This is a genomic window from Streptomyces sp. NPDC056987 (assembly GCF_042673865.1).
Classification (GTDB): Bacteria; Actinomycetota; Actinomycetes; order Streptomycetales; family Streptomycetaceae; genus Streptomyces.
This window is the reverse complement of the sequence record NZ_JBHURV010000019.1, coordinates 57672-113238: the sequence shown is the minus strand read 5'-3', so window position 1 is coordinate 113238 and position 55567 is coordinate 57672. Positions and strand designations below refer to the sequence as shown.

The window sequence follows — 55567 nt, the reverse complement described above, 5'->3', positions numbered from 1 at the left end:
GGCGGGGATCGTCGAACCGTACCGGGACGACCTGGTCGGCCGGGTGGTGGGGGGCGCGCTGCGCCGGGCGGTGGCGGGGCACGGCCCGGCCGGGACCTCCGGCGTCTCCCGGCTCACCCAACAGGTCGAGATGGTGCGGGAGTCGTACGCGGGGCTGGTCATGGGCGTCCGGCGGTTCGTCTTCACCGTCGCCGCCGCGCTCGTCGGCCTGCTCCTGCTGTCCCCGCTGGTGCTGGCCCTGGTCCTGCCGCCGCTCCTCGCGGGGGTGCTGCTGTTCGCCCTGCTGATCGGCCGGATGGCGGAGCGTCAGCGTGACCTCATCCTCGCCGACGAACAGGTCGCGGAAGCCGCCGGCACCCTGGCCGCGGGGGTCAGGGACGTGGTCGCCTGCGGCGCGGAGGAGCAGGCGCGCGAGACGCTGGGCCGACGGGTGGAGGCCCAGGCCCTGGCCGCGCGGCGGCTGGCCGCGCTGATGCCCGTCCGCACGCTCGCGCTCGCGCTCGGCGGCTGGCTCCCGGTGCTCCTGCTGCTGGGCGCCGCGCCCTGGCTGACCCGTAACGGCGTCTCGTCGGGCGCGGTCATGGGCGCCGTGACGTACGTGCTCCAGAGCCTCCAGCCGGCGCTGCGCACCCTGGTCCAGGGGCTCGGCGGCAGCGGGCTGCGGCTGGTCGTGGCCCTCCGCCGGATCCTGGAGACGGCGGTGGACGCTCCCGGCACCGGGCAGCCCGGGAAGCAGGCACCGGGTTCGACACCGGCACCGACATCGGCACCGGCACCGGCACCGGAGAAGGACCGCCCGCACGCCGCTCCCCCCGACGGCCACCGGCTGTCACTGCGCTCCGTCTCCTTCGGTTACGGGGCCCGGTCCCAGCCCCTGATCCGAGGGCTCGACCTGGTCGTGGAAGAAGGCGGCCATGTGGCGGTCGTCGGTCCCAGCGGTATCGGCAAGTCCACCCTCGCCGGCCTCATGACGGGAATGCTGGTGCCCGACAGCGGTGAGATACGGCTCGCGGGTGCGCCGACGGCCGGCCGTTCCGGACCGGAACTCGCGCGGAGCCGGGTCCTCATCCCGCAGGAGGCGTACGTCTTCGCCGGCACGGTTCACGACAATCTCGCGTATCTGCGCCCGGGGGCGAGCGCCGCCGAGCTGGATGACGCGGTGGCAGCGCTCGGGCTGGAGCCGCTCATCGGCCGGCTCGGCGGATACCGCGCCCGGATCAGCGCCGCCGGTCTTTCCGCGGGTGAGCGCCAGCAGATCGCCCTCGCCCGCGCCTATCTCTCCCCGGCCCCCCTCGTGGTGCTCGACGAGGCCACCTGCCACCTCGATCCGGCGGCGGAGGCACGGGCGGAGGAGGCGTTCGCCCGGCGTCCCGGTGCGCTGGTGGTCGTCGCCCACCGGATCAGCAGCGCGCTGCGCGCCCGGAGCGTACTCCTGATGGACGGCACGGACGTCCTGCACGGCAGCCACGACGAGTTGCTACGGCGCTCGGCCCTCTACCGCGACCTGGTGGGCCACTGGCAGGAACCGCCACCGTCGGATCCGAGAGATCCAGGGGATTCAGGAGATCCAGTGGATTCGCAGAAGAAGCAGTCCACGCCGGGGGAGCCCGGTCCCGTACGGCGGCCGGTCAGAGCCAGCCCGCCTCGCTCGCGATCCTGATGGCGTCCACCCTGCTCCGCGCCTTCGTCTTGGCCACCACCGAGGCGAGGTGGTTCCGTACGGTGCCCACCGAGATGTAGAGCCGTACGCCGATGTCCGCGGGGGAGTCGCCCTCGGCGGCCAGCCGCAGGACATCGCGTTCGCGCGGAGTCAGCGGGTTCTCGCCGGCACCGGCGGCGGCCAGTACCAGCTCCGGGTCGATGACCCGCTCGCCGGCCGCCACTCTGCGGATGTCCTGCGCGAGATGCGCGATCGGCGCGTCCTTCCGGATGAAGCCCCCGACCTGCGCGGACAGCGCCCGCCGCAGGTGCGCCGGGCCGCCGAGCCCGGTGAGGATGACGCTCCGGCACTGCGGCAGGCGCTCGTACAACTCGGTGGCGGCGCTGATGCCGTCGAGACCGGGCAGGTCGATGTCGAGCAGGGCGATACGGGGCCGCAGGCGCAGGGCCGTCGGCACGATCTGCTCCCCACGGTCGAGCTCGGCCACGATGTCGATGTCCTGCTCACGGGAGAGCAGCGCGGCGAGCGCCTGCCGGATCAACGGCATGTCCTCGGCCAGCAGTACGGTGATCGGCCGTACGGCGCCGGCCTCCTCGGGTCTCGCGTGGTGTGCCGAATGGTGCGATAACTTGCGCAATGTCCCTCCTGGGATCAGCCGTGCACCACTGAACCTGATCGCAGGATATCGGCGCACGCCCTCCGCCCGGCGTAAATATGCCCGAGGCCGAAGCCCGAGGCCGGGGGCCCGAGACCGGGGCCCCGTGGGCTCGCGTGCCCGCGGTGACATCAGCCGGTGCCGCGGCGGGCGCTCCCTGATCCAGCCTGACCCGCACGACAGGCCCTAGGCGACCCCGGAAGCGTCCTTGGACCGTCGCACGACGGCCGCCCCGCGCAGTGCGACGGCGCACCAGATGGTCACCAGGAGCAGCGCGGCCGCGGCAAGGCCCGCGACTTCGAGGGGCTCCGGCCGCCAGCCCAGGGACAGCCGGGTGCCGATCACGACGGTGCCGAGGAGGGCCTCCGACGGGGAGTAGACGGGAACCTTGGCCGCCACGAACCGCAGGATGGCGCCCAGCCCCAGGCCGATCACGGCCCAGGTGAGCAGATAGGGCCAGAGCGCTCCCGGCGCGGCGGGCGGCAGGCCGTACTCCTCCGGGCCGATGCGGAACATGGCGCCCAACCACCCCAGCGTCACTCCGGCGGCGGTGACGAGCGCCGCCCACAGCGCATGGCGCCACAGCGGGCCGGACCGCAATCGCTCGTCCTCGTGCTCGTCCTGGGTGTCGACGGAGTTCGGGGTCTCAGGAAGATCCATCACACCCGATGAGACGTGCACCGGCCGCCGAACGTTCCGTCGCGGAGGCGTGCTGGTTGATCTGCGTAGGGTGGAGCGGGCGCAGCGCACCGAACCCCGGGACCCTCGAACTGCGGTGCGCCGCACGGGCGCTGGCGGTGGACGGCTCGACCGGCCTGGTCCGGACGATGTACGGGCACGACGCCCCGCACACCGGCCGCTTCGAGCTGACCGACCCGACCCTGATGTCCCGCGCCGAGGGTGGCCCGGCGGCGCGAACGGTGATCCCAAGCAACTGCGGGCCAACGCGAAGGCGCCCCGGCCCGTTTCGTATCCGCCGCGCCACAGGCAACGGGGCGGACGCCCCGGTCGCCATTTCGGAGATCAGGCGTCGTGACGCCTGTTCGTCGAGTGCCGTGTTCCAGATGCCCTTGAACACGTTGCTGTACTGGGCGACCTCGCTGGGCTTGTCGAGGTGGAGGTCCCCCGTGCTCGTCGTCTGCTTCGTCAGGGTTGTGCGTCCCCATGACGGCGCGGGCATGGTCCATGGCGGCGGTGCCCCGGGGTGCCCGGCAGCCGCCCCGCCGTGCCCGGTTACGACAGTTCCGCCACGCCCGCGAGCAGGCGGGTCACGTCCGACGCGTCGTTGTAGTGGACCAGGCCCGCGCGGACCGCGCCGCCCGTGTCCCGCAGGCCCAGCGAACCGGTCAGCTCCCAGGCGTAGTTGTGGCCGCTCCAGACGTTCACGCCACGGGTCGCCAGGTGCTGGGCCACGGCGGACGGGGTGTGGCCCGCGACGCGGAAGTACGCCGTCGCGGTGCGGTGCGCGGGATGTCCGTAGAGGGTGACGTGGGGCAGGTCCCGGAGGCCGCCCAGCAGGGTGCCGAAGAGCTTCTGCTCGTACGTCTCCACCGCCGCCATCGAGGCGAGCAGCCGCTGCCTGCGCGTGCCGGTGCGCGTGCCGCCGAGTGACGCCAGGTGGTCCACCGCGGCCGTGACCCCGGCCAGGTCGGCGAAGGGCGCTGTTCCCGTCTCGAACCGCTGCGGCACCGTGTCGGGCGAGCACGCCAGCTTGTCGGGGCGCAGGGTTTCCAGGAGCGCCGGGTCCGCGACGACCGCGCCGACATGCGGGCCCGACCACTTGTAGGCGCTCGTCGCGTAGAAGTCCGCGCCCAGGGCCCGCGCGTCCACCGGGCCGTGGGGCGTGGCGTGCACGCCGTCCACGTACGTCAGCGCGCCCACCGCGTGGGCCCGCGCCGTGATCGCCGCGACGTCGGGGCGCGTGCCGAGGATGTTGCTGGCCGCGGTGACCGCGACCAGCCGGGTCCGGGCGCCGAGCAGGGCGTCGTACTGACCGGCGGGCAGCTCCCCGGAGGCCGGGTCCACCTCCGCCCACCGTACGACGGCACCCGCCCGCGCCGCGGCCTGCACCCAGGGGCGGACGTTCGCGTCGTGGTCCAGGCGGGAGAGGACGATCTCGTCCCCCGGCCGCCAGCTCGCCCCGAGGATCCCGGCGAACCGGTACACGAGCGTGGTGGTGTTGGCGCCCAGCACGACACCCTCCGGCCGGCCGCCGACCAGGTCCGCGACGGCGGCGCGGCAGGCGTCGACGATCGCGCCCGCGCGGTCGCTCGCCGGGAACGCGCCCCCGACGTTGCCGAAGCCCGCGCGGTAGGCCGCCGCGATCGCCTCGATCACGGGCTCCGGGGTCTGCGTACCGGCCGCCCCGTCGAGGTAGGCGACGCCGTCGCGCAGCGCGGGGTACGCCGCGCGTACCGCCGCGACGTCGAAGCCTTCGTCCCCGAGGGGTCCGTGGTGTGTGCTCATGCCGCTCGATTCCCTCCGCCGTCCCGGATCCCGCTGCCCGGTCAAGCCCTACCCAGGGCGGCACGCGCTGTCACGCGTCGCGTTCCGCATGCCGCGCGGTTCCGGCTCCAACGGAACCTGGCGGACCACGAGCGTGTCCACGGCCCCGACCACCCCGACACCCTCGTCGCCCGGGCCAACCTCGCCTACCTCCACGCCCTGCGGGGCGAGCCGGCCCGAGCGCGTGACCTGCACCGGCGGAACCTGACGGACCTGCGGCGCCGCCACGGCCCCGACCATCCGCACACCCTCAACGCCCTGGCCAACCTGGCCAGTTCCTACCGCGACACCGGTGACCTGGAGACGGCCGTCGGCCTCCACCGTCAGGTCGTCGCCGACTACGAACGGGTGCACGGGCCGGACCACTCCGAGACCGTCACGGCCCGCAGCAACCTCGCCTACGCCCTCCGGCTCGCCGGCGACACCGAGGCGGCCACCGCCCTCTTCGAGAGGGTGCTGGCCGACCGCGAACGCCTCTACGGCCCCGGCCACCCCCTCACCGAACTCGCCCGCGGCTTCCTCGGTCCCCGGTCCTGATTTCCGGTTTCCGGCCGGGTGTTGAACGGGCCCGGGCCGCCGTACGTATGGGAGGAGGGCCCTCTGATGCCCGGGGCTCCGTCGCTGACGACGTCGTACCGGTACGACACTGGGGGCCACGGATGCCACGGACGCCACAGACGCTACGGACGACCCGGACGCCACGGACGAAGCACGCGCGACGCACGCTCCGGCGGGTGACGCGACTCGCCGCCGTCGGCGGACTGCTCTGCGGCGGTCTGCTGGTCTCGAACGCGGTGGCCGGCGAACCGGCCGGGCGCGGCACGGGGCCCGGTGGCGCGGCGTCCGTCGCCGAGGTGGGGACGGGGCTGGTGACGAAGCTCGGCACCGCCCGTACCGCCGGTACCTGGATCGCCGCCGACGGGCGGCCGGTGGTCGCCGTGACGGACGAGGACGCGGCGGCCGAGGTACGGCGCGAGGGGGCGCGGGCCGAGGTCATGCGCTACAGCATGCGCGACCTCACCACCGCCACCGAGACGCTGCGCGCGGCGCCCCGGGTCCCGGGGACCGCGTGGGCCGTGGACTACGCGTCCAACCGGGTCGTGGTGCAGGCCGACCGGACCGTGTCCGCCGACGACTGGTCGCGGCTGACCGATGTCGCGGACGGGATCGGGGACTCCGTGGAGATGGAGCGGACCACGGGTGAGTTCCGTACGAAGGTGAACGGCGCCGCCCCGATCTTCACCAACAGCGACCGCTGTTCCGTCGGCTTCAATGTCACGGACGGCCAGGACAACTTCATTCTGACGGCCGGGCACTGCGGCCCGACGGGCACCACCTGGTTCCAGGACACGGCGGGCGGCACGCTCGTCGGCTCCACGGTCGCCACGACGTTCCCCGAGAGCGACTTCTCCCTCGTGCAGTACGAGAACCCGGCGTCCTTCGACGGCACGAGCACCGTCGACATCGGTGACGGCCAGGGCGTCCGGATCATCGGCGCGGCCGACCCGGTCGTCGGCCAGCAGGTGTTCCGCAGCGGCAGCACCACGGGGCTGCGCTCCGGGCAGGTGACGGCGCTGAACGTGACGGTGAACTACCGCGAGGGCACGGTCAGCGGTCTGATCCAGACCACCGTCTGCGCCGAGCCCGGCGACAGCGGCGGCCCGCTCCTCGCGCAGGGGCTGGCGCTCGGGGTGACGTCGGGCGGCAACGGGGACTGCACCGTCGGCGGTACGACGTTCTTCCAGCCGGTGTCGACGGCGATGGCGGCCCTCGGGGTGCAGCTCGCGGGCGTCGAGGCCGGCGGCGGCAACGAGACGGCGACCGGCAGCAGCGACGGGACGGTGGACTCGGCGGTCCCCGCGCCGACGGGCACGGGCACGGGCGGGGGCGTACCGGCGGGCAACGGGACCGGCACCGGGGCGGGCGTGGGCATCGGCGTCGGGGTCGGCACGGGCGGCGTCAGCTCGATCGTGGACTACCGGACCCTCGTGCCGGGGCTGTTCATCATCGCCGTGAGCCTGCTGGGGCTGACGATGGCTCAGCGGATGTGGTCGGAGAAGGCCAGTTACCGCAGCCAGTACTCGCAGAGCTGGGGCTGACGGTGCCGGGCCGACGACGGTCCCTGCCCGCGCGGCGGCCTCGACGCGGCCCCGTGGCCGGCCCGTAACGGCGTCCCGGCGGCGGGTGCCGGTGGCATGAATACCGCCTCCATGCCGTCATTTGGCCTGTCCTGCGCGGAAATTCGACCCAAAGTGAATCATGTCCCAATGGGACATTTGGGGTGTACGATCGGGCGCATGAAGGTTGAGGACGGTCGGCAGCGCAAGGCGCGGCGCACCCGCGAGGCGCTGGGCACGGCCGCCGCCGATCTCATGCTGGAGCGGGGCCTGGCGTGCGTCACGGTCGAGGCCATCGCCGAGCGCGCCGACGTCACCCGGCGCACGTTCAGCCGCCATTTCAGCGGCAAGGAGGACGCCGCCGTCGAGTCGACCCGTGTCGACGGCGAGCGCATCAACGACGCGCTGCGCGCCCGCCCGGCGGGCGAACCGCCTCTGGTGGCCTACCGGATGGCGGTCCGTGAGTGGCTGTTCGACGAGACGCGTCCGGGGCTGCACCGCCGCCCGTGCGGCCGGGCGCTGTTCGCGCTGATCGACCGTGAGCCGGTGCTGTTCGCGGCGTTCGAGCGGGTGCGGCTGGAGGCGCAGGAGGAGTCCGTACGTATCGTCGCCGCCCGGCTCGGCACGGACGCCGACCGGGATCCCCGCCCCGGGGTGGTCGTCGCCGCCGGCACCGGGGTGCTGATCGCCGCGCTGAGGCTGTGGGCGCGGGGCGCGGACGACGACCCGGAGAGCCTGCCCGCGGTGGTGGAGCGCGCGTACGACGCGCTGGGCAGGGAGGTCGCGGCGAGGAAGGGGCAACCCCTGGGGGAATCCCCTTACCCGGCGACCAAAAATCGTTTCTCCTTGCTTTGACGACTCCCCCCGGAACATCAGATTCCCCTCAACAAGGAATCTTCATGCCCCCACCAGAACTTCCTATTTGAGCGGAAGTGCGATCGGTGCTTTAGTTGCGGTGTCGAGATTGATCGGCCATGGGCAATCCGCAAACGGGGGTAAGAAAACATGGCGGCAACACCCGTAACAAACATATTCGAAAGTTCCGGTCCGCGACTGGATCCGGCCGTCCGGCTGGACGCCGGGCCGGCGGACATCGCCGAGCTGAAGCGGCTGCTGCGGCGCGGCGCCCGCGTCGCGCACGAGCAGTTCGACGAGGACACGCATCTGGACGAGGTCATCCCGAAGCCGTGGGGGTACGAGTACCGCGCCTTCGTGGACGAGTTCTTCGACTTCTGGGCGCTGCACATCGACGCCCCGCACAGCACCTCGGTGCATGTGCACCCGCGCAAGCTGACGTATCTGCTCTGTCTGGGGGGACAGGGCGTCACGACGGGCCTGGGCGGCGTGTCGATCCCGATCCGGCAGGGCAGCGTCGTACGGATCGCGCCCGGCGCGTTCCACGGCACGCGGAACGCGGGGGACGAACCGCTGGAGCTGATCGAGGTCGAGTCCCCGAGGAACAAGTTCGATCTGATGCGGCTCAAGGACGACTACAACCGGGCGGGAACGGCGTACGAATCGACCTCGCTCGAAACCCCGCGTCACCCGATGCGGAAAGTGGTCGCGTTTCCGAACACACGGATGCGGACGCGGACGCCCGACGGGCGTTTCCGGTTCGAACTCCGCACGGGAATGGACGTGTTCTACCGGCGGCGCGTCGAGGACCTCTTCCACATTCCGCTCTGCGTTTCCGGCGCGGTCTACTCCGATGTGGAGATCCTGACCGGCCGGCCGGAGGACACCCGGCGCGTCGAGGCCGACAAGCAGTATCTCTGCGTCAGCCGCGCCTGACGGGCGGAAGCCCGCCAGGGAAAACGCGGAGGAAAACGCCGAGGGAAGCGCAGAGAGAAAGCAAAGAGGGAAAGCGCGAGCGCGACAGGAAAAGCGCGACAGAAAAGTACGACAGAAAAAGTACGACAGAAAGATCTGGGGGGATCGTCATGTCTCACACTGCTGTCATCATCACCGGCCAGGGGTTCCAGGACCACGACGTCGTCTTCACCTACTACCGCCTGCTGGAGGAGGGCTGGCAGGTCGACATCGCCACGAAGAACGGCGACCCGACCACCGGCAAGTACGGTGTCCCGCTGCCCATGGACAAGACGGCGCGACCGCTCATCGCGTACGAGGACCTCGCCGTCGACCTGTACGACACCGTGATCCTCACCGGCGGCCACGAGGCGCCGGACCGGGTGCGGCAGGACCGCGACGTGCTGGACTTCGTCGCGGGGATGAACGAGGCCGGCAAGGTTGTCGCCGGGCTCTGCCACGGGCCGTGGATCATGGTGAGCGCCGGGGTGCTGCGGGGGCGGCGGGCCTGTGCGTACATCGGGCTGCGCGACGACGTGATCAACGCGGGTGCGGAGGTCGTCGACAGCGACGTCATCGTGGACGGCAACATCATCACCTGCTCGTACTACGGCTACATGGGCGCGTTCATGCGCGCCGTGTTCCAGACGACGGAGAAGCTCGCTGCGGAGAGCGCCGCCTGATGGGCCGTCACACGCAGGCGCGGGTGCCGGCGCAAGCGGGGGAGCAGCGCCCGGAGGCGGGGCGCGAGCAGGGGCGGGGGCTGCTCGCGCTCGACTTCGACGGGGTCGTCTGCGACGCCTTCGAGGAGTGCGCCCTGATCACCTGGCTCGGGGAGCACGAGCACGACCGGGCGCTCCCCGGGCCGGGCCAACTGGACCGGGTGCCGGTGGAGTTCACCACCCGGTTCCGGACGGTACGGGACTACGCGCGGGTGCTGGACCACTTCGTGGTGGCCCACCTCCCGGAGGCGGACGGGATCGGGTCCCAGGCCGAGTTCGACCGGCTGTACGCCTCGCTGCCCGACGCGCGTGTCCAGCGCTTCGTGGCGGGCGCCTCCGACGTCCGGGACTGGTTCCGCGAGTCGGAGACGGAGTTCTGGCTCGGGCTGCACACGCTCTACCCCGGTGTTCCCGAGCTGCTGCGGCGGGCCGGTGTGCCCGTGGTGATCGTGACGGCGAAGGACGAGCCCTCGGTACGGGCCATCCTGGGCCGGCACGGCCTGGAATCGGCGATCGCCGGGGTCTACGGGGAGTGCGCCGCCAAACCGGAGGCCGTCCGGGAGGCGTGCCTGCGACGGGGTGTGCCGCTGGAAGCCGCGACGTTCGTGGACGACAACCTGCCCAATGTGCGCAGGGTGTCGGCGACGGGCGCCCGGGCGTGGTGGGCGCAGTGGGGCTACCAGACCCCCGAACACCGCGCGGAAGCGGCCCAGTTCGGGATCACGGGGCTCGAACTCACCGGCCTGGCCGGCCTGCCGCTGACCATCTGACCCACCCCCGGGGAGGGCGTCCGGTGCGCTCGACGCGCCACCGGGCGCCCTTTCCCGTCCCCGATCACTCTCCAGGGGGTTTTCCATGACCACTGCCGCCACCGGGGCCGCGCAGCGCGGCGCCCCTCGACCACAACGATCACCGGCCTCTCTCCTTCCCTTCGCGGTGCAGCTCGCGCTGCTGGTGGCCATGGCCTTCGCCATCCCGGCGCAGCTCTATCTCGCGATACCGGTGGCCGACCGCATCCGGACCGCCTACGGGGTGGACGCGGCGTCCGCCGCCTGGACCGGGGCCGCGTTCTCCTTCGCGTACGCCCTCGGCTTCCTGGTCTTCGGGCCGCTGTCCGACCGCGTCGGCCGCCGTCCCGTCCTCGCGGGCGGCGCCCTCGCGACGGCCGTGACCACCGCGCTGACCGCCGCCGCGCCGGGGCTCGGCTGGTTTCTCGCCGGGCGGGCGCTGCAGGGGTTCGCGGCGGCGACGTTCGCGCCCGTCGCGCTCGCCTACGTGACCGAGCGCGCGCCCGCCGCCCGGCGTCCGGTCGCGCTCTCGCTGCTCACCACCGGGCTGCTGGGGGCGGGGATCGCCGGGCAGGTCTTCGGCGAGCTGGTGACGGAACACGCGGACTGGCGCACCGCGTTCTGGCCTGCGGCCCTGGTGTACGCGGTGGCGGCCGTGGCCTTCTGGCGCATCCTGGCCCCCGACTCCGACCCCGACTCCGGCTCGGGTCCTGTCGCCGCTCCCTCCGCCCGTGCCGTGGCCGGCACGGCGCTCGCGCTGCTCCGTACCCGTGGTCCGGCGGCCGTGTTCGCCGCCGCGTTGCCCGTGTTCGGCAGCTTCGTCGCCTTCTACGCCGTTCTGGAGCGGGAGCTGCGCCTGACGTACGGATTCGACTCCAACGGGCTGCTGCTCGCCCAGGCCGCCGGGGCGCTGGGGCTGCTGGTGGGGCCGCTGGTGAACCGGCGCTTCGGCGCCGCCGGGCCCCGGGCGCTCGCCCTCGCCGGGTATCTGACGGCGTCGGCGGGGCTGCTGCTGGCGCTGCTCGCCGGGATCGCCGCCGTGCCGGGCGCGATGATCGGCGCGGGGGCGCTCTTCGTCGCGGGTACGGGGCTGATCGTGCCGGGGATCGTCGGCCTGCTCCACCACCTCGCCCCGCACGCACGGGGAACGGCGGGCGCGGTCAACACGTTCGCCCTGTTCGCCGGCGCGTCGGCCGGGCAGCTCGCCGCGGCGCATCTGGGCCTCCGGCCCATGCTCGCCGTGCTCGTGGCCGCCACCCTGCTCGCCTGCCTGACGGTGGCCACCGGCACCCGCCCGCGCACCTCTCCCTCCCGCCCCGACTCCCGCCCCCATTCCCACCTCGACAACTCCCGCCCCGACTCCCGCCCGACCAGGAGCCTGCCATGACCGTGACCGCTCCCCGGCGCGTGCTGTCCGTGCTGACCAGCCACGATGCGCTCGGCGACACGGGCGAGCCCACCGGCTTCCATCTCGGCGAGACCGTCATCCCCTGGCAGCGGCTGCGCGCCGAGGGCCACGCGGTGGACTTCGTCTCCGTACGTGGCGGCCGGCCGCCCGTCATCGGGTACGACCGGGACGACCCGGCCCAGCGGGCGTTCCTGGCCGATCCGGCGGGCGGCGGCCGGCTCGCCCGTACGCCGCGGCCCGAGGAGGTGGATCCGGGGGCGTACGCGGGGGTGCTCTTCGTCGGCGGCCACGGCACCATGTGGGACTTCCGGGGGCACCCGGTCCTGCACGAGATCGCGCGGCGGGTGTACGAGTCGGGTGGGGTGGTCGGCGCGATCTGCCACGGCCCGGCGGCGCTCGTCGACCTGATCCTCTCGGACGGTACGCACCTGGTGGACGGCCGCGAGGTGACCGCGTTCTCCCACGCGTCGGAGACCGCGCGCGGGCTGGCGGACGTCGTACCGTTCTCGCTCCAGACGGCGCTGGAGCAGCGCGGCGCGGTCTTCTCCGCGGCCCCCGACCGTGCGCCGCACGTGGTGGTGAGCGGCCGGCTCGTCACCGCGCAGAACCCGCAGTCGGCGGCCGGGCTCGCGGAGCGGATGGCCGAACTGCTCCGTCTGCGCGCGGGGTTGTCCCGTGGCTGATCCGGAGTGCTCGCGCCCTCCGGCGCAGTTCAGAGCATGATGAGCAGGCGCGTGTTCGGCTTGAGCTTCCTGTTCACCGAACGGCTCTGCACGTACACCTCCAGCTTGGGGTTGCGCCCCGCCTTCACGGAGACGGTCCCCTGGATGCCCGTGCCGAACAGAAGGCTGCGCGCCGCGTCGCCCGTGTAGGCGCGGTCGGTGTCCTTCTCTACCACGATGACTTCCTTGTCGGGCTGAACCTGTACCCGGCTGCCCAACTGGTAGTAGCACGAGCCACGTTCGTACGTCACGCCCGGATGCGAATCGACGAAGGACCGGATCTCGATCTCGGTGTCGACCTTCAGGAGCCGGTACTTGTCGGCCGCCACCGGTTCGAGGTTCGCCCGTACGTCGTCGACGGATAGGTCCTGGCCGACCGCGAACAGGTTCTTCGTGCCGCGCACGCCCTGCTCGCGGCCGCGGAGGAAGCTGGTGGCGGCGGCCCGCACGGTGCCGATCGCCTCCTCGACACCCTCCTGGGAGTCCGCGTCCCAGATGGCGATGTTCCCCGCCGGGAAGCCGTAGTTCTGGGCGGTCCGCTTCGCCAGGGAGTTCGGAACTAGGATCGCGGATGTCCAGTGGCCCGGGAGCGCCCCCATCTTCGCCGCGATCCTGTCCAGCCAGGGGCCGAGGATGGTCATGTCGCCGTCGTGTCGCCGGTCTCCGCCGGAGGCGTTCTCCTCTCCGTCCGTCACCACGATCTGGAGGAAGCTGTGCTCGCCGTACTCCTCCCAGATATGGCCCAGGTCGTCCAGGGACTTCAGAGAGGCCTCGATGAGTGCGGTGGCGCCGTTGTTGACCTTGTACAGACCGCGCATGGAGGGCAGGTGTTTCACATCCATGTCCCAGACCAGGTTCTCCACCCTGTGGTCGAAGGAGTAGAGGCTGATCCGGGTCTCGTGGCCGAGGTTGTCCGACTCGGCTTTCAGGCCCGCCACGAATTCGTCCACGACCCGTATGAGCTGACCCTGGTGCTGATGCATGGAACCCGAACAGTCCACGACCAGCGCGACGTGATTCACCTTGTGCTGGATCTTGTTGGCGGACATGCGTGTGCTCCTTCTCCGAGGCTCCCCGAGCGATGTCTTCACACTATGGGGAGCCACTGACAACGGAGCCTGACGGAGGATCAACGGAGGACCGCCCGCCCGCCCCGGACCCAGGAAGGTCCGGGACGGGCCGCGCCCCCGGGCGGCGCGTACGGGCCCGTCTCACCCGGCGGAGCCGCCGCTCACGCCTGCGGCGGAGCCGACGCCACCAGGTGGAGTTCGACCGTCTCGTTGGACGGCTTCCCGTCCGGGCCCGGTGTCGCGGAGACCTGCGCGGCGAACTCGACCGCCCGCGCCTCGTCCTTCACGTCGATCACCCAGTAGCCGGCCAGGATCTTCTCGGCCCGGAAGTGCGGTCCGGCCGTCACCTCGGGTCGGCCGCCGTCCCGCGCGCTCACGGACGTGACCTGGCCCGGCCCGCCGAGCCCCTCCGCCTTCACCAGCTCACCGTTCTTCACCAGCTCGTCGTTGAGCCTGCCCATGTGCTCGACCATCGCGCCCAGGGCCTCCGGCGTGTAGGCGGCCATGTCGGCGTCCCAGGTCTCGCGGTTCCCGAAGAGCTGCACCATGTACTTCATGTCGTGACTCCTTTGTCCGGTCCGGGGGTTCGGCCCCGGCTTCCGTCCGGGGCTTGTGAGGGGTTGACCGTCCGCGGCCCCGGAACTCATCGCACCTCGCGCCAGGAGCCGGGAGATCTTTTCGGTCCGGCGAAGAGGAATTCCTCCGTCCGGGGATTATGCGGTCATTTCGTGCGTATTCTCGGCCGTTCCCGAACGTGGCGAACCGGCGTATTTCCCGGTATGCCCGATCAGCCAGTTCCCGGGAAGCGCCCGGCCGAGAGCGAGCCGCATACCGAGGGCCGTCGCCTCCGCCGCCGACGCCGGATTCTGCCCCGTGACCAGGTTTCCGTCGCGTACGACATGCGGCGCGAAAGGCTCGCCCGCCTCGTACCGCGCCCCTCGCTCGCGCAGCGCCTCGTCGAGGAAGAACGGCACGGTGGCGGCCAGCCCCGCCGCCTCCTCCTCGGCCCGGGAGAAGCCGGTGACCCGGCGCCCGGCGACCAGCGGTGCCCCGCCGGGCGCCCGGGCCGGCAGCAGCGCCGCCACGCCGTGGCAGACCGCGACCACCACGCCGCCCCCGGTGTGGAAGCGGGTGAGGAAGCCGGCCAGCCGCGGATCCTCGGGAAGGTCGAGCATGGCGCCGTGGCCGCCCGCGATCAGCACGATGCCGAAGTCGGCGGGGGTGCAGCGGTCGGCCGTCGTGGTCGCGGCGAGACGCTCGCGTACGGTGCCGTCGTCGAGGAAGAGGCGTTGCGGCAGGTCGGAGCGGTCGACCCCGCCGATCGTCGGGGTGCCCTCGCGGGTGCCCGCGAAGGCGAAGTCCCAGCCGGCGCTCGTCAGGGCGCGCCAGGGGTAGGCGGCCTCGGGCAGCCAGAAGCCGGCCTGCCGGCCGCCGGGCAGCCGCGCGACGCTGCTCACCACGATCAGCCCGCGCCGCGCCGGCCCCCCGAGAGGCCCGTTCTCCCCGCCCGCCAGGTCCACCCCGCCCGCCCGGCTCTCCGTGCCCGCCCAGCTCTCCGCGCTCGCCCCGCTCTCTCCGGGCTCTTTCATATGCATTCCATTCTCCGAAGGGAGCCCACCGTAACGAATTGCCTCCATGAATTTCTCTATGGGGGCGATCGGGCAGATTATTTGGCGGCCGGGATTCCCGGTGCCTACATTCGGTGAACCGGAATCGCACCACGGAAATTGGAGAACCGTAATGCCCAAGAAGGTTCTGTTCGCGCTCACGAGCCATGGCACCCTCGGCGACACCGGCCGGTCCACCGGCTTCTACGTCCCCGAGGTGGCCCACCCCGCCGCCGTGTTCCGTGCGGCGGGCTACGAGATCGCGTACGTCTCCGTGCGGGGCGGCGAGCCGCCGCGCGACGGGTACAACGCGGAGGACCAGGTGCAGGCCGACTTCCTCGCCGACCCCGACACCGTCGCCGCGCTCTCCCGCACGGCGGCGCCCGGCGAACTGTCCGCCGACGACTACGACGTCGTGTTCTACGCGGGCGGCCACGGCGCGATGTGGGACCTGCCCGGCGCCACGGAGCTGGCCGCGCTGGCCGCCGGGGTCTACGAGCGGGGCGGCGTCGTCGCCGCCGTCTGCCACGGCCCGGCCGGGCTGGTCAACATCCGGCTCGGGGACGGCTCGTACCTGGTGGAGGGCAAGCAGGTCTCGACGTTCACCAACGAGGAGGAGCAGGCGGTCGGGCTGACCGAGGTCGTGCCGTTCCTGCTGGAGAGCAGGCTCGCCGAGCGCGGTGCGAAGATCACCAAGACCGGGAACTTCGCCGAGCACGCCGTCGCCGACCAGCGGCTCGTCACCGGCCAGAACCCGGCCTCGGCGCTGCGGGTCGCGGAGCTGGTCGTCGAACAGCTGGAGGCCCCGCTGGAGGCCCCGGCCGCCTGACCCACCGCCTGACCCGCCCCCTGACCGCCCCCTGACCCACCGCCTGACCTGCTGCCTGATCGGGGGCGTGCAGATCCGGAAGGGTGGAATCCCGGAGGCGTGGACACGCGCTCCCTCATGCATGTGGCCGCTTCTCGTGCTCTCGGGCACGGGAAGCGGCCATACGTACGTATTCGCCGCGCCCTTACGGGTGTTTTCCACCGACCCGACCGCGCCGCCACGGCATTTCGCGCAGCATGGGCCGAGGGCCTGACCCGTAAGCCGGCAGCCCCCCCGAACACCCGGACACCCAGACACCCGGCCTCCCCCGTACGCCCCGCCGAGTGCCGTGAACCCGACGCCCAACGCCCAACGACCGACGACCGACGAGCACCACCACCCCGCCGGGCACCGCGCGGGGCGAACGAACGCACAGGGGGACGGCCTTGACCATGGCGGTACAACTGAGCTGGCTGCGGACGTTCGTGACCGTCTACCGCCTCGGCTCCTTCACCAAGGCGGCCCAGCGGCTCGAACTCTCCCAGCCCACCGTCACCCACCAGATCCGCAATCTCGAACGGGAGCTGGGCAAGTCGCTCTTCGAGCGCATCCCCCAGGGCGCCCTCCCCACGCCCGCCGCCGAGACCCTGCTGCGTGAGGTGCAGGGCCCGGTCGACGCCCTCGGCACGGTGGTGGAGCGGCACTTCGGCGGCGCCCCCGACGGCCATCCGCTCTACGTCGGCGGGCCGGTGGAGCTGATCACCTCGCGCGTGCTGCCCGCCGTCAGCGACCTCGTCGCCGACGGACTGCGCCTCACCTTCGGCTTCGGCCTCGCGGACGACCTGCTCGGCCGGCTGATCAGCGGCGACTTCGATCTCGTCCTGTCGACCGTACGGCCACGGCTGCGCGGCATCACCGCCACGACCCTGGTCGACGAGGAGTTCGCGCTCCTCGCCTCCCCGGAGCTGGCCAAGGACATCCCCACCGACCGGCTCACGGAGAAGGACGGCCCGTCCGTCCTCGCCAAGTATCCGTTGATCGCGTACGCCGAGTCCCTGCCGATCATCCGCCGCTACTGGCTCACGGTCTTCGGGCTGCGGCCGACCGCCGCGCCCTCCCTCGTCGTGCCGGACCTGCGAGGGGCGCTCGCCGCCGTCAAGTCCTCGGCGGGCATCTCCGTGCTCCCCATCTATCTGGCGGCGGAGGAGCTGGTGCGCGGCGAGGTCGTCAAGCTGCTGGACCCCGAACTCCCGCCCATCAACACCTTCTACCTCGCCACGCGGGACGGGGATCTGGGCCGTTCGGACCTCTCCCTGCTCCACGGCCAGCTCCTGATGAAGGCCCGGCTCTGGATGTAGCAACCGGATGTAGTCGAACGCGGCACACACCCCTGCTACTCTTCGCTGCCAATCGATCACATTGCGTCGCGTCACGTCATCAACACGTCATCAAAGGGGTGTCTGTGAAGGTCGCCTGCGTCGGCGGCGGGCCCGCCGGACTGTACTTCTCGATCCTGATGAAGCGGCAGGATCCGTCCCACGAGATCACCGTCTACGAGCGGAATCCGGCCGGTTCGACCTACGGCTGGGGGGTGACCTACTGGGCCGGTCTCATCGAGAAGCTGCGCGCCCACGACCCCGAGTCCGCCCGTACCATCGGCGAGCGCTCGGTCCGCTGGAGCGACGGGGTCGCGCACGTGGGCGACCTGACCACCGTCCACCACGGCGACGAGGGCTTCGGCATCGGCCGCCGTGAACTGCTCGACATCCTCGCCGACCGGGCCAGGGAGCTCGGCGTACGCGTCGAGTACGAGCACGAGGTCACCGCCGGGCCGGACGAGGGGGAGCTGGCCGGCGCCGACCTCGTCGTGGCCTGCGACGGCGTCAACAGCGCCCTGCGCGAGCGCGCCGCCGACCACTTCGGTACGGAGGTCACGGCGGGCCGCAACAAATACGTCTGGCTCGGCACCACCAAGGTCTTCCACGCCTTCACCTTCGCCTTCCGGGAGACCGAGCACGGCTGGATCTGGTGTTACGGCTACGGGTTCAGCGACCGCCACAGCACCTGCATCGTCGAGTGCTCCGAGAAGACCTGGACGGGCCTCGGCCTCCACGAGACGAACGAGGCCGACAGCCTCGCCCTCCTGGAGAAGCTCTTCGCCGTGCCGCTGGACGGGCACGCGCTCATCGGCCGGGCGAACTCCGACGGCGCCGCCGCCCAGTGGCTCACCTTCCGCACCCTCACCCACCGCACCTGGTCGCACGGCCGCGTCGTCCTGCTCGGCGACGCCGCGCACACCACGCACTACTCCATCGGCGCGGGCACCACCCTCGCGCTGGAGGACGCCATCGCCCTGGCGGGCGCGCTGCGCGAGCACGCCGAGCCGGCCGCCGCCCTCGCCCACTACGAGCGCGAGCGCCGCTCGGCGCTGCTCCCGGTCCAGAGCGCGGCCCGCTACAGCGCGCGCTGGTACGAGAACCTGACGCGCTACATCCATCTCCCGCCCGCGCACATGTTCGCGCTCCTCGGCCAGCGGCACTCCCCGCTGCTCCCGTACGTCCCGCCCGCGCTCTACTACCGGCTCGACCGCGCGGTGAGCCGGTCGGCGGCGCTCCGCGGCCTCAAGCGCCGGGTGGGCCCGAGGCTCGCGCGGACGCTCGCCCGCGCACGCCGGGCTGGGCGGCGGGACGGCCGGCAGGACGGCCCGAAGAGCTAGTGCCGTAACAGGCAGCGTTCGCGTGACGCTAGCGCCGGGGGACCACACCGAGTTCGATCATGCTGGTGGCGGTGTCGAGGACGGAATCGGACGGTGGCCGGGAGGTCCAGCCCAGTTCCCTCTCCGCCTTGGCCGCGCTGCTCCGGTCCTCGCGCCCCCAGAACCCGAGCGCCAGACGGCCGCTCGGGTCGAAGCGGGCCATGACCCACAGCATCCAGTACGGCATCGCGCCCGTCCCGATCCGGTAGCCGCGCGACCGGTAGCGACCGGCAAGCACCGACGCCATCTCGCGAGCCCACATGAACTGTCCGGCGGCGATGTACCGGTTCCCTGCCGCCGAAGGCGTCTCCATGGCGAGCCGGTGCAGGCGGGCCAGGTCGCGGACGTCCACGACGTTCCAGCCGATCTTCGGGACGACCGGCAGCGTGCCCCGCATGATCCGCCGGATCAGCTCCAGCGAGGTGTTGACGTCGGCGTTCAGCATCGGGCCGAGGATGGTGCACGGATTGAGTACGACCAGCTCCAGTCCGGATTCGCGGGCGAAGTCCCAAGCCGCCCTCTCGGCCAGCGTCTTGCTTTTCGCATACGGGCCTGCCTTGCCCGGGTCGCTCCAGTCGGCCTCGGTGAACACCCGGTCGCTGTCATGCCCGTAGTGCACGGCGGCCTCCGAAGAGGTCAGCACCACGCGGCGGACGGTGCCACTGGACTCGGCGGCCCGCAGTACGCGCAGTGTGCCCTCGACAGCGGGGCGGATCACCTCGTCCTCGTCGCGCGGGATATTGCTGGGGAACGGCGACGCCACGTGCCAGACGTAGGCGCACCCGTCGACCGCCTCGGTCCAGCCGGCGTCGCCGGTCAGGTCGGCCTCGGCGAACTCCAGCTCGCCGCCCGTACGTTCGGCCAGCGCGCGCAGGTGGGCGACGTCGGCGGTGCGCAGGTCGCGCACCGTGCCGCGTACGGAATAGCCCTGAGTCAGAAGCTCGGCGATGCAGTGTCCGGCGAGGTATCCGGTGGCCCCGGTGATCAGAACTTTCATGAGTGCCTTCACCAATCTAAACGATGTTCAGAATGTAAGCAGTGTATAGATTGGTGGGCTCTAGACTCAAGGCGTGCCTTCCAGTGAATCCAAGTCCGCCTACCATCACGGCGCTCTGCGCGAGAGGTTGATGACTGCCTGCCTCGCGCTGATCGAGGCCGAGGGCATCGGCGCGGTCAGCCTCCGGCGGGTCGCACGGGAGGCCGGGGTGAGCCCGGGGGCGCCGTACCACCACTTCCCCGACCGCGCCACGCTGCTCCACACCATCACCGCCCAGGGCTTCGAACTCCTGGTCACCGAGCTACGGGCGGCCCACGACGGAGCCGGTACGCCGGTCGAGGCGCTGGGAGCGATGATCGAGGCGTACGTGCACTTCGCCCGCGAGCACACCGGGTACGCCCGGCTGATGTACCGGCCGGAGCTGTCCCGGACGACCAAGGACCCGGCGGCCGAGGCCTTCGCGCAGGAGGGATTGCGGCTGGCCACCGACACCGTGCTGGCCGCCCAGCGCGAGGGCACCGCCCCGCCGGGCGACCCGGCTCCGCTGGTCACCATGGTCTGGTCACTGGGCGCCGGTCTGGCCATGCTGGCCATCGACGGCCCGATGGACGACATGTCAGCCGCGCGCGGCTCCAGCACCGCCGAGCTGACGGCCCAGGTCGCGGCACTCTTCCGGCAGATGCTGCAAGACGCCCCGAAAGGTGTCTGAACGCGGTTCCAGGCGGCGTCGGCCCTGTCTGCGGCGGCGCGTAGGTGCCGGTCGTCGGCGTGGCGGTTCCGCCGGATGAAGCAGCGGCGGATCGGGCTGCCCTGCTCCTTGTGGCCGGCGTGGTCCGTGCCGTCAAGGCCTTGTTCTCGTATAGCTACGGCGACCGGACATGGAACGCTGCGTAACGGTCGGAGGCGGTGTTGACGGGCCTTCAGCACCCAGATGCTCTGGGCTTTCACGAGTGCGGACCAGTGGTCGAAAATACGGGCACCCCCGTCCTCCCACTCCGTCAGGCGGGGGCGTCGTCGTACCTAGCTCACGTCTGGCACTGCTTCGTCGCGGCTCCGCTCCAGTTGCTCCACGCCCCGCCGGCCGGCCTCACATGGACCCGAATTTCGGCGGTTACGTTGACGGGGCCGCAGGCGCGGTCGGTGTTGCCGAGCTCGATCGGACCGATCGTGGACCTGCGCTGGACGGTCGTGCGGCCGTTGCCGAGCTTGACCCAGTGGCCGCCTTCGCGGATCCGGAAAAATGCTTCGTAGTCGACGTAGGAGGCGTGGCCGCGGGAGTTGGTGATGACGGCGTGGGCGGTGATGTTCCGCATGAAGACCTTGCCGTCCTTCCACCGTTCGGCGGAGATACAGCCCTGTGCGCCGATGTTCTGGGTCGAGACGGCACCTCCGCAGGCAATGGCGGTGGCGTGGGCGTCTGCCGGCAGTGCCATCGCGGTCAGCAGGGCTGCTCCCGCTGTGGCGGCGAGTTGTTTCAGTTTCATGGGTTCCTCCCGGTCGGGATGTGCCGAAGGCCAGTCACTCGTTCAACTCAACGAGCCGCCCCGGCACAGGGAAACGACCTCCACAACGGTCACACAGCGCTACATGTCCGTTCGCCGTGGCCATACGAGAACAGGGCCCTGACCGGGGGGCGCCCCCAGTTCGAGGCAGCCCTCGCCGCCGCCCGCGCCATCAAGGCCCACGCCCCGCACTGCCGGGTCATCCTCACCGTGTACGAGATGAAGCGCCTCGGGCGCGACGCCGCCGAACTCACCGCGCTCGCCGACCATCTCACCGCCCACGGCCTGATCCTGGAGATGCTCGCCGGACCCCTGCCCGGGATCTACGTCCCCAGCAGGCCCGGAGTCAGCCCGGGCGGGCTCGGTTCAGCCCAGTTCGATGCTGGTGACGGCGTACATTCCCGCCAGGTCCACGTCGGGGGCGGGGCCCGTGTACATGCGGGCGGCCTCGAACGACGGAGTCAGCCCGAACCGCTCCATCAGCCGTACGGAGTGCTGGTTGACGTCGGGGACGTCGATCGCCAGCGGGGTCCCCGGGGCGGTCGCGGCCAGCGCGTCCAGCAGGGTCGCCGCGATCTCGGGCGAGGAGGCGTAGAGCGGCCCGACACGGCAGGCGCCGCGGGCCGCGCGGCGGACGGCGAAGCCGTGGAGTTCGCCGTCGCGGACCGCCGCCAGCGCGGTGCGGTCGGGCAGGCTCACCCACGCGGCGAGGAAGGTGTCCCGGGGCGCGGGGAAGAACCGCCGGTCGTACGCGGCGAGTTGGGCAAGGGGGACCGTACGGGCGTGCAGCAGCCTGACGCCGTCCCCGGGCCGGGCGTCCGCGTCGCCCACCGGGACGCCTTCGTAGCGGATGTTGTTCCAGGCGCGGCGGAAGCCGGATCTGCGGTAGTTCTCCTGCTGGCCGATCACCCCGTCGAGGCCGATGGTGCGGCCGGCGAGGCGTTCGATGCCCGCGCGCCAGACCTGGATCCCGTAGCCCTGGCCGCGCACCGGCGGGGTGGCGATGTAGAAGCCGACGAAGCCGAAGTCCGTTCCGTACCGCACGGCGGAGATGGAGGCCACGGCCCGGCCGTCGAGCCGGCCGAAGAGGAAGCCGCCGGGATCGGCCGGGAAGAAGGCGTGCCCGTCGGAGCGGCCCGGGTTCCATCCCTCGTCGTGCGCCCACTCACCGAGCTGGGTGATGTCGTCGACGCTCGCGCCCGTGACCTCGAACTCCGCCATGCTTCCGCCTTCCGTACCGCCCCCGTGCCGTCCCTGGGTTTCCGTGCGGGGCACAGGATTTCACGCGGGCGGAGAGGCCCGGGACCACCGCGCCGGGGAGGCTCCGGCGGGCGGCCCGTGCGGTGTCACCGGGCAGCATGCCGTTTCCGGTCCCGTCGCCGGAACGGGAACGAGCCCGGGAGCCGGAGGTGGAGGCGGAACCGGTTGAACCACCGGGGCTTTCGGTGTCTCCGGTGGCCGGGGCGTGGCGCGTGGCGCGGTAGTACGTACGCGGGTACGGGCGCGGGCAGTGCTCTGAGGGTGTACCGGCCGCTGAAGTCGTCGGCGTCGAGAGTCAACTCCGTTCCCGCGAGGAGTCGTTCCTGTGCGGCTTTCTGTGCCTGGGGGTCATGGCACCAGGACCGGAGTGCGGTGGGTGCGTCCGGAACGGGCGCCTGTACGGGGACGAGCGTGCCCGGCGGAGCCCACCCGGCACCGGGGTCGGGGGCGAGGCCGTCGGCGATGCGCCGGGCCTGGTGGCGGAGGAAAGAAAGGGCGAACTCCGGTGATGCCGCCTGCCGGGCGGCGAGGACGAGCCGTACCCACGTGCCGTTGACGGGCCCCTCGCAGAGCACGGTCACGTGGTAGAGCCGGGCGGCGTTCATGTCCGCCGCCCGGCGGGGGGCCGCTGCTGCCGGTGGAGTCGTCGGGCAACTCCCGTCAGCCCAGTTCGCGGAGCAGTGCGACAAGGTGCTCGGCACGCCCGGCACGTACACCCGGATGCGGCAGCGAGCAGCCGACGCGGGCAACCCCCTCTGGTTCATCCCCTACCTCCAGTTGGAGCGCGAGGTGGCAAGCATCTGCGACTACGCCGCCACCCGCGTCACGGGCATACTGCAAACCCCGGAGTACGCCGAAGCGGTCTTCCGGTCCGCCCGTCCGCAGGACTCGGCAGTCCAGATCAAGAAGCTGGTGGAAGACCGGATGCGGAGGCGGGAGGTGTTCGAAGGACCGAACCCGCCATCGCTCTGGGTGATCCTGCACGAGGCGGTTCTCTGGTCCGGCGTGGGCGGCGCAAGTGTCATGCAGGGGCAGCTTCAGCACCTGGTAGATGCGTCCGAGTCTCCGCACATCACTGTCCAGGTTTTTCCCTTCAGCGCGGGCACCGCGTCGCGAGCACTACCGTTTAAGGTGCTCACACGGCAGGACGGAACCGAAGCCCTGTACGAGGAGACTTATGTGCGAGGGCAGGTGGAAGACTCCGCAGAAGCGGTAGCCGAAGCACGAGCGGCCTATGAGCGGTTGCGCGCGGATGCGCTGTCACGCGATGACTCCCTCTCTCTCATCCGGCACGTTATGGAGGCGTACACCCATGACCCCCACCCCCGACCTCTCCCGCACGGAGTGGGTCAAGAGCAGCTACAGCGAAGGGAACGGAGGCGACTGCGTCGAATGGGCCCCCGCATGCGCGGCTTCCGGCGTCGTCCCCGTCCGTGACTCCAAGGACCCGAACGGACCCGTCCTGGGCTTCCCCGTCAGTTCGTTCACTTCCTTCGTGACGGGCGTCAAGACCGGCGAGTTCCGCACCGCCTGATCCCGCAGCACAGCGCGTACCGATTCACCGGGCCCCGTCACCCTCTTCCGGTGTGACGGGGCCTGGTTCAGCGAACGCTACGAGCGCGTATGTGGCCGGTCGAGCCTGACCCCGAAGAAACCCGCTGCCGTCTTCCCCTGCAGGGCGGCCGTCTCGTTCGGGTAGTCATCGCGTACCTCGGTGACCATGCGAACCGCACGACGGTGGAGCTCACTGAGGGCCGTCGCATCGAACGCACCGGACTATCCGTCAGTTAGATTCGTGGGTTCGGGGCATGCGCAGGTTCAGAGGCTCTGGCCGCCGGACGCGTCAATGATGGAGCCGGTCGCCCACTGGAAGGCATCGGAGAGGATGGCGGGGACCATCGCGGTGATGTCGTCGGTCCTGGCGATCCGGCCCTGGGCGATCGTGTTAGCGGCGAGCTTCTGCACGTCGGGCGAGCGCATGATGCCTCCGCCGAAGTCGGTGGCGACCGCGCCGCCCATGAGGGTGTTGACCCGGATGGACCGCTCGGCGAGTTCGACGGCCTGGTAGCGGGTCAGGACCTCGATCGCGCCCTTGGTGGCGGCATAGGCGGACATCCCGGGTACGACGCCCCGGGTCAGAGCTGTCGACACGTTGAGCACACGGCCACCCTCGTTGATCAAGGGCAGCAGCGCCTGGGTGAGAAAGAACGGTGCCTTGAGATTGATCTGTACCAGCTCGTCGAACTGGTCGGGCGTGGTCGCCTCGTACGGCGCGTACGTGCCGATGCCGGCATTGTTGACCAGGTAGTCGAAGGTCTCCACGCCGAACCGCTCCCGCAGCGTGCTCCGCACGGTGGTGGCGAACTCCGGGAACGTGTCGGTCTGAGTGACGTCGAGCCGGCAGAAAACGAGGTCTGGAGCAGTGGCTTCGGTGGCCGCACGCTCGCTGGTGAGATAGGTGCCCAGCACTGCGACACCCGAACGCGTCAGGTGCTGCGCCATGCCTTGGCCCAGCCCGCGCCCAGCGCCCGTGACCAGGGCAACCTTCCGGTCCGCCATGAGGGTCCTTCCGTCGGTGGGATCGACCCCACGATGAAGGAAGCGCTCTGCTTGGGCCATGAGTTGTCCGCTGAACGGACAACCGCCGGATCACAGCGTCGAAAGCCCGCGTTCCAGTGCGACGGCGGCCCGGTGGACGGGCGCCGCGAACCGGTCCGCGGGCCGCTGCGCCGCGGTGGCGATCTGCAACGACGCCCGCCGCCCATCGGGCAGATCGACCGGCACGGCGTAGCAGGTCAGCCCCACGAACACATCCTGGTCGTCGACCGCGGCACCGAACGGCCGACGTCGCGCCGCCGGCATCGCACCGGGGGCGAGGACCATCGCGGCGGCCGTCGCCGCCGGCATCTGCGCACCGCTACGAGCGTCGATCGGCAACGCGTCCTGGCCCGGGACCATCTCCAGGGCCACGAAAGAGCCCTCCGACGGTACGACCAGGGACACCGCGGCGCCTGTTTGTTCCCGCAGGTGTTGGATGACTTTCGAGGCGGTCTCACGTAGACCGGCCAGTGGCTCCACCCGCCGTGCCAGGCCCAGCAACGACGCGGACAGAGCCCAATGGCCGTCAGTCCGCTCCACCGCGCCGGACTCGCGCAGTTGACCGAGCAGCCGGTGCACCGTCGGGCGAGGCAGCCCCGTCAACTGCGCGAGACGCGCCACCTGATGCTCCCGGCCGGCCTCGGGAAGAGCCCGCAACACCCGGAAGGCACCGTCGACTACACCGCGCGGCTCCCTCTCAGCCATCAGGCCCCCTGCTTCCACCACAACCACCACGGACGAGGACGAGGATATGCGCTCACGCGTCGTACGGACGGACAGCAGGACCCAGCATGGCAGCGACGAGACAGCGGTCATCGGCGGCATGGACACCCACGCCTTCTGCACACTGCAACGGCTTGCACACGACCCAAAAGACATGGCGCAGGTCCTCTACCAGGTCGTCCGGGAACTGCAGCCACTCCTCGCCACCTGGGCCGGCACCTGCCCCACCTGCCACCGCGACATTCCCACACCACCAAGAGATGGATCGCGACGGTGTGTGATCGTTCAGATGGTGCGTCCTGCGCACGGTGCCCGGCCGGGGCCTCACGGTGCCTTTCATCAAGTCGGTTTCACCGGGCTTCATGCTCCTGGTGCTGTGAGGGCTTCGTTACCCAAGCTGGCCCGGTCGAGGGTTTCCCGCTCCTAGGGGCGCTGTCCCGGCTTGTCGACGACAGCTCGCTTGATGATCGCGCTGGACCCGGTGAGCTCGCCCTTCTTCTGTCCGTCCGGGAGGTCTTCGACGGCGATGCTGCGCTCTCCCAGGAATTGCTTCGTCTCCTTGTCGAAGATCAGCTCCTGGCGCTCTCCATCGTTGACGCGCGCGACGGCCACACCGTGTCGCCCCGCCGCGTCGACCGCGTCCGGAATGAGGACAACCCCGGGAATCTTGGCTGCCGCCCGGTAGAGAGCCGCGCTCTGGGCGGGCGGCATCAGCACCTCGAACGACAGATCACCGACCTTCACGAAGGTGTTCTGGTCCTCGCTCTCGCCTCCCTCGCTGACCCGGTGGAGCCACGTCAGCATCTCGTCGGGGTCGGTCGGCAGGGTCTGCAGGTTCCGGTAGTTGGCGGCGGCTTCATGGAGCGGGAGACTGGGCGGCAGGGCGTTCTCGCCCCTGCCGTTGCCCTCGCGAACCAACCCCGTGTGCAGGCCGTCCACCGAAAGCCACACCTCCCGCTTGTGGTGGGGATCCAGCTTTGCAGTCCTGCCCTCCCCGTGTGCCGTGTAGCCCACCCTGCTCTCGACGTACACGAACTGGTCGTCGCGGATGTCGCCGGGCACCTTCTCGCGCTCGGCCGCCAACGCAATGTTCTCCAGCAACGCCACGGCTTCCTTGGCCGGAGGTTGAGCGTTCGCGCCCCCGCCGGACGGTGGGAGGACCACGAAGGTGACGGTGGCCGCGGCGGCGATGGCCGCCGCTACGAACGCGGGCCGCATCCGCTTCTTGCGTACAGACGCCCGCGCGGGCGTCTCGGTCTGCCGGATCTCGGTCATCAGATGCTCCTTGAGGAGTTCGTGACGGCCCGGCGGAAGGCACTTCTCGGGAAGCTCAGTCATCGGTTCCCCTCCTTGATGGGCCTGACCGCCGTAGTGCGGCCATCTCTCATCTGTCCGCGCCCGGAAGGCGGTTCCATATGTTCTGCGAGTTTTGTTCTTGCGCGGGAAAGCCGCGATCGCACAGTTCCGACAGGCACCCCGAGCGCCTCGGCCGCCGCCGCGTAGTCGAGCCCCGCCCAGACGCAGAGGGCCAGTACTTCCCGATCGGCCCTGCGAAGCCGGGAAAGCGCCGTCCGTACGAGAGCCAGCTGCGCCGAGTCATCGAGGCGCCCGGCTATCTCATCGGCGAAGTCGCGCTCGACCTCGTCACGGGGCAGTCGCGCGACGGCGGCCGCGTGTCTTCGCGCTGCCCGGCGCGTGTTGCGCGTGACGTTGGTGGCGATCCCGAGAAGCCAGGGCCGCAGCGAACCGCCTTCCTCATTGACTCTCCCGCGCAGGCGCCAGGCGTCCAGGAAGGTCAGCGACACGACATCCTGGGCCTGCGCCCAGTTTCCCGTAAGCCGGAAAGCGTGGTTGTAGACGGAACGTGCGTACGCGTCGAAGAGCTCGCCGAAAGCGCCGTGGTCCCCCGTGCTGATGCGTTTCCGCAGACTCGTATCCACACCTTCCATCTGTCCGCACGACGAAGGGCGGTTCCAGTGACTCACGTCACAGAGGCGGGTGTGCGGCGAGTGCTGTGCTGGTGATTGTCGTAGGTGAAGTCGGTGATCGACTGCGGCGGCGCTTCTTCCCTCGCCGTACGATGGGCGGGCGGCTCGGCTGGTCAGCGCCCTTGCTCCCCATCCGGCCGCTCGTAGAACTTGCCCTGGAGGCGTGACGCTTCTGAGAACGCTTCCCCCGGACAGCATCAGGCAGCAGGCTCACTCTCACGGCCTTCGTCGTGGTCACGTGCACTTTGGTCGGAGCACGTGATCAGACGAAGGCCGCCCTCACGTCCGGCGAACCTCCAGGTGGGCGACCCAGTTCGAGACGCCATTCGAGGCCGGAAGAAAAAGAACAAGCTCAGCGCCGCTCGGGTCCGGATGGTTGAGGCTTCCGGTGCCGGCCGGTGCCTGGGCCGAGGGGCTTGGGGGCCGGGCCCGGCTCCTGCGCCGGAGTCTCGATCTTCGAGTCGGGGTACTGGATGCGCTTCGCCTCCGCGAGGTTGGCCGCGAAGCCGTGCGCTTCCCACGCGTGCCCGTTCCACCGCTGGATCAGGCGAGGTGCCTCGGGGTTCACGTGCCCGGCCTGCGGGCCGTCGCCGGGGCCCAGCGGGACGGCGCGGAGCCGTCCGATCCTGGCGTCACGGCGGTCCGCCCACTCGGACAGCGGTTCGTCGTCCATTCGGCTTCCCTATGACTCGACGGCTGCTCATCCGCGAGGATAGCGCCTCGACGAAGGCCCCCTCGGCTCAGTCGAGGCGGTGCTCCCAGTTCAGGTCAGGCGCCCCTTCGACCCAATAGTGGTGGGACGCCTGAGTGATGCGGAGGTGAACGGAGTCGATCTCGGGGTTCCCCGAGGCCTCCCAGGCGACGAGCGTCTCCTCGATCCGGTCCCACAGAGGCACGGGGCCGCCCTGCCGAACCGTCCACCTGCCGTCATGGGCGATGAACTCGGCGAAGGACTCCCGGTCGGGGTCGAAGAGGTAGAGCAGGGGCGTTCCGTCGCTCCGGGCGGCACGGACGAGATGTGCGCCGGGCGCGGCGAGCTGGGCGAGAAAGGCCGGCATCCAATCGTTCAGGAGGGTCGGCGGAGCCTTCGTCTCCCTCTCACTGTCCGCGTAGGCGGTGCGGGCCGACAGGTCACCGGCTACCGGCACGACAGCCTGGGAGCGCGCCTGCATGAACGAGGAACGGCCGACGATCCGCCCCTGCGCGTTACCCTCGTCGTCCACGGTGACTTTCGCCAGACCGGTCCCGTACGGCCAGGAGCCCACGGTGCTCAGGATGACGCCGCCGGGCTTGGTCTGGCGGACCCAGGTGTGCGGGATGCGCCGGACGGCACAGGTGGCGATCACCCGGTCGTACGGAGCGCGCCCCGGGTGTCCCAGGAGGCCGTCGCCGGTGGTGGTCCACGCCGAGAATCCGAGTGTTTCCAGCGCCGCGTCCGCGCGCTCGGCCACCTGCGGGTCAACCTCGACCGTGGCCACGTTGTCCGCGCCGAGGTAGTGACACATCAGGGCGGAGGAGTATCCGGTGCCGGTGCCGATCTCCAGCACCCGGTGGCCGGACTCCAGGCCGAGGCTCTCGATCATGCTGATCACGGTGGCCGGCGTGGTGGAAGAGGACGTGGGCACCCCAGCAGCCAACTCGCCCGCCTGGTCGGCGGTCAGGTGTCCGTCGAGCTGGGTCGTAAGGGTGTCGTAGCGGTACGCGATCCCGAGCCACTCGGCGGTGTCGGTGCCGATCGCTGTGACGGGCCTCCAGGCGCCCCCCTCGTCGAGGAACACCCCAGGGTGAAGGAACAACTCGCGCGGTACGGCTTCGACAGCCGCACGCAGCCAGGGCGATGCGAGGACGCCGTTCCGGACCAGCAGGTCGGCGAGGCGGCGGCGCTCAGGGCCGGAGTTGGAGTCGGTCATCAGGTTTCTCCTTGTGCGAGCAGGTCGGCGAATGCGGCGGACATCGGGAGGCCGGTCTCCGTCTCCAGCCAGCCCCACTGGCCGTTTGGGTTCAACTCCAGCCACCAATAGTCGCCCTCCGGGTCCACCGCGAGATCGAAGCTTCCCGATACCAGACCGAGGAACTCCAGGTAGAGGTGCAACGCCTTGTTCACCCGATCGGGGAGGTGCTCGACGCTGTAGGTAAGCGCGCTGTAGTCCTTGCGCCAGTCCAGCAGATCGGACTCGATCCGTACGGCGAACGTGTGCCGGCCGACGACCAGCACGCGGATGTCGGCGACTTTGTTCACGCGAGCCTGGAACAGGTGCGGAGTGACGCGCACGCTCTCGTCGATCTCCTCGGCGGACACGGGGTCGGCCCAGCCGGTGACCGGCACTCCGTCTCGTGTGTACGGAGTCCAACGCAGCGTCTTGAAGAGCACGTCCCCCCGGACGCCGGTGATGAACTCGCGGGCTTCGTCGGGGTCGTTGGTGACCAGGGTCGCGGGGACACCAAGCCCGAGCCGCTGGGCGAGGGCGAGTTGCGCGGGCTTGTAGTCGGCGGCGGCAATCCGCTGGGGATGGTTCACCCACAACGGACAATCCATCGCATAGAGGAGACCGCCGAGCCCGAAACGGACCTGCGCAGCCGCGAACCGGGCGTCATCCGGTTTGAGGTGCGAGAAGGCCGGCCACTCGGGTCGGCGCCAGTACACGGCTCGGACGCGGGTCAGGTCGGCGGTCCTCGACGGGGTGCGCACCCGCCCAGCCATGGAGGCCGGGCGGGTGCTGAACCGAGCCGAGACCGTCAGACCGGCGCCGATGTCCGCAGGGTTGAACCGGACCACGGGCACGTTTCGCCGGTTGAGCTCGGTGATCACCATGTCGGCGGTCGGATCATCCGCCTCGGTGGCCACCAGGACCGGCATCTCCTCGGCCACGTCAGTCCTGCACCGAGTCCTGGTCGTGCCCCTGGTCGTTCTTCGAGTCCGAGTTCGTGGTGGTCGCGGTCTCCGTGCCCTTGCTGGTGCCGTGCTTGCCCATCTCGACCACCAGGCCCGCGCGGTCCTTGAAGACGCCGAGCTGGGTGGTCGGATCGACGGAGACCGAGGCGTGTGGGCGCTGGATGGTGGTCGGGTACGGCGCGAGGCGGCTGGCGCCCCACGGCACGGTGGGCTGTTCGACAGCGGTCGTCACTTGATCTCCTCGTACGGAGTGGATGTCGGAGTGGAGCGAACGAAGTAGCCGTGGGGCCGACCGGCTACGCGGCGAGCAGGCCGCCCACCAAGACTTCCGCCCCTGGTGGCACGTTTCTACGCCGTTTGACGAACGTTAGGAACGAAGCAGAGCTACCGTCTGAAACGTGCCTAACGTCCCAAGGGGGTGGCCGTGAACGAAGCGCTTCGCCGCGCCATGTTTCATGCTCGAATCAGTGATCGGCAGTTGGCCGAGAAGTGCGGTGTCGACATCAAGACAGTTGGACGGTGGATCACTGAGACGGGAAGGATTCCCAGGGCCCGGCACAGGTGGGCTGTCTGTGAAGTGCTCGGCGAGGAGGAGGCGGCACTCTGGCCCGCAGCCGCCGCAAAGGCGATAAAGGTCGGTCCGGACCGTGAGATTGTTTCCGTCTACCCGTATCGGTCCGGTTGCCCGGCGTCGCTGTGGCGCTCACTGATCGCCGGCGCCGAGGGAGAAATGACCTTCGCGGGTTACACGAATTACTTCCTGTGGCTCGAACAAGCTCAACTCGGCGACTCACTCAAGCGCAAGGCGGCCCAAGGGTGCCGAGTGCGTTTCCTGTTGGGTGACCCTGAAAGCGAACTTACGCGATTACGCGAGAGAGATGAAGGCGTGACGCTCACCCTGTCCACTCGCATCCGTGTGACACTTGCCGAGTTGGAGAAGATCAAGGGGCAGCAAGGCATTGATGCGAGATATAGCGGAGGTAACGCCTACTTGTCTGTCTTTCGCTTCGATGACGACATGATCGTCACGCCTTTACTGACCCGCAATGTGGGGCATGACGCCCCTACGCTGCATCTGCGCCGCTACCAGGACGACGGCATATTCGATCGCTTCGTCTCTCACGTTGAGGAATTGTGGAACCGGGGTACTGCGGTATGGGGGGATAACCATCATGGGTAGGCGTGACTACGAGAACGACCCGAATGCTCCGACTGCCAATAGCCTGGTTCCGGCTGCGTCAGTCGTTGTCGTTGACGATACCGGGCGCGTGCTGCTCCAACGGCGAGTCGACAACGGTATGTGGGCGCTCCCCGGAGGGGCCATGCACATCGGAGAGTCTCTGCCGGACTGCGTAGTCAGGGAGACGCGCGAAGAAACCGGAATCGATATTGAGGTCATCGGCATCGTAGGCACGTACACCAACCCCCATCACGTATTCGCCTATGACGATGGTGAAGTGAGGCAAGAATTCTCCGTCTGCTTCCTGGGGCGTCCCGTATCCGGGCGGCTAGCCACTTCGGAGGAATCCACGGACGTTCGTTGGGTCAAGTCCGAAGACGTGGACGCCCTTCCCATGGTCTCCAGCATCCGTAAACGCCTGGATGACTGGCGATTCGGTCACATGCCAGCAGCGCGGTAGCTGGTTGCGAATCGCACCTGCGACAAACCTGGGGGCTTGAGCTTCGGGCTTCGGGCTTCGGGCTTCGGGTGAGGGTTCCCGGGGGTGCTGAGCTGGGGACGGGGGTGGTGGGGTGGCCCGGGGCTTGAGCTTCGGGGGGCGAGCCCTGCTTGTGAGGAGTGGTTGGTTCTTGTTTCCCACCCACCCTCCCTACCTCGGATGTTGACGTTTCGTGATCGGGTTGCCACGCAGGGTGAGTAGCGTCTAGCGTGCCCCTGAACGCAAAACGGTCCCCGCCTGGTGTTGGAAGCACCTGACGGAGACCTCACCAGCTAGATCAAGGGCTTGATCTCTATGGCTGCTTCGCAGTTTAGTGTTGCGCTGTCGCGCGTGCACACCGCTTCCCATCCGATGGCCAGTGCCGGGTACGGCAAGCGTTCGGTTGCCCGTCAACCGGGCTCCTCCGCCGATGACTTCGTGCTGCTTCCGGGGCGTGAGGCGGCCATCGCCGGGTTCATCGACCGGCTGCCCGACGGGGCCGATATTTCGGTGAAAGCGCTGGCCAAGGTGATGGAGTACGGGCAGTGCGCCTTACGGACGGCCCTGAACTTCCTTGAGCAGGCCGGGCATTTGCTGCGGCGACGGGAGCTGGTGGTCGGACCCGGCGGTGGACGGTGGGTCACCCGTACGTGGTTCTCCCGCACCGCCCGCGATGATGACTCCTGGGGTGCGCCTGCCGATGCGGACGAGTCGGTCACGGGGGCTGCGGCCGTCGCGGTCCCGGCACCGGACCAGGCCCCTGCCCCGGTCGCGGCGCCCGGTACGCGGACGAAGCGGTCCCGGGGGTATCTCCTGCTGGCCTCGGTCGGGCGGCGGTGTCCCGCGCTGTCGTTGTCCGCCGCCGACTGCGCGAAGCTGGAGGTGCTGGCCGCCGACTGGTTCGCACGCGGGGCCGGCGAGGAGGATGTGCTGCGCGCCCTCACCGACGGGCTGCCCGTACCGGTCCATTATCCGGCCGGGTTCGTACAGTCCCGGCTCATCGCCAAGCTGCCGCCCGAGCCTGCGGATATGCCGGTGGCGCCGCATCGGGTCACACCGGCCGTGGTGGAGTGCGGCACCTGCCGGGCGCCGGGGCAGCCGGAGGCGTTTGTCGACGGGGAGTGCGGGGCCTGCCGGGGCGCGCCCGCGCCCGTATGCCACCCCGCCGCACTGCCACCGGACCGGGTCCGAGCCCACGCCGCCGAGGCACGGAGCGCCGCCGCCCGGGTGTAGGCGCGCCGCGTCGACGCGAGGGCACGTCCTCCAGGGGCCCTGCGTACGGTGCGCTCCGCCTCGCGGGACTCTCGGTACACGAAGCCGACGACGGACACTCGCCCGGCTGCCCGCCACTGCTCCTTGTCGCTGATTTCACCCGTACCGGGGAGAGTCGTCAGGCCGGCGGGTCCAGCCCGTCATCTGCCGCCGCGCGGCTCGGCCGTCCCCGCTCTGCACCACCCCGATCCAAGCCGCGCTGCACGAGCGGCGCTGTACGGGGCTGTTGTCCAGGCAGGCCCGTCAGCCCAGCAGCGCGAGCAGCCGCCCCAGCGCCTCCATGACGGGCCTGCCCACCTCGCCCACGGTCGCCGCGATCTGCGAGACGGACGCCAGGATCATGCCGCGCTCACGCAGGGCGGCCCGGTCGGGGGTGAGCGCGGGCAGCGCGTTGTCCACGGTCTGGGCCTGGTCCGGGGTGAGCTCCGGGCGCAGTTCCCTGAGGAGGCGGGTGAGGTCCGTCACGGCGGCTTGGAGCGCGGTGTCCTGAGCGGTGCCGTCGTTGTGGACGACGATGCCGTGGTTGATGCCGATGACCTTTTCGCCGTTGTTCACGTTGACTACGTCTCCGTAGTAGTTCGATGTGTCGCTCATAGCTTGATCCCCGTGTTTCCCCTGCCGCCGTTCATGTTGACGACGGAACCGAAGTTGTTCGTGGTGTTGTGCTGTTCGAGGACGGCGGAGAACTCGTATTCCGGGTGGTCGATCGCGTACACGATCTGCCCGGCGATCGCCCGCAGTTCATCCATGGTCGGCAGGGTCAGGACCACCCTGGAACCGCTGTTCAGCTCGACGACCAGCACCGGCTTCCTCGAAGAGAGCAGGACGGCGCAGACAACGACCAGGGTGAACAGGGTCAGGACGCCCGGGGCAGAGCCGCCGCCCCCGCCGCCCCCTTCGCTCCAGCCGCCCCCGCCGTCCCAGCCGCCCCCGTCCGTGGAGTCGAGCCAGGTGGAGACCAAGAAGGCGAAGACCACCAACAGCAGGGCGTAGACGCCGGCCCTGCCCCAGGCGGGCTTCAGCCTGAACACTTCGACCCAGCTGACATTGCGCAACGGAACCGCCGCCGACCCCACCCACAGGATCTGCCGCTGGACCCGGAGCTCCAGCGGCTTTCCCTTGCGGGGAGGCGGCGGCATCGGCGGTATCCGAGGAGGCGGCTGCGGCGGCTGGGACGGGGGCCGGGGCGGAAGCTGTGGCGGAGGCCCGGGAGGTTTCCCGGGGGGTGGTACGCCGATGCCGCCTGTGTGATCCATGGTCCCCCATTGCTGTCGTCACAACCACCCGCGCGGCGCGCAGTGCGTGGCGCGGGAGCATCATTAAGCCTGTGCGGGTTGTGGAACGGCAGACGAGATACGGCCAATTGCCCCCGCACGGGTGAACTGGGGGTACGTCGTCAAGCGCAGGGGACTGTGTACCGGACGCTCGCCAGACTGGCCGAAAATTGGCGCAACCTTTACGGACCATGTGTAAACGGGCAACCGGGGCGGATGAGGGTGAGTCCTACCCCGTGAAGGTGCCGCCGGGATCATCCGGTGGCACGGGGGAGTCAACGGGGGGTTGAACCTTGTCCGAGACCATCATCAGCGCGCCCGAAAACAGCACGGACGCGGAGAACCGTACGGACGTGGAGATCGGCACGGGCGCGGAGATCGGCGCCGCCGCCGAGGTCGGGGGGCTCACGCCGTACCTGGACCGGCTGCGTGTGCCGGCGACGCTGCGGCCCGGCAGCGGGACCGAGAAGATCGAGCTGCGGTCGACCTGGGTGCGGCTGCACTCGCAGATGGCGCCGACCCATGTCTTCGCCTACAACGGGCAGTTCCCGGGGCCCACGGTCGAGGTGCGCAGCGGGCAGCGGATCCACATCGCCTGGACCAACCGCATCAAGAACGCGCCGTACCCGGTCGTGGCGGGGGAGGCGCCCGCCGTCAACGGCGCGCCCGCGCCGCACGCGGTGCCGGGCCGGGGCGACGGGTTCGTGGAGATCAAGGAGGTGGCCGATCTCCCGGCCTGGTCGGTGACCCATCTGCACGGCGCCGAGACCGGCGGCGGCAACGACGGCTGGGCGGAGAACGCGGTCGCGTACAAGGACGCGCAGCTCTCCGAGTATCCGAACGAGCAGCCCGCCACCACGCTCTGGTACCACGACCACGGCATGAACATCACCCGGTGGAACGTCTTCGCCGGGCTCGTCGGGATGTATCTGATCCGCGACGAGGAGGAGGCGGCGCTCCATCTGCCGAGCGGGAAGTACGAGGTCCCGCTGATCCTGTCCGACCGTAACTTCGAGACGGACGGCCGGGGGCGGCCCACCGGGCAGTTGCTGCACAAGGTGCGCCGGGCGTCGGCCGTGCCGGACGCGGAGTCGCAGAAGTTCGTCACCCTGCCGTTCTCCGGCCCGTACAACCTCGTCAACGGGGTGGTGTGGCCGTACCTGGACGTGGAGGCCCGCTGGTACCGCTTCCGGCTGCTGAACGCGTCCAACGCGCGGATCTACAACCTCGCCCTGGTCGACGAGGACAACCGGCCGGTGCGCGGCGCGATCCGGCAGATCGGCTCCGACGGCGGGCTGCTGCCCCGTCCGGTCCCGGTGGAGTACGACGAGGCCACGCTGCGCGGGCTCTCCATCGCGCCCGCCGAGCGGATGGACCTGCTGGTCGACTTCCGGGCGCTGCGCGGGAAGAAGGTGCGGCTGGTCAATGTCGGCGGGCAGCCGGCCGGTACGCCGGACCCGGCGCGTGACGTGCTGTTCCCGCAGATCATGGAGTTCCGGGTGGGGGCGCTGCCGGTCGTGGACCGGTTCGTCCTGCCGTCCGTCATCTCCTCGTCGTTCCGCCGGCTGACCCATGACACGCCGCACGGTCACCGGCTGATCGTGCTCAGCGCGCCCGGTACGAAGGGCGGAGCGGGCCACCCGGAGATCTGGGAGATGGTGGAGGTCACCGACGGCTCGGCGGCGCCGGGGCAGGACGGGGTGATCGCGCTCCTCGGCGAGGGCGAGCAGACGCCGAAGATCTACCGGCGGATCGCCAGGACCTTCGACGACGCGCTCGGGTTCAAGGTCGCGCACGGCGACTACGAGTTGTGGAACCTGCTCAACCTCGGCGGTCCCACGCACCCCATGCACATCCATCTGAGCCAGTTCCAGGTGCTGGAGCGTGAGGTGTACGACGTGTCGGGCTTCAGCCCCGCGGGCGCGACGACCACCTCGCCGATCAGGTACACCGGGGCCAACCCGGTCCCGGACAACGAGCAGGGCTGGAAGGACGTGTTCCAGGTCCGGCGTGGCGAGATGGTCAAGGTCATGGGGCAGTTCACCGGGGCGCACGGCCGGTTCATGTACCACTGCCACCTGCTGGAGCACGAGGACATGGGCATGATGCGGCCGTTCACCGTCATGCCCCGGGAGGTGCTGGTCTTCGACCACCACCAGCCGGGTCACGGCGGCCACTGACAGGACCCGCCCGGACCGGGCGGCTTCGGCGCCGGGCGCTGTTGCCCACCCCCGTGAGGCAACGGCGTCCGGCGCTTCCACGACCCGGGGCCGTGGCTTGCGTGCCAGCGAGGTTGATCCTGTAGGTGACGCGAGCGGAAGTCAACTATCGTGGATTAAAGCTTGAGATGAAGGCGGAGATTCACCAATTCCTGCGCCCTTTGCCCCGATTCTTCACAACGATCGTGTAAATCGGCCCGGTGGCGTGCTCCCCGTCGGCGGCCGAAGAGTTCTATGATCCGACCCATGGCCAACACCGATTCTCCACACTCAGAGACGCCGGCCCCCCGTCCCGGCGAAGACGGGGAGTCAGCGTCGGCCGAGCCGTCGGAGGCGCTGGACTTCGCGGCCCGCTTCCGGCGCGTGATCTCGGTGATCTATCCGAAGGATCTCGGCCGCCCGTGGCGTGACTCGGAGATCGCGGAGGGAACGGGCCTGAGCGGTACGTACATCGGCAACCTCCGCAAGGGCACCCAGAAGCCCAGCCTGGAGAACGCGGTGAAGATCGCCAAGTTCTTCGGCATTCCGCTCGACTACTTCAGCGACTCCGCCACCGCCCAGGCCGTCGAGCGCGACCTGCGGAAGATCGAGGCGCTGCGGGACGCCCGGGTGGAGCGGATCGCGATGCGGGCGGCCGGGCTGCCTCCCGCGATGCAGGACGCCGCGCTGACGGTGGTCGAGCAGCTGCGCAAGGCGGTGGGGCTGCCGGACGGCCAGTCGGAGGGCCGTACGGAGGGCCGTGACGGCGAACGTTCCGACGGCCGTTCCGGGGAGTGACCGACGGGAGCAGAACTCCTCTGGGACACTGGCGCCTTGCCGTAGTGGGCGCCGACGCCGAGGCCGATGGGGAGAGTGTGGGAGATCTTGGGCGGACCCGCCGCCGGATGCGGGCCATGGTCAGGGAACTGGACCTGCCACGGACCCGCACCGTCGAGGAGCTCTGCGCGGCGGTCGCCGAGCGGACCGGGCGCCAGGTCCGGCTGGTCCCGCGCCGGATGCGGGTGGGGGAGCCCTCGGGGTTCGTGGAACGCCGCGCGGAGGCCGACATCGTCCACTTCGAGCAGGAGACCTCGTCCCTGCACCAGGCGCACATCATCTGCCACGAACTGGCCCACCTCCTGTGCGGACACCTCGCCGAGGCACCGACCGCCGACGAGGAGGCGGCCGAGGTGGACCTGCCCACCCTCGACCCCGATCTGGTCCGGCTGGTCCTCGGCCGCTCGCACTACGACGAGGCGGCCGAGACGGAGGCGGAGATCCTGGGCGCGGAGCTGACGCGTAACCTCGTACTGGCTCCCGGCGCCGGGACGACGTCCCAACTGGCGCCCGCGATGGAACACCGCAAAGGACAGCACCTCTGACATGACGGGCGACGTACGGGGACGGGGTGTCGGGCATGTCCGATGAGATGGTGCACGCGTCCCCGCTGCCCGAGGCGCCGTTCAACGCCGTCTACCTCGGCATCGGCACGGTGGCCTGGGTCGTCGCCGCCCTGAAGATACGGGCCTGGCGCCGCGACCCGAACCAGGGACTGCTCGTCGTCTTCTTCTCGATCGCGGCGCCCGCGACCGCGTTCGTGGTGGCCGCCCCGGTGGTCTACCGGCTGATCGACCGGCTCGCGCACCGGCCCAATCTGGCCACACTCCTCGTCTACCTCGGCATCATGGGGTTCTCCGCCGCCGCCGTGGTGCTGGCGCGGATGTGGACCCCGCCGGAGGACCGCGTCGACGCGCGAGTGTGGGACGGGGCCGCCGTGGAGACCTGGCGGCCGGTCCGGCTGCGCCTCGGGGTGTTCGCCGTCCTCGTCGCCGCGATGATCGTGCTGTTCTTCGCCGGCGGGCCCACGCGCCCGCAGACCCCGCTCACCTTCGACACCACCTTCGCCACCGTCCCGTCGATCGCGGCCTTCCTCGTCCTCTACCAGGCCCTGTTCGGCTTCGCGCTGATCGACATCGGCCGGGTCTGCCTCCGGCACGCCGCCGGACTCCCGGACGGGTCGCTGCGCCGGGGGATCCGGCAGCTCGCCGTCGGCTCCTTCGTCTCCTGCGGATACGGCGTCTGCAAGCTCGTCGCGATCGGCGCGGCGGCCGGCGGGATCACCGGCACGGAGTGGCTGAGCACCGCCCTCGGCCCCGCCTTCGCCGCGCTCGGCGCCATCCTCATCACCGCCGGTTTCGCCGGGCCGGCCATCGCCGCCTGGATCCGCCGGCGCCGCGACTACCAGGCGCTGCGCCCGCTGTGGGACCTCGTCTACCGGGCGGACCGGCGCCTCGCCCTGGAGGCGCCGCCGTCGGCGTGGACCGAGCGGCTGGCCGTACGGGACCTGGAGTGGCGCACCGCGCGGCGCGGACTGGAGATCCGGGACGGGCAGTTGACGCTGCGCCCCTGGGTCGACCCCGCGGTGGTCCCCGCCGCCACGGCGCTCGCCGAACGGGCCGGTCTGGACGAGGACGAGCGGTCGGCGCTGATCGTGGCCGCCGCGCTGCGCGGCGCCGTCGAGGCGCTGAACGCGGGGACGCCGCCGCTCCCCCGCGAGGACCAGGCCCCGCTGCCGGGGCTGGACGCGGAACCGGTGGAGGAGCGGGCCCATCTCGTACGGGTCGCCCGTTATCTGCACGCGCCGCTGACCGGCGAGGCCGTGGCCGCCGCCACGGCGGGGACGGGGTGAGCGCCGGTATGAGCGGTACGCCGGAGACGCGACGGTCACCGGAGACGCGACGGTCACCGGAGACGCGACGGTCGCGGGAGATGCGGGAGCCACGGGAGTTGCACGAGATGCGGGAGACGCTGGAAGTGCCGGAGACACCGGAGACACCAGAGGTGCCGGAGGCGCGGGACGCCTTCGCGCGGCTCGTGCTGGACACGATGCACGAGGAGTCGAAGCTCGGGCTCACCCTCGGCTTCGTCCGTACCTTCGGCATCCCCGGCATCGCCGAGGTGCTGGCCGGCACGGGCCGGATGACCGGCGACCCGCGCACCCGGACCAAGGCGACCGGGGCGGCCATGTTCACCCTGATCGGGCGCGGGGTGGAGAGCCCCGAGGGCCGGCGGGTCGTCGAGGGGCTGCGCCGGATCCACGACCGGCCCGACATCACGCCCGACCACATGCGCTACGTCCTGGCCTGCTTCACCGTCTGCCCGCTCCGCTTCATCGACGACCACGGACACCGCGCGGTCACGGCGGAGGAGCGGGACGCCGCGTACGCCTTCCACGTCAGCCTGTCGGACGCGCTCGGCCTGCCCGAGGACGAGAGTGAGAGCGGGAGCGAGGACGTGGGCGAGAGCACGGGCGGGAACCCGGCCGGCGCCGGGCTGGGCGGTGTCGAACGCTGGATGCGGGCGTACGAGAGCCGGCACTTCGCGCCGAGCCCCGAGGGCGGCGCGCTTTGGGCGGCCGCCAGCAAGGGCCTGCTGGGCCGCCGGCTGCCCCGCCCCCTCGCCGGACTCGCCCCGGCGGTGGCCGCCTCACTGCTGGACGCGCCGCTGCGTACGGCACTTCACGTACGCCGCGCGCCCGCGCCCGTACGCGCCCTGGTCACGCTGGCCCTGCGGGCCCAGGCCCGCAAGGGCCGGCGCCGTACCGCCACCGCCTGACGGCGCGGCGGGCGGGAGGCCCGCCTACCGCGCCGCACCCGGCTTCCCGGCGGGTCAGGACGCCGTGCAGGCACCGACGGTGGGGGCCGACCACTCCCCGTTCGCCATCACCGTGAACCCGAAACTCGTCGCCGCTCCGGCCGCGAGGGTGCCGTTGCCGTTCGGCCGCATCGTCATGACGTTCCCGCTCGTGTCCCAGGAGGGGGAGCCGTTCCAGGTCGTGGAGACCTTCTGCGGAGACCGTACGGTCACACCCACCGTCCAGCCGGAGATGGCCGAACTTCCGGCCGTCACCGTCACCTTGCCGTTGAAGCGGTCGCCCCAGCGCTCCGTCTCGGAGTACGTGGCGGTGCAGCCCTGGCTGCCTCCGCCTCCGCCTCCGCTGGAGCCGCCGAGCGCGGTCAGCACGGCCGTGTACGCGGGCTTCTTGGCGTAGTTGCCATCGAAGAGCAGCGGTGTGCCGCTCGCCCGCCACGAGTACTTGTCGGTCACGCCCCACACCGTGATGCCGGTGCAGCGTGAGACGGCCAGGCACGCCTGCGTGACGCGCCGGTAGCTGTCCGCCTGCGCCGTGCCGGATCCCTCGATGTCCAGCTCCGTGATCTGCACGTCGACGCCGAGGTCGGCGAAGCGCTGGAGGTTCTGCTGGTAGTCGCCGGGCACCGGGGACTGGGCGTTGAAGTGCGACTGGAAGCCGACGCAGTCGATGGGCACACCGCGCGCCTTGAAGTCGCGCACCATGGTGTAGACCGCGTTGCTCTTCGCGTTCTGGCCGTCGGTGTTGTAGTCGTTGTAGCAGAGCTTGGCGGCGGGGTCGGCGGCGCGCGCGGTGCGGAACGCCTCCTCGATGAACCCGTCACCGAGCTTGTCCTGGAACGGCGAGCTGCGCCGGGCGCCGGAACTCCCGTCCTGGAACGCCTCGTTCACCACGTCCCAGGAGTGGATCTTCCCCTTGTAGTGGCCCGCGACCTGGGTGATGTGGTTGTTCATCGCCGTCCGCAGATCCGCGGCGCCCAGACCGCCGACCCAGCCGGGGAGCTGGGAGTGCCACACCAGCGTGTGGCCCCGGATCTTCATGCCCCTGCTCTGTGCGTGGCTGACGATCTGGTCGGCCGCGCCGTAGTTGAACGAGTTGCGGCTGGGTTCGAGCGCGTCCCACTTCATCTCGTTCTCCGGCGTGACGCTGTTGAACTCCTGGTTCAGCGTGGACGCGTACCCCGACTCGCCGAGGTGGTTCGCGGCGACGGCGGCACCGAAGTACCGCCCCTTCTCCGCCGCCGACGCGCCGAGCGTGGTCGCGGCGCTCGCGGACGGTGCCGAGGCGAGGACGGCGACCACGGCGGTGACGGCCAGCAGGGCGGTCGGGCGTGCCACGGCGAACAGACGTCTGTTCTGCAACGTACCGATCACGCTTCCTCCTTGGAGGTGGTCGAAACATGCGGCTCCCCGGGAGGCCCCCACAACCGGCCCGAGATGACTGACTCTTTCGTAAAGTCAAGCAAAACTTTCGAAACGCGCAAGGGGCGCGGCGGAGTTGCGTACGCGTCCCACCCAGGGCGCCGAGCGCATCGCCGATGTGTCCGGACGCCTTGTGAGAGGGGTGAGCGGGCAATGCCTCTCACTTCGAGCTAAGCGGACGAGGTCATCCATTTACGGGCTTAGTGTGGGCGTACCAGCGGGCGCACAGAGCGCACACAGCGCACAGAGCGCAGCACATACAGCGCATACAGCGCATTCCGCAGCTCCGAAACGCGACCGTGAAGACAGGTCGCCCTTGAACAGGAGAGCAGTCATGGATCTCGATCTCGGCGGCAAGCGCGTCCTCGTCACCGGGGGGAGCAAAGGCATCGGCCTCGCGATCGTCAAGGCCTTCCGCGCCGAAGGTGCCGAGGTCGTCGCCGTGTCCCGGAAAACCACGCCCGAACTGGAGGCCACCGGCGCCACGTTCGTCTCCGCCGACCTCGCCGAACCCGCTGCCCCGCGACGGATGGTCGAGAGCGTGCTGGAGTTGGACCCGCGCCTCGACGTCCTCGTCAACAACGCCGGTGGCGGGAGCATGTCCGGGGACATGCTCACCGATCCCTTCGGTGGCGCGGCCGACGCCTGGGCAGGCATCTTCGCCCTGAACCTCGGCGCCGCCGTGGAGACGACCCGGGCCGCGCTCCCCGCCCTGACCCGGTCCCGGGGCGCGGTGGTGAGCATCAGCTCTCAGAACGCCCGCGATCCACGCGGGGTGCCGCTGGCCTACTCGGCGGCCAAGGCCGCGCTCAACGTCTTCTCCCGCGGCTTGGCCGAGCAGGTCGCGGAGTCGGGGGTCCGGGTCAACGTCGTCACCCCGTCCGGCACGCGGACCCCGCTGCTGACGGGCGAGGACGGCTTCGGTGCCGTCATGGCGGCGCACATGGAGGTCGACCAGGAAGTGCTGCTGGCGATGGTGCCTCAGCAGGCCGGAATGGTGACCGGCGCATTGATCGACCCGGCCGAGATCGCTCGCGCGGTCCTGCTGATGGCGTCTCCGACCATGGCAAGTGTGGTCGGCTCCAACTGGGTGGTGGACGGCGGCGCGCTCAAGACCCCATGACCGTACCGCCAGTTACTCGGGCGCGGAGAGGGAGAGAGGGCGCGGACCGGCCGCCGGCAGTGCCGACGGCGGCCGGTCCGCCGGGTCAGTTCACGTAGACCTCGGCGCGGTCGACGCTCACGAAGGAAGCCCCGGACTGTGCGTTGTGCTCTCCCGTCACCCGGACCCGCAGGGTGTGCTTGCCGTTGGGCAGTTGTGGGCTGACGTACTGCACCGCCTCGCCGACGCGGATCGCGTTGTGGAAGTCCACCCGCTGCTCAGGACCGCCGTCGACGCTGATGGCCGCGTAGCCGTTGCCGGTGTCCTTGACGGAGAGCAGGGCGATGCGGGTGCCGGTGAACGTGAAGGTCGCCGTGGCGCCCGCCCGGTCGCTCCAGTGGTCGTCGCTCCAGAAGCACTGGGTGGCGCAGCCCGTACCGGAGTTCCAGGCGCCGGTGTAGGTGACGCCGCCTGGACCGCTGGAACGGCCGTCGTCGTTGATCCAGTAGTTGCCGGACCCGGGGTCGCCGGAGGGCAGGTTCTGGGTGGCCCCCATGGCGAGCGGGCGGCCGAAGTCGGGGCTGCCGTCGGCCCGCCAGGTGAACTTCTGCGCCCGCGTGGTGCGGTTGCTGTAGGTGTTCACCGACGTGGACTTCGCGTGGTAGACGATCCAGTCCTCCGTGCCGTCGGGAGACCGGAAGAAGGCGTGATGGCCGGGGCCGAACACTCCTCGGTCGTCGGCCCGGGAGAACACCGCGCCCTGGTGCTGGCGCCAGTTGCCCGGCACGAGCGGGTCGGCGTCCAGCGGCATCGACATCATCCAGACCTGGTAGTCCGGTTTGCCCGTGTCGCAGGTGGAGTAGGTCATCCAGACCCGCCCGTTGCGGTACAGGAACTCCGGTCCCTCGCGCACCTCGGGGCAGCCGCCGGCGCCGTTGAGGGCGACGGCGTTGCCGGAGACGGTGTACGGGTTGGACATCGGGGCGATGTTGAGCCCGTTGTGCTGGTACTGGTTGATGCCGCTGTACGCGAGGTAGAGCCGGCCGCCCACCTGGAGGATGCCCGCGTCGATGGCGAAGTCGTTCGCGTGGTTGGGCGGGGCGAGCTTCGCCTTGAAGTGGTACGGGCCCGTGGGATCGTCGCCCTCCGACTCCAGGACGTACAGCCGGTGGTGGTCGTCGACGCCGTCGTCGGCCGTGTAGTACATGTACCAGCGCTCGCCGAAGCGGTAGAACTCCGGCGCCCAGATGTTGCGGTTGCGGGACGGGTCGGTGTCCGTCCAGACGGTGATCGGGGCGGCGGTCATCAGCGTGCCCAGCGACGGGGAGCGCCACATCCGGATGCTGTTGCCCTGGGTCGTCGTGAGGTAGTAGTTCCCCTTCCACTGCGTCATGAAGGGGTCGGGGCCGGTGTTGAGGGGGTTGCGGAACGTGCCGGCCGCGGCGGCGGCGACCCGCGGCGCGGGATCGGGGGCGGGGGCGGGTGACACCGCGGCTGCCGGGGCGGTGAGCGCGGGCAGCAGGCCCACGACGAGACCGAGCAGGGCGGCGACGAGCAGGGCGATGCGCGTGCGGGGAGGTCTGGTGGGGTGGGGAAGCACGGGGGCTCCTTTCCACGGCTCTTCACATCAAGGCGATTTCACGTCAAGCGTCTTTACATCGATGTAACGGCGAGGCGTCACGCTAGAGATGCCCCGCCCCCGTGTCAACAGCCCCGGAACGACGGACGACCGTCCGGAAACGGCGTACGACGGGGTGGGGTGGGGAGGGGTTACGCGGTGGCGGGCCGCTGCCGGCCCAGGGCCGGGCCGAGGCTGTCGGCGATGTCGGTGAGGATCTGGACGTAGTCCTCGTGGCGGAAGGTGAACGGCAGCGCGAAGGCCACCTCGTCGATCTCGCGGAACGCGGCGTGGGCGTGGAGCCGTTCGGCGATCTCCGCCGAGGACCCGACCAGATCGGGCGCGAACATCAGCCGCGCCGGACCCTGCGGAGCGGCGGTACGCGGCAGGCGCGTCCGGGCGTACTCCTCGTACCTCGCGCGCTGCTCCGGCGTGGCGCTGTCGGTCGGGATGACGACGAGCCCCTGCGAGACCCGGGCGCGTTCGCCGTCGGGGTGGTGGGCCCGGAAGGTGCGGATGTGCGAGAGCTGGATCTCCGCGAAGTCCGGCGCCCCGCCCGGATCTTCGGCCCCGCCCGGACCTTCGGCTCTCTCGGCTTTAACGACGCTGCTGGTCAGAAAATTCATCGCGTGCTCACCGGCCCACCGGGCGGACCGCAGGCTGCCGCCGCCGTACCACATGCGCGCGCCCAGGCCGGGGGAGTGCGGCTCCACCCGGTCGGAGAAGGACTCGAAGCCCTGGACGCCGCTGAAGCCGGAGGCGCGCTCGCCGCGTACGAAGTCCAGCAGCCGCCGCACGCGGTCGTGGCCGAAGTCCTCGGCCTCGGCGGTGTCCGGGTAGAGCGCCTCCTTGACCTGGTCGTAGTGCATCGGCGGGCCGACGCTGACCCCCGGGTTGAGCCGGCCGCCGGAGAGGACGTCGACGGTCGCCAGGTCCTCGGCGAGCCGCAGCGGGTTCTCCCAGCCGAGCGGGATGACCGCCGTGCCCAGCTCGATCCGCGAGGTGCGCTGCGAGGCGGCGGCCAGCAGCGCCACGGGTGAGGAGATGCCGTACTGGAGGTGCCGGTGGCGCACCCAGGCGCTGTCGAACCCCAGCCGCTCGCCCAGCTCGATGATCTCCAGAGTGGACTCGTGTCCCGGGCCAGGATCGGCCCCGTCGAACAGCCCGATCGTCAGGAACCCCAGCTTCCGAAGCTTCATGGCCGGTCGAACACCGAACCGGCCCCCGGCATTCCGCGCGCGACCGCCCAGCCCTCAACTTCATTCTCCGGAGCGTAAGTTGGCGCTTCGCCTACGATCGTCGGCGTGTGCGCAAACATCATGGTCGCCGAAGACGACGCGAAGCAGGCCGAGCTCGTGCGCCGTTACCTGGAGCACGAGGGGCACTCCGTCACCGTCGTGGTGGACGGCCGCGCGGCGCTGGAAGGGGTCCGGCACGCCGAACCCGACCTGCTCGTCCTCGACGTCATGATGCCCCGGGCCGACGGCCTCGACGTCGTACGGATCCTGCGCGCCGAAGGCCGGGAGGTGCCGGTGCTGATGCTGACGGCGCGCAGCACCGAGGACGATCTGCTGCTCGGTCTGGACCTCGGCGCGGACGACTACATGACCAAGCCGTTCAGCCCGCGCGAGCTGGTGGCCCGGGTCCGTACGCTGCTCCGCCGCCACCGGCGCTCCGGCGTCCCCGCGCCGGCCGCCGTGCCCGTGCCCGTCCCCGCTCGCGCCCCCGTCGCGACCTCCGGTCCCGCTCCCGTGCCTGCCGTGCCCGTGCCTGCCGCATACGTGCCTCCCGCTTCCGTGCCTGCCGGGCCCGCCGTCGCGGCCGGGGCGGCGGCCGAGGACGAGGTGCTGTCCGTGGGCACGCTCAGGATCGATCCGGGCCGGCACGAGGTGTCGGTCGAGGGAACACCGGTCGCGTGCACACCCGGTGAGTTCCGCATCCTCGCCGCGATGGCGACGGAACCGGACCGGGTCTTCACCCGGAAGCGGCTCCTGGAGGAGCTGCACGGCTTCGACAAGTACATCAGCGGGCGCACCGTCGACGTACACATCATGCATCTGCGCAAGAAGATCGAGCGCACCCCCCGGCGGCCGGCCCGGCTGCTCACCGTGTTCGGCGTCGGCTACAAGCTGACGGATCCCGCGAAGAACGGACGCCATGCCCCGTCCTCCTCACACCCGTCGTCCTCCTCACACCCGTACTGAGCCTCTCAAGCCTCTCCCCGACGCCCGCCGGGAGCGGCGGGCCGCCCGGCTGCCGCTCCGCAGGAGCGTCCTCGGCCGGCTGCTGACGGTGTCGGCGCTGGTCGCCTCGTGCTCGGTCGCCGCCACCGCGTGGCTCGTCGTGCAGACGACCTCGGTCGCGATCCGCCAGGAGCAGGGGCAGAACCTCAGCGCGGACGCCAAGATCTACAACACCCTGCTGGGGTACGCGGCCACGCATCCGAGCTGGGAGGGCGTCGGCGACACGGCGCGGAAACTGGCCGAGGAGTCCGAGCGCCGGATCACGCTGACCACCCACGACCGGCGCCCGCTCTTCGACTCGGCCGCCGCCCCCGCCTCCTCGAAGTCCGGTGGCGCCTCCGGCGTCGACCCGCTGCCGGCGCAGGCGTCGGCGGTCGTCGACCCGCTCTCCGTCGACACCGTGCTGGTGCCCGACGCGGCCTCCGCCGACGCGGACCGCGTCGACCCGCGCGCCGTGGGACCCTTCCTGCTGCCCGCCGGTGAACGTACGAGACTCCGGGCGGCCGCCGCCGAGAACGTGGCGTGTCTCAACAGGCTGGGCATCGCCGCGGATGTCGCCGAGAGCCCGAGCGGGCGGCCCCGTATCCAGTACGTCGGGAACGACACCGACCGCGCGTCGGAGGACAAGTGCCTGGTCGGCTCGCCGGAGGGTCCCACCGGGACCGAGCGGAAAGCCCTCGGTGAGCTCAACCAACTGGCGGACGACTGCCTGGAACGCCAGGACCTGCCGGGCGTGAAACTGAACCTGGACCTGTCCTGGGACCGGGGGTACGGGGCGGCCGCGGAGGCCGCGGAGGTGGCCCCGGACAGGGACCTCGTCGCCGAGGGACCCGTGGACGAGGCCCCCGCCCAGGCGGCGGACGAGCGGGCGGCGGCCCGGAAGCGGGCCGAGGTGGCGCGGGCGGACCAGGCCGAGCGGGCGAAGGCGGCCGAGGCCTACGGGTACCGGGGGCCGCCGGGCGAGGTCCGTGACAGCAAGCACGACCGGGCCATCGCCTCCTGTGTCGGCAGTGCCCGCCGCGAACAGCTCACGGAGTATGTCGCCGCGCCCGCCCTGCTGTTCATCGACGGCCCGCGCGCCGTCAGCGTGCCCGGATTCGACCTCTCACCGACGAACACCGCGCGCATCGCCGGGGTCGCGGCCCTGGTCCTCGCCCTCACCGTCGGTGCCTCGGTGATCGCGGGGGCCCGGTTCGTACGTCCCTTGCACGCGCTCACCGGCGCCGCCCAGCGGATGCGGGACGGGCTGGACTCGGCGCCCGTACCGGTCGGGGCGGACAACGAGATCGGCCGACTGGCCGCGGCCTTCAACGACATGGCCGCCCACCGCACCCAACTGGAGCAGCAGCGAAGGGTGATGGTCAGCGACGTCGCACACGAACTGCGCACCCCGCTGAGCAACATCCGCGGCTGGCTGGAGGCGGCACAGGACGGACTGGCCGACCCCGACCCGGCCTTCGTCGCCTCGCTCCACGACGAGGCCGTGCAGCTCCAGCACATCATCAACGATCTGCAGGACCTGGCGGCGGCCGATGTCGGCGCGCTGCGCCTCAACATGGAGCCCGTACGCGTCGACGACCTGATCGGCCAGGTGGCCGCCGCGCACCAGGGGCTGGCGGAGACCGCGGGCGTCACCCTGGCGGTTCTTCCGCCGGAGCCGGGCACCCCGCGCCCGCCGCTGCTCGACGCCGACCCGGTCCGGCTGCGCCAGGCCGTCAGCAACCTGGTCTCCAACGCGGTACGCCACACCGCGCCCGGCGGCCGGGTGACGCTGCGCGCATATGTCGCCGGCGCGGGGGAAGGCTCCGGCGACGAGGTGGCCGTCGACGAGGCGGCGGTCGGCCGGGTGGCGGTCGAGGTGGCGGACACCGGTACCGGTATCCCGGCGGCCGATCTCCCGCACGTGTTCGACCGCTTCTGGCGGGCGGAGAAGTCCCGTAGCAGGAGCACCGGCGGCAGCGGCCTCGGCCTGGCGATCGTCCTCAAGCTCGCCGAGGCCCACGGCGGCACGGCGAGCGCGGTGAGCACGGAGGGGAAGGGCTCGGTCTTCACCCTGCGGCTGCCCGCCGGGTCCGGGGGGAGCGTAGGGGCCGGGAAGACCGGGGCGGGCAGTGAAGCCGACGGAATGACTGCACGGCCCTGATGCGATGGCTATGAGGTCCTGACAGCTTCTTCACATCTGATCGCCACTGTTGCGTCATGCCCGGAACCTGGTGCGATTCGGCATCCAGGAACGACCCGAGCCGGGCCGGAAGTGGAGCCGTACATGTCCCGTCGCCTCAGCATGCGTCTCGCCGCCCTGACCGTCGTCGCGGCCGGCACCCTGCTCGTCCCGGCCACCGCGGCCGTCGCCGACCAGGCCCCGATCGCGGTGGCGGACGAGAAGCCGAGCGAGAAGCCGAGCGACCAGTCGGCCGAGAAGGCCCCGGACCAGAAGACGAAGGAAGCCGAGGCGGAGAGGGCCGAGGCGGAGAGGGCCGAGAAGGCCAAGGCCGCTCAGACGGCCCCGCGCGGCGCTGTGGCCGCCGGTGACGCCCCGAGCGAGAAGGCGAAGCGGGCGGAGGAGGCCGCGGCGATGAAGGCGCGCGCCGCCGAGCGGGCCAAGGCCGCCCAGACCGCCCCGCGCGGCGCTGTCGCCGCGGGCGAGGCCCCGGCCGGCAGCACCGGCGTCGCACCCCTGGCCGGTACGGCCGCCGGCGCGATGCTGCTCGCGGGAGCGGGCACCTTCGTCATCCGCCGCCGCTCGGCTGCGCGCGCCAACGGCTGACCCGTAGCGCGTCCGATCCGTAGCGCGTCCGATCCGCAGCGCGTCCGATCCGTAGCGGTGTCCGATCCGTTGCGGCGTCCGACGCCTGCCCACCCCGTCAGGGCCCACGCCCTACCCGTACGCACCGCTTCACCGCGTACCGCCTGATCAGGCATCACCGTGGCGCCGCCCTCGCCGGGCGGCGCCATCGTGACATCCTCCGGTCCACCTCCTGGAGCCTTACGTGTCCCCAGCGCACCCTCCGGTACGGCGCCCCCGCGCCCTGCCGGCCGTCCTGGCCCTCACCGTCGCCGCCCTCACCCTGCTCACCGGCTGCTCGTCCGCCCCCGAAAAGGCCGCCGCGGAAGGCTCCGGCACCGTGGCCGTCGGCACCCCCTCGCCCGGCGGGGAATCCGGGGCAGGTGAGTCCGGGGCGGGTGAGCCGGGAGCCGGGGAGGCCGCGGCGCCCGCCAAGGTCGACATCCCCTCGCTGGGGATCAGCAGTTCGCTGATGGATCTGGGCCTCAACGAGGACGGCACCGTCGAGGTCCCGCCCGCCGAGAAGGGCATGACCGCGGGCTGGTACACCGGCGGCGCGATACCCGGCGAGGCCGGTGCCGCCGTCATCATCGGCCACAACGACACCCGCTTCGGCAAGGCCGTCTTCCACGACCTGAAGAAGATCACCAAGGGCGCGGACATCACCGTCACCGACGACGAGGGAGCGGCGAAGCGCTTCACCGTCAAGGACACCGAGAGCGTCAGCAAGAACTCCTTCCCCACCGAGAAGGTCTACGGCCGGACCGACACCCCCGTCCTGCGGCTGATCACCTGCGACGGCGACTTCGACGCCGAGGGGCACCCGGTGAACAACCTCATCGTCTACGCGACGCCCGCCTGACCGCGATGCTGCCGACGGTGCCGCGAACGCCCTGTCGGTGCGTGGCGCCGGTCCGTTATGATCCCGGCTTGTGGAACGTTCCCATTCTTCTTCCGAAACGACGGCGGTCGTCTACGACCTCGGTGGTGTCCTGGTGCCGTCCGGCGGTGCGCTGGCCGCGCTCTCCGTCGCGCTCGACGTGCCGCAGGACGAACTGGCCGAGCCCTACTGGGCCTACCGGGACAGCTACGACGAGGGTGACGCCCCCGCCGCGTACTGGCAGCGGGTCGGCGCCGCGCTCGGGCGCCGGCTGGACGGGGAGTGGGTCGGCCGCCTCGACCGGATCGACGTCGCGGGCTGGTCGCGGATCGCGGACGACGTGACGGCGATGCTCTCCTCCCTGGCGGCCTCCGGCATACCGCTGGGCGTGCTGTCCAACGCCCCGGCGTCGCTGGCCGACGCGGTGCGGCGGTCCGCGTGGAGCACCGTCTTCCAGGGCCTGGTCTTCTCGTCCGACGTCGGCCTGCTCAAGCCCGATCCGCGGGTCTACCGGGCCGCGGACGAGCGGTTGGGGTTCTCGCCCGCGAACGTCGTGTTCTTCGACGACCGGCCCGGGAACGTCGCGGCGGCCCGCGCCCACGGCTGGCGCGCCCATGTGTGGACCGGCTGCGAGGGCGCGCGCGAGGTGCTCGCGCAGGAGGGGCTGCGGGACGGCCTGCGGGACGGACCGCGAGACGTATCGCGGGACGTATCGCGGGACGGGGCCGGGCGGCCGGGAGGTCCGCTCGATGGCTGAGCGGCCCCGCAATCCGACAATCATCGATGTCGCCGCCCGCGCGGGGGTGTCCAAATCGGTGGTCTCCCGTGTCGTCTCCGGCCGGGGCAGTGTCGGCGAGGAGACCCGCAGGCGCGTGCTGGAGGCGGCGGCGGAACTGGGGTACGTCGTCAACGCGGTCGCCCGCGCCATGGTGGCCCACCGTACGTACACGGTCGGGGTGTTCGTCCGCGACGCCGCCACGGCCTTCTACGGTCACCTGCTCGCGGCGATGCAGGAGCGCGCGGCGTTCCACGGCTACCGGGTGGTGACGACGACGGGCTCGGGGCGGTTCGAGGTGGCCGACGAGTACCGCGCCCTGGAGACCCTGGCCATGCTGCGCGTCGAGGCGCTGATCGTGTGCAGCGGGCTGCTGCCCGCCGCGAAGATCGTGCCCTTCGCCGAGCGGCTGCCGACCGTCGTGGCCGGGCGCCCCGAGACCCACCGGAGCATCACCAGCGTCTACTGCGACGAGGAGGAGGGCGGTGCGGCGCTCGCCGACCACATCGCCGGGCTCGGCCACCGGCAGGTCGCGGTGATCGCCGTGCCGAAGACCTCCTCGGTGACCATGGCGCCACGCACCCGGGCCATGGCCCGGCGCCTGCGGGAGCGGGGCGTCCGGGTCCTGGAGATCGAGGGGGCGCACAGCGAGGAGGCCGGCGGCTGGGCGGCGGAGGTGCTGCGGCATCCCGGGATCACCGCGGTGATGGCGCCCAGCGACCGCCACGCCGTCGATCTGCTGGAGCAGCTCCACCTCCGGGGCGTGTCCGTGCCCGGGGACCTGTCCGTCACCGGTTACGACGGGATAGGGCCGCTGAGCACGCCCCTGATCGGCCTGACGAGCTGGCGCCAGCCGATCGAACTCATCGGAAGCGGCGCCATCGACGCCGTGGTGCGCCTGCTCGACGGGAAACAGCCGCCGGACCATCACCTGGCGCTGTCCGGCGCACTGGTGGCGGGGCGGACGACGGCACCGCCGTCCGACGTGAGCGCGGAAACGCTCGGGCACTGAGGCACTGAGGCACTGAGGCGCTGAGGCGCCTACGGCCCGGAGTGGCGTCTGAGGCCGGGGTGGCGTGCGGGCAGCAGCCCGCGCACCGCCCCGGCCTCACGCCGTATATCCGCACACACCATCACTAATCAGCGCTGATCCACGCCGATCCGCGTTAACGGAACGTTCACGGAACATCTCCTTCTCTCCTCACAGGGGGGATGGGAACGTTCCACACGTGATTGGGAACGTTCCACTTCGTTCCGGACGCCCTCGTTCCGGACCACCTCGGCGCGGCGACCGCCGCCGGGGCAAGCCGCGCCTGTCGGCAGGACCCCTGATGGCCCTGCCCTGTCTCGCCCTGCTCCTGACCTTCGCGTACTGGCCGGTCGTCCGCAGCGCCGTCCTGAGCCTGTACGGCACGGATCTGCTGGGCAATCCGACCCGGTTCGTCGGCGCGGACCACTACATCGAACTCGTCTCGGATCCGGCGCTGCGCCGGGTCCTGCTGACCACCGGCGTCATCGCCGCCCTGAGCGTGCTCCTCTCCGTCGGCGGCGCGCTCGCCGCGGCCCTGCTGCTGCGCCGGGCCGGGCGCCGGCCGCGAGCGGTCCTGTCGGTGGTGCTGTCCCTGCCGTTCGCGTACTCCGCGGCGGCGGCGTCGGCGGTGTTCGCCGGGCTCTTCGCCCCGGCGGTCGGGACGGTCAACGAGCTGCTGGCGGGACTCGGCCTCGGCGGGCCGCCCTGGTTGCAGTCACCGGTCTGGGCCGTGCTGAGCATCTCGGTGGCGACGGCCTGGTACGAGTTCGGGTTCGCCTTCCTCGTCCTGCTCGCCGCCCTGACCCAGCTCGACCGGGAGGTCCTGGAGGCCGCGGCGCTCGACGGCGCGTCCGAGCTGCGGACCGCCTGGTCGGTGATCATCCCGATGCTCCGGCCGACCCTGGTCTTCCTCGTGGTGACCGGCACGATCAGCGGCCTTCAGGTGTTCACCCAGGTCCAGGTCCTCACCAGGGGAGGCCCGGGTGGCGCCACCTCCACGCTCGTCCACGAGCTGTACCGGCGCGCCTTCGGCGAGGCGCTGCCCGACTTCGGGTCGGCCTCGGCCCTCGCGCTGGTCCTGCTCGCCCTGGTCGTACTGATCACCGCCGTCCAGTTCCGCGTGCTCAGGAGGTCGGCGTGAAGCACCTGTCGAAGGCGGTCCGCCTGTCGGCCCTGACCGTGATCGTCGTGATCGTCGCGTTCCCCGTCTACGTCACCGTCACCACCGCGCTGCTGCCCCAGAGCGATGTCGTCGCCGGCCGGCTGATCCCGCTGCCCACGCATCTGACCCTGGACAACGTGCGGGAGGCGCTGCGCTCGGCGCCGCTGGTCCACCAGTACGGCATGAGCGTGGCCGTCACGGCGGTGCAGTCGGCGGCCCAACTGGTCACCGCCGCGCTGGCCGCGTACGCGTTCACCTTCCCCCATTGGCGCGGGCGCGGCGTCGCGTTCGCCCTCGTACTCGCCACCCTGGCCATCCCCGGCGAGAGCCTGGTCATCCCCAACTACGAGCTGGCGACCGGCCTCGGCCTGCGGGACACCCTGGCCGGTGTCGTCGTGCCGTACCTGGCGACGGGGTACGCGGTGTTCCTCCTGCGCCAGGCGTTCCTCGGGCTGCCGAGGGAGGTCTGGGAGGCGGCGCGCCTGGACGGCTGCGGCCACCTGCGGACCCTGCTGTACGTCGTGCTCCCCATGGCGCGCCCCCAGGTGATCACCGCCGCGCTGTGGTGCGCCCTGTCGGCGTGGAACGGCTACTTCTGGCCGCTGCTGATCACCGACTCGCCCCAGCGGCGCACGATCCAGGTCGGCCTCGCCCAGCTCGCCGTCGATCAGTCCACCCGGCCCGCGGTCATCTACGCGGGAACGCTGCTGGTCCTCCTGCCGACGCTGCTGCTCGTCCTGTTCGGCCAGCGCTACCTGGTGAACGGACTGGCCGGCCGCGTCAAGGCCTGACCCCGCCCACCCCCTTCACGTCCGTCCCTCATCCCCCAACACCTCATCAATGAAGGAGTGAACCGCCATGTCCGGACGAAACCGCGTCCTCGGCACCCTGTTCGCCATAGCCACGGCGACGGCACTGACCGCCTGCGGAGGAGGCTCCGGTACGAGCCCCACGGGAGCCGCCTCCGCCCCCGGCCCCGCAGCGCTCACCAAGGCGTCCGGGCCGGTCACCGTGACCCTCTGGCACGGTCTCGGCGGTCCCGCGGGCCAGGCGCTGCAGGACGAGATCGACGCCTTCAACAAGGCCAACCAGGGCAAGATCACCGTCAAGGCGTCCTTCCAGGGCAGCTACGCCGACGCCATCGCCAAGTACTCCTCCGCCGTACGGGACAAGAGCACGCCCACGGTCATGGTGTCCAACGACATCACCACCGGCTATCTGCGGGACGCCGGGCAGACGGTCCCGGCGCAGGCGATGGCCGCCGCCAACCCCGGCGACCTCGACCTCGACCGGCTCCGCCCCGCGGCCCGCAACTACTACACCGCGGAGGGCGAGTTGCTCGCCGTACCGCTCAACACGTCGATGCCGCTGCTGTACGTCAACGACGCGCTGCTGGCCCGCGCGGGCGTGGACCGCTCGACGCTCTCCACGCTGGACGGGGTGGCCGCGGCGGCCCGTAAGGTCAAGGCGGCGGTGCCCGGGACCAAGGGGATCGTCCAGCCCTTCGACGGCTGGTGGTTCGAACAGCTCACCGCCGCGTCGGGGACGCCGTACTGCACCCCGGACAACGGCCGGAAGGCCGACGGCGCCACCGCGCTCTCCCTGACGGGCGACGCCCAGCGCGAGGCGATCGGCACCATGGCCAAGCTGTACACGGACGGCGTCGGACTCGACACCGGCACCGACGGCAACGCGGCGCTGTCGGCGTTCGCCGCCGGCAAGGCCGCGATGATGTTCAACTCCAGCGGCGCCATCGGCGGCCTCAAGGAATCGGGCATGAAGGGGTACAGCGCGCTGCCCTACCCCGTCTCGGGCCCGGCCTCCGACGCGGGCGCCCTGATCGGCGGAGCGGCGATGTGGCTGGACCGCGCCGGTCACAGTGACGCCGAGCAGGTCGCCGCCTGGAAGCT

55 protein-coding genes and 1 pseudogene (2 of these 56 only partly in view) are annotated in these 55567 nt (G+C 71.0%); 33 read left to right on the top strand and 23 right to left on the bottom strand.

The window, feature by feature from the left end:
* Window positions 1-1660, top strand: partial view of an ATP-binding cassette domain-containing protein gene (locus ACFTZC_RS22325; protein WP_382892320.1) — the 3' portion only. The gene continues 293 nt to the left of window position 1, outside the view; 1660 of the gene's 1953 nt are visible here — the last part of the coding sequence; the start codon falls outside the window, past its left edge; it ends in the stop codon at window positions 1658-1660.
* Here the strand turns inward: ACFTZC_RS22325 and ACFTZC_RS22320 are convergent.
* From ACFTZC_RS22320 to ACFTZC_RS22310, 3 genes are all read right to left on the bottom strand, one after another.
* Window positions 1629-2231, bottom strand: coding sequence for a DNA-binding response regulator (locus ACFTZC_RS22320; protein ID WP_382892416.1), 603 nt, complete (start codon window positions 2229-2231; stop codon window positions 1629-1631). The two genes, ACFTZC_RS22325 and ACFTZC_RS22320, sit on opposite strands and share 32 nt — an antisense overlap.
* Before the next feature lie 270 nt (window positions 2232-2501).
* The gene (locus tag ACFTZC_RS22315) at window positions 2502-2975 is read right to left on the bottom strand and encodes a hypothetical protein (protein WP_382892318.1); all 474 of its coding nucleotides are present in this window, start codon (window positions 2973-2975) and stop codon (window positions 2502-2504) included.
* Between the two features lie 573 nt (window positions 2976-3548).
* Complete coding sequence (locus tag ACFTZC_RS22310) at window positions 3549-4781, bottom strand: cysteine desulfurase-like protein (protein WP_382892316.1); 1233 nt, start codon at window positions 4779-4781, stop codon at window positions 3549-3551.
* On the opposite strand from ACFTZC_RS22310, the gene ACFTZC_RS22305 reads away from it, so the two are divergent.
* From ACFTZC_RS22305 to ACFTZC_RS22270, 8 genes are all read left to right on the top strand, one after another.
* Window positions 4770-5357: a tetratricopeptide repeat protein gene (locus tag ACFTZC_RS22305; protein ID WP_382892314.1), complete on the top strand. Its 588-nt coding sequence runs from the start codon at window positions 4770-4772 to the stop codon at window positions 5355-5357. The genes ACFTZC_RS22310 and ACFTZC_RS22305 overlap by 12 nt on opposite strands.
* A gap of 122 nt (window positions 5358-5479) precedes the next feature.
* A complete protein-coding gene (locus tag ACFTZC_RS22300) occupies window positions 5480-6919 on the top strand; it encodes a S1 family peptidase (protein ID WP_382892312.1) in 1440 nt (479 codons plus the stop codon).
* 198 nt (window positions 6920-7117) lie between these two features.
* Window positions 7118-7792, top strand: coding sequence for a TetR/AcrR family transcriptional regulator (locus ACFTZC_RS22295; protein ID WP_382892310.1), 675 nt, complete (start codon window positions 7118-7120; stop codon window positions 7790-7792).
* A 150-nt stretch (window positions 7793-7942) separates the two neighbouring features.
* Window positions 7943-8728, top strand: a complete 786-nt coding sequence (locus ACFTZC_RS22290; RefSeq protein ID WP_382892308.1) for a cupin domain-containing protein — start codon at window positions 7943-7945, stop codon at window positions 8726-8728.
* A 149-nt stretch (window positions 8729-8877) separates the two neighbouring features.
* Window positions 8878-9429, top strand: coding sequence for a type 1 glutamine amidotransferase domain-containing protein (locus ACFTZC_RS22285; RefSeq protein ID WP_382892306.1), 552 nt, complete (start codon window positions 8878-8880; stop codon window positions 9427-9429).
* Window positions 9429-10238, top strand: a complete 810-nt coding sequence (locus tag ACFTZC_RS22280) for an HAD family hydrolase (protein WP_382892304.1) — start codon at window positions 9429-9431, stop codon at window positions 10236-10238. The genes ACFTZC_RS22285 and ACFTZC_RS22280 overlap by 1 nt, the downstream gene beginning before the upstream one ends.
* Before the next feature lie 85 nt (window positions 10239-10323).
* On the top strand, window positions 10324-11643 hold the full coding sequence (locus ACFTZC_RS22275) for an MFS transporter (protein WP_382892302.1): 1320 nt from the start codon (window positions 10324-10326) through the stop codon (window positions 11641-11643).
* Complete coding sequence (locus tag ACFTZC_RS22270; protein ID WP_382892301.1) at window positions 11640-12347, top strand: type 1 glutamine amidotransferase domain-containing protein; 708 nt, start codon at window positions 11640-11642, stop codon at window positions 12345-12347. Before ACFTZC_RS22275 ends, ACFTZC_RS22270 begins: the two co-directional genes overlap by 4 nt.
* A gap of 29 nt (window positions 12348-12376) precedes the next feature.
* Here ACFTZC_RS22270 and ACFTZC_RS22265 read toward each other — a convergent pair whose 3' ends face one another.
* The 3 genes from ACFTZC_RS22265 to ACFTZC_RS22255 all read right to left on the bottom strand — a co-directional run bounded on the left by ACFTZC_RS22265 (window position 12377) and on the right by ACFTZC_RS22255 (window position 15045).
* On the bottom strand, window positions 12377-13435 hold the full coding sequence (locus ACFTZC_RS22265; RefSeq protein WP_382892299.1) for a VWA domain-containing protein: 1059 nt from the start codon (window positions 13433-13435) through the stop codon (window positions 12377-12379).
* Window positions 13436-13617: 182 nt separating this feature from the next.
* Window positions 13618-14013, bottom strand: a complete 396-nt coding sequence (locus ACFTZC_RS22260; RefSeq protein ID WP_382892297.1) for a YciI family protein — start codon at window positions 14011-14013, stop codon at window positions 13618-13620.
* A gap of 156 nt (window positions 14014-14169) precedes the next feature.
* Window positions 14170-15045 (bottom strand): type 1 glutamine amidotransferase domain-containing protein, encoded by an 876-nt coding sequence (locus ACFTZC_RS22255; RefSeq protein ID WP_382892294.1) that lies wholly within the window; start codon window positions 15043-15045, stop codon window positions 14170-14172.
* 151 nt (window positions 15046-15196) lie between these two features.
* On the opposite strand from ACFTZC_RS22255, the gene ACFTZC_RS22250 reads away from it, so the two are divergent.
* From ACFTZC_RS22250 to ACFTZC_RS22240, 3 genes are all read left to right on the top strand, one after another.
* Window positions 15197-15892, top strand: a complete 696-nt coding sequence (locus tag ACFTZC_RS22250; RefSeq protein ID WP_382892292.1) for a type 1 glutamine amidotransferase domain-containing protein — start codon at window positions 15197-15199, stop codon at window positions 15890-15892.
* A gap of 431 nt (window positions 15893-16323) precedes the next feature.
* Window positions 16324-17229: a LysR family transcriptional regulator gene (locus tag ACFTZC_RS22245; RefSeq protein WP_382892290.1), complete on the top strand. Its 906-nt coding sequence runs from the start codon at window positions 16324-16326 to the stop codon at window positions 17227-17229.
* Window positions 17230-17333: 104 nt separating this feature from the next.
* The gene (locus ACFTZC_RS22240) at window positions 17334-18587 is read left to right on the top strand and encodes an FAD-dependent monooxygenase (RefSeq protein ID WP_382892414.1); all 1254 of its coding nucleotides are present in this window, start codon (window positions 17334-17336) and stop codon (window positions 18585-18587) included.
* 28 nt (window positions 18588-18615) lie between these two features.
* Here ACFTZC_RS22240 and ACFTZC_RS22235 read toward each other — a convergent pair whose 3' ends face one another.
* A complete protein-coding gene (locus tag ACFTZC_RS22235; protein WP_382892288.1) occupies window positions 18616-19623 on the bottom strand; it encodes an SDR family oxidoreductase in 1008 nt (335 codons plus the stop codon).
* Between the two features lie 73 nt (window positions 19624-19696).
* On the opposite strand from ACFTZC_RS22235, the gene ACFTZC_RS22230 reads away from it, so the two are divergent.
* Window positions 19697-20332, top strand: coding sequence for a TetR/AcrR family transcriptional regulator (locus ACFTZC_RS22230; protein ID WP_382892287.1), 636 nt, complete (start codon window positions 19697-19699; stop codon window positions 20330-20332).
* Between the two features lie 316 nt (window positions 20333-20648).
* Here ACFTZC_RS22230 and ACFTZC_RS22225 read toward each other — a convergent pair whose 3' ends face one another.
* From ACFTZC_RS22225 to ACFTZC_RS22215, 3 genes are all read right to left on the bottom strand, one after another.
* Window positions 20649-21107: a hypothetical protein gene (locus ACFTZC_RS22225; protein ID WP_382892285.1), complete on the bottom strand. Its 459-nt coding sequence runs from the start codon at window positions 21105-21107 to the stop codon at window positions 20649-20651.
* 384 nt (window positions 21108-21491) lie between these two features.
* A complete protein-coding gene (locus ACFTZC_RS22220) occupies window positions 21492-22346 on the bottom strand; it encodes a GNAT family N-acetyltransferase (protein ID WP_382892283.1) in 855 nt (284 codons plus the stop codon).
* A gap of 125 nt (window positions 22347-22471) precedes the next feature.
* Window positions 22472-22990, bottom strand: a complete 519-nt coding sequence (locus ACFTZC_RS22215) for a hypothetical protein (RefSeq protein ID WP_382892280.1) — start codon at window positions 22988-22990, stop codon at window positions 22472-22474.
* Between ACFTZC_RS22215 and ACFTZC_RS22210 the strand changes: the two are divergent.
* Window positions 22989-23618, top strand: a pseudogene (locus ACFTZC_RS22210) (DUF5753 domain-containing protein); the annotation flags it as partial. The gene ACFTZC_RS22215 and the pseudogene ACFTZC_RS22210 sit on opposite strands and share 2 nt — an antisense overlap.
* A 79-nt stretch (window positions 23619-23697) precedes the next feature.
* Window positions 23698-23919, top strand: coding sequence for a DUF397 domain-containing protein (locus ACFTZC_RS22205; RefSeq protein ID WP_382892278.1), 222 nt, complete (start codon window positions 23698-23700; stop codon window positions 23917-23919).
* A gap of 284 nt (window positions 23920-24203) precedes the next feature.
* Here the strand turns inward: ACFTZC_RS22205 and ACFTZC_RS22200 are convergent, their stop codons facing one another.
* From ACFTZC_RS22200 to tgmA, 8 genes are all read right to left on the bottom strand, one after another.
* The gene (locus ACFTZC_RS22200) at window positions 24204-24944 is read right to left on the bottom strand and encodes an SDR family NAD(P)-dependent oxidoreductase (RefSeq protein WP_382892275.1); all 741 of its coding nucleotides are present in this window, start codon (window positions 24942-24944) and stop codon (window positions 24204-24206) included.
* A gap of 90 nt (window positions 24945-25034) precedes the next feature.
* A complete protein-coding gene (locus tag ACFTZC_RS22195; protein WP_382892273.1) occupies window positions 25035-25688 on the bottom strand; it encodes a helix-turn-helix domain-containing protein in 654 nt (217 codons plus the stop codon).
* A 441-nt stretch (window positions 25689-26129) separates the two neighbouring features.
* Window positions 26130-27044 (bottom strand): CU044_5270 family protein, encoded by a 915-nt coding sequence (locus ACFTZC_RS22190; RefSeq protein WP_382892271.1) that lies wholly within the window; start codon window positions 27042-27044, stop codon window positions 26130-26132.
* On the bottom strand, window positions 27041-27655 hold the full coding sequence (locus ACFTZC_RS22185; RefSeq protein ID WP_382892412.1) for an RNA polymerase sigma factor: 615 nt from the start codon (window positions 27653-27655) through the stop codon (window positions 27041-27043). Before ACFTZC_RS22185 ends, ACFTZC_RS22190 begins: the two co-directional genes overlap by 4 nt.
* 391 nt (window positions 27656-28046) lie before the next feature.
* Window positions 28047-28367, bottom strand: a complete 321-nt coding sequence (locus tag ACFTZC_RS22180) for a DUF6087 family protein (protein WP_382892270.1) — start codon at window positions 28365-28367, stop codon at window positions 28047-28049.
* Window positions 28368-28434: 67 nt separating this feature from the next.
* Complete coding sequence (gene tgmC / locus ACFTZC_RS22175; protein ID WP_382892268.1) at window positions 28435-29604, bottom strand: ATP-grasp peptide maturase system methyltransferase; 1170 nt, start codon at window positions 29602-29604, stop codon at window positions 28435-28437.
* Entirely contained in the window at window positions 29604-30563 is a 960-nt protein-coding gene (tgmB, locus tag ACFTZC_RS22170; RefSeq protein WP_382892266.1) for an ATP-grasp ribosomal peptide maturase, read from the bottom strand. Before tgmB ends, tgmC begins: the two co-directional genes overlap by 1 nt.
* Window position 30564: 1 nt before the next feature.
* Window positions 30565-30819 (bottom strand): putative ATP-grasp-modified RiPP, encoded by a 255-nt coding sequence (tgmA, locus tag ACFTZC_RS22165; RefSeq protein WP_382892264.1) that lies wholly within the window; start codon window positions 30817-30819, stop codon window positions 30565-30567.
* Window positions 30820-31011: 192 nt separating this feature from the next.
* Here tgmA and ACFTZC_RS22160 point away from each other — a divergent pair, with 192 nt between their 5' ends.
* The 3 genes from ACFTZC_RS22160 (at window position 31012) to ACFTZC_RS22150 (ending at window position 33478) form a co-directional block, all read left to right on the top strand.
* Complete coding sequence (locus ACFTZC_RS22160) at window positions 31012-31767, top strand: DUF5919 domain-containing protein (protein WP_382892262.1); 756 nt, start codon at window positions 31012-31014, stop codon at window positions 31765-31767.
* Entirely contained in the window at window positions 31760-32227 is a 468-nt protein-coding gene (locus ACFTZC_RS22155; RefSeq protein WP_382892260.1) for an NUDIX hydrolase, read from the top strand. The genes ACFTZC_RS22160 and ACFTZC_RS22155 overlap by 8 nt, the downstream gene beginning before the upstream one ends.
* A 369-nt stretch (window positions 32228-32596) precedes the next feature.
* Window positions 32597-33478: a hypothetical protein gene (locus tag ACFTZC_RS22150; RefSeq protein WP_382892258.1), complete on the top strand. Its 882-nt coding sequence runs from the start codon at window positions 32597-32599 to the stop codon at window positions 33476-33478.
* Between the two features lie 282 nt (window positions 33479-33760).
* Here ACFTZC_RS22150 and ACFTZC_RS22145 read toward each other — a convergent pair whose 3' ends face one another.
* Window positions 33761-34111 (bottom strand): hypothetical protein, encoded by a 351-nt coding sequence (locus tag ACFTZC_RS22145; protein ID WP_382892256.1) that lies wholly within the window; start codon window positions 34109-34111, stop codon window positions 33761-33763.
* On the bottom strand, window positions 34108-34656 hold the full coding sequence (locus ACFTZC_RS22140) for a DUF6232 family protein (protein WP_382892253.1): 549 nt from the start codon (window positions 34654-34656) through the stop codon (window positions 34108-34110). The genes ACFTZC_RS22145 and ACFTZC_RS22140 overlap by 4 nt, the downstream gene beginning before the upstream one ends.
* 488 nt (window positions 34657-35144) lie before the next feature.
* Between ACFTZC_RS22140 and ACFTZC_RS22135 the strand changes: the two genes are divergently transcribed.
* The 5 genes from ACFTZC_RS22135 (at window position 35145) to ACFTZC_RS22115 (ending at window position 40604) form a co-directional block, all read left to right on the top strand.
* Window positions 35145-36971, top strand: a complete 1827-nt coding sequence (locus ACFTZC_RS22135) for a multicopper oxidase family protein (RefSeq protein WP_382892410.1) — start codon at window positions 35145-35147, stop codon at window positions 36969-36971.
* A 285-nt stretch (window positions 36972-37256) separates the two neighbouring features.
* Window positions 37257-37787 carry a helix-turn-helix domain-containing protein gene (locus ACFTZC_RS22130; protein ID WP_382892251.1) on the top strand — a complete coding sequence of 177 codons (531 nt, stop codon included), beginning with the start codon at window positions 37257-37259 and terminating at the stop codon, window positions 37785-37787.
* A 77-nt stretch (window positions 37788-37864) separates the two neighbouring features.
* Window positions 37865-38371 carry a ParH-like protein gene (locus ACFTZC_RS22125; RefSeq protein ID WP_382892249.1) on the top strand — a complete coding sequence of 169 codons (507 nt, stop codon included), beginning with the start codon at window positions 37865-37867 and terminating at the stop codon, window positions 38369-38371.
* Window positions 38372-38406: 35 nt separating this feature from the next.
* A complete protein-coding gene (locus tag ACFTZC_RS22120) occupies window positions 38407-39678 on the top strand; it encodes an MAB_1171c family putative transporter (protein ID WP_382892246.1) in 1272 nt (423 codons plus the stop codon).
* Window positions 39679-39758: 80 nt separating this feature from the next.
* Entirely contained in the window at window positions 39759-40604 is an 846-nt protein-coding gene (locus ACFTZC_RS22115; protein WP_382892244.1) for an oxygenase MpaB family protein, read from the top strand.
* 54 nt (window positions 40605-40658) lie between these two features.
* Here the strand turns inward: ACFTZC_RS22115 and ACFTZC_RS22110 are convergent, their stop codons facing one another.
* Entirely contained in the window at window positions 40659-41960 is a 1302-nt protein-coding gene (locus ACFTZC_RS22110; protein WP_382892408.1) for an endo-1,4-beta-xylanase, read from the bottom strand.
* A gap of 436 nt (window positions 41961-42396) precedes the next feature.
* On the opposite strand from ACFTZC_RS22110, the gene ACFTZC_RS22105 reads away from it, so the two are divergent.
* Window positions 42397-43185 carry an SDR family NAD(P)-dependent oxidoreductase gene (locus ACFTZC_RS22105; RefSeq protein ID WP_382892242.1) on the top strand — a complete coding sequence of 263 codons (789 nt, stop codon included), beginning with the start codon at window positions 42397-42399 and terminating at the stop codon, window positions 43183-43185.
* Window positions 43186-43270: 85 nt separating this feature from the next.
* Here ACFTZC_RS22105 and ACFTZC_RS22100 read toward each other — a convergent pair whose 3' ends face one another.
* Both ACFTZC_RS22100 and ACFTZC_RS22095 read right to left on the bottom strand, forming a co-directional pair.
* A complete protein-coding gene (locus ACFTZC_RS22100) occupies window positions 43271-44764 on the bottom strand; it encodes a glycoside hydrolase family 43 protein (RefSeq protein WP_382892241.1) in 1494 nt (497 codons plus the stop codon).
* Between the two features lie 170 nt (window positions 44765-44934).
* Window positions 44935-45981, bottom strand: coding sequence for an LLM class flavin-dependent oxidoreductase (locus ACFTZC_RS22095; protein ID WP_382892239.1), 1047 nt, complete (start codon window positions 45979-45981; stop codon window positions 44935-44937).
* A gap of 120 nt (window positions 45982-46101) precedes the next feature.
* On the opposite strand from ACFTZC_RS22095, the gene ACFTZC_RS22090 reads away from it, so the two are divergent.
* From ACFTZC_RS22090 to ACFTZC_RS22050, 9 genes are all read left to right on the top strand, one after another.
* On the top strand, window positions 46102-46986 hold the full coding sequence (locus tag ACFTZC_RS22090) for a response regulator transcription factor (protein ID WP_382892406.1): 885 nt from the start codon (window positions 46102-46104) through the stop codon (window positions 46984-46986).
* Window positions 46940-49168 (top strand): sensor histidine kinase, encoded by a 2229-nt coding sequence (locus ACFTZC_RS22085; RefSeq protein WP_382892237.1) that lies wholly within the window; start codon window positions 46940-46942, stop codon window positions 49166-49168. Before ACFTZC_RS22090 ends, ACFTZC_RS22085 begins: the two co-directional genes overlap by 47 nt.
* Before the next feature lie 123 nt (window positions 49169-49291).
* On the top strand, window positions 49292-49792 hold the full coding sequence (locus tag ACFTZC_RS22080) for a hypothetical protein (RefSeq protein ID WP_382892235.1): 501 nt from the start codon (window positions 49292-49294) through the stop codon (window positions 49790-49792).
* A gap of 223 nt (window positions 49793-50015) precedes the next feature.
* Entirely contained in the window at window positions 50016-50672 is a 657-nt protein-coding gene (locus ACFTZC_RS22075) for a class F sortase (protein ID WP_382892233.1), read from the top strand.
* 70 nt (window positions 50673-50742) lie between these two features.
* Complete coding sequence (locus ACFTZC_RS22070) at window positions 50743-51447, top strand: HAD family hydrolase (RefSeq protein ID WP_382892231.1); 705 nt, start codon at window positions 50743-50745, stop codon at window positions 51445-51447.
* Entirely contained in the window at window positions 51440-52477 is a 1038-nt protein-coding gene (locus ACFTZC_RS22065) for a LacI family DNA-binding transcriptional regulator (protein ID WP_382892230.1), read from the top strand. Before ACFTZC_RS22070 ends, ACFTZC_RS22065 begins: the two co-directional genes overlap by 8 nt.
* Window positions 52478-52796: 319 nt before the next feature.
* Entirely contained in the window at window positions 52797-53636 is an 840-nt protein-coding gene (locus ACFTZC_RS22060) for a carbohydrate ABC transporter permease (protein WP_382892228.1), read from the top strand.
* Window positions 53633-54448: a carbohydrate ABC transporter permease gene (locus tag ACFTZC_RS22055; RefSeq protein ID WP_382892226.1), complete on the top strand. Its 816-nt coding sequence runs from the start codon at window positions 53633-53635 to the stop codon at window positions 54446-54448. The genes ACFTZC_RS22060 and ACFTZC_RS22055 overlap by 4 nt, the downstream gene beginning before the upstream one ends.
* Before the next feature lie 67 nt (window positions 54449-54515).
* A protein-coding gene (locus tag ACFTZC_RS22050; protein WP_382892224.1) for an extracellular solute-binding protein crosses the window boundary here: on the top strand, window positions 54516-55567 show its 5' portion. 337 nt of this gene lie beyond the right edge of the window; 1052 of the gene's 1389 nt are visible here — the first part of the coding sequence; the start codon lies at window positions 54516-54518; the stop codon falls past the right edge of the window.

Bases quoted from the DNA above. Each gene is read 5' to 3' on its own strand.
- ACFTZC_RS22315 (WP_382892318.1), bottom strand. From the start codon at position 2,975: ATGGATCTTCCTGAGACCCCGAACTCCGTCGACACCCAGGACGAGCAC.
- ACFTZC_RS22310 (WP_382892316.1), bottom strand. From the start codon at position 4,781: ATGAGCACACACCACGGACCCCTCGGGGACGAAGGCTTCGACGTCGCG.
- ACFTZC_RS22300 (WP_382892312.1), top strand. From the start codon at position 5,480: ATGCCACGGACGCCACAGACGCTACGGACGACCCGGACGCCACGGACG.
- ACFTZC_RS22295 (WP_382892310.1), top strand. From the start codon at position 7,118: ATGAAGGTTGAGGACGGTCGGCAGCGCAAGGCGCGGCGCACCCGCGAG.
- ACFTZC_RS22290 (WP_382892308.1), top strand. From the start codon at position 7,943: ATGGCGGCAACACCCGTAACAAACATATTCGAAAGTTCCGGTCCGCGA.
- ACFTZC_RS22285 (WP_382892306.1), top strand. From the start codon at position 8,878: ATGTCTCACACTGCTGTCATCATCACCGGCCAGGGGTTCCAGGACCAC.
- ACFTZC_RS22280 (WP_382892304.1), top strand. From the start codon at position 9,429: ATGGGCCGTCACACGCAGGCGCGGGTGCCGGCGCAAGCGGGGGAGCAG.
- ACFTZC_RS22275 (WP_382892302.1), top strand. From the start codon at position 10,324: ATGACCACTGCCGCCACCGGGGCCGCGCAGCGCGGCGCCCCTCGACCA.
- ACFTZC_RS22270 (WP_382892301.1), top strand. From the start codon at position 11,640: ATGACCGTGACCGCTCCCCGGCGCGTGCTGTCCGTGCTGACCAGCCAC.
- ACFTZC_RS22265 (WP_382892299.1), bottom strand. From the start codon at position 13,435: ATGTCCGCCAACAAGATCCAGCACAAGGTGAATCACGTCGCGCTGGTC.
- ACFTZC_RS22260 (WP_382892297.1), bottom strand. From the start codon at position 14,013: ATGAAGTACATGGTGCAGCTCTTCGGGAACCGCGAGACCTGGGACGCC.
- ACFTZC_RS22255 (WP_382892294.1), bottom strand. From the start codon at position 15,045: ATGAAAGAGCCCGGAGAGAGCGGGGCGAGCGCGGAGAGCTGGGCGGGC.
- ACFTZC_RS22250 (WP_382892292.1), top strand. From the start codon at position 15,197: ATGCCCAAGAAGGTTCTGTTCGCGCTCACGAGCCATGGCACCCTCGGC.
- ACFTZC_RS22245 (WP_382892290.1), top strand. From the start codon at position 16,324: ATGGCGGTACAACTGAGCTGGCTGCGGACGTTCGTGACCGTCTACCGC.
- ACFTZC_RS22235 (WP_382892288.1), bottom strand. From the start codon at position 19,623: ATGAAAGTTCTGATCACCGGGGCCACCGGATACCTCGCCGGACACTGC.
- ACFTZC_RS22225 (WP_382892285.1), bottom strand. From the start codon at position 21,107: ATGAAACTGAAACAACTCGCCGCCACAGCGGGAGCAGCCCTGCTGACC.
- ACFTZC_RS22220 (WP_382892283.1), bottom strand. From the start codon at position 22,346: ATGGCGGAGTTCGAGGTCACGGGCGCGAGCGTCGACGACATCACCCAG.
- ACFTZC_RS22215 (WP_382892280.1), bottom strand. From the start codon at position 22,990: ATGAACGCCGCCCGGCTCTACCACGTGACCGTGCTCTGCGAGGGGCCC.
- ACFTZC_RS22205 (WP_382892278.1), top strand. From the start codon at position 23,698: ATGACCCCCACCCCCGACCTCTCCCGCACGGAGTGGGTCAAGAGCAGC.
- ACFTZC_RS22200 (WP_382892275.1), bottom strand. From the start codon at position 24,944: ATGGCGGACCGGAAGGTTGCCCTGGTCACGGGCGCTGGGCGCGGGCTG.
- ACFTZC_RS22195 (WP_382892273.1), bottom strand. From the start codon at position 25,688: ATGGCTGAGAGGGAGCCGCGCGGTGTAGTCGACGGTGCCTTCCGGGTG.
- ACFTZC_RS22190 (WP_382892271.1), bottom strand. From the start codon at position 27,044: ATGACTGAGCTTCCCGAGAAGTGCCTTCCGCCGGGCCGTCACGAACTC.
- ACFTZC_RS22185 (WP_382892412.1), bottom strand. From the start codon at position 27,655: ATGGAAGGTGTGGATACGAGTCTGCGGAAACGCATCAGCACGGGGGAC.
- ACFTZC_RS22180 (WP_382892270.1), bottom strand. From the start codon at position 28,367: ATGGACGACGAACCGCTGTCCGAGTGGGCGGACCGCCGTGACGCCAGG.
- tgmC (WP_382892268.1), bottom strand. From the start codon at position 29,604: ATGACCGACTCCAACTCCGGCCCTGAGCGCCGCCGCCTCGCCGACCTG.
- ACFTZC_RS22155 (WP_382892260.1), top strand. From the start codon at position 31,760: ATGGGTAGGCGTGACTACGAGAACGACCCGAATGCTCCGACTGCCAAT.
- ACFTZC_RS22145 (WP_382892256.1), bottom strand. From the start codon at position 34,111: ATGAGCGACACATCGAACTACTACGGAGACGTAGTCAACGTGAACAAC.
- ACFTZC_RS22140 (WP_382892253.1), bottom strand. From the start codon at position 34,656: ATGCCGCCGCCTCCCCGCAAGGGAAAGCCGCTGGAGCTCCGGGTCCAG.
- ACFTZC_RS22130 (WP_382892251.1), top strand. From the start codon at position 37,257: ATGGCCAACACCGATTCTCCACACTCAGAGACGCCGGCCCCCCGTCCC.
- ACFTZC_RS22120 (WP_382892246.1), top strand. From the start codon at position 38,407: ATGTCCGATGAGATGGTGCACGCGTCCCCGCTGCCCGAGGCGCCGTTC.
- ACFTZC_RS22115 (WP_382892244.1), top strand. From the start codon at position 39,759: ATGCGGGAGCCACGGGAGTTGCACGAGATGCGGGAGACGCTGGAAGTG.
- ACFTZC_RS22105 (WP_382892242.1), top strand. From the start codon at position 42,397: ATGGATCTCGATCTCGGCGGCAAGCGCGTCCTCGTCACCGGGGGGAGC.
- ACFTZC_RS22095 (WP_382892239.1), bottom strand. From the start codon at position 45,981: ATGAAGCTTCGGAAGCTGGGGTTCCTGACGATCGGGCTGTTCGACGGG.
- ACFTZC_RS22090 (WP_382892406.1), top strand. From the start codon at position 46,102: ATGGTCGCCGAAGACGACGCGAAGCAGGCCGAGCTCGTGCGCCGTTAC.
- ACFTZC_RS22085 (WP_382892237.1), top strand. From the start codon at position 46,940: ATGCCCCGTCCTCCTCACACCCGTCGTCCTCCTCACACCCGTACTGAG.
- ACFTZC_RS22080 (WP_382892235.1), top strand. From the start codon at position 49,292: ATGTCCCGTCGCCTCAGCATGCGTCTCGCCGCCCTGACCGTCGTCGCG.
- ACFTZC_RS22065 (WP_382892230.1), top strand. From the start codon at position 51,440: ATGGCTGAGCGGCCCCGCAATCCGACAATCATCGATGTCGCCGCCCGC.
- ACFTZC_RS22060 (WP_382892228.1), top strand. From the start codon at position 52,797: ATGGCCCTGCCCTGTCTCGCCCTGCTCCTGACCTTCGCGTACTGGCCG.